The 57671-nt window shown below is 35.8% G+C and carries 37 protein-coding genes, 3 tRNA genes and 8 pseudogenes (2 of these 48 running past the window's edge); 26 read left to right on the plus strand and 22 right to left on the minus strand.

The genetic code is table 11. The features are described 5' to 3' along the window. Nucleotides 1-722 carry the 3' portion of a 30S ribosomal protein S12 methylthiotransferase RimO gene (gene rimO / locus RRF69_RS08875; RefSeq protein ID WP_316939447.1) on the plus strand. 601 nt of this gene lie to the left of the window's left edge, so 722 of the gene's 1323 nt are visible here — the last part of the coding sequence; the start codon falls outside the window, past its left edge; the stop codon is at nt 720-722. 94 nt (nt 723-816) lie between these two features. On the opposite strand, the gene RRF69_RS08880 is transcribed toward rimO, so the two are convergent. Both RRF69_RS08880 and RRF69_RS08885 read right to left on the minus strand, forming a co-directional pair. Then, on the minus strand, nt 817-2175 hold the full coding sequence (locus RRF69_RS08880) for a pyridoxal-phosphate dependent enzyme (RefSeq protein ID WP_316939448.1): 1359 nt from the start codon (nt 2173-2175) through the stop codon (nt 817-819). A gap of 96 nt (nt 2176-2271) precedes the next feature. Further along, nucleotides 2272-3507, minus strand: a complete 1236-nt coding sequence (locus RRF69_RS08885; RefSeq protein WP_316939449.1) for an ABC transporter permease — start codon at nt 3505-3507, stop codon at nt 2272-2274. Between the two features lie 4 nt (nt 3508-3511). On the opposite strand from RRF69_RS08885, the gene RRF69_RS08890 reads away from it, so the two are divergent. Further along, entirely contained in the window at nt 3512-4744 is a 1233-nt protein-coding gene (locus tag RRF69_RS08890) for a DUF1343 domain-containing protein (RefSeq protein WP_316939450.1), read from the plus strand. A 32-nt stretch (nt 4745-4776) separates the two neighbouring features. Here RRF69_RS08890 and RRF69_RS08895 read toward each other — a convergent pair. Then, nucleotides 4777-5614: pseudogene (locus RRF69_RS08895) on the minus strand (sterol desaturase family protein). A 93-nt stretch (nt 5615-5707) separates the two neighbouring features. After that, on the minus strand, nt 5708-6229 hold the full coding sequence (locus tag RRF69_RS08900; protein ID WP_316939451.1) for a YkgJ family cysteine cluster protein: 522 nt from the start codon (nt 6227-6229) through the stop codon (nt 5708-5710). A 155-nt stretch (nt 6230-6384) separates the two neighbouring features. On the opposite strand from RRF69_RS08900, the gene argS reads away from it, so the two are divergent. Together argS and lpdA are read left to right on the plus strand one after the other, a co-directional pair. Beyond that, entirely contained in the window at nt 6385-8160 is a 1776-nt protein-coding gene (argS, locus tag RRF69_RS08905) for an arginine--tRNA ligase (RefSeq protein ID WP_316939452.1), read from the plus strand. Nucleotides 8161-8316: 156 nt separating this feature from the next. Continuing rightward, a pseudogene (gene lpdA, locus RRF69_RS08910) lies at nt 8317-9704 on the plus strand (dihydrolipoyl dehydrogenase). Between the two features lie 159 nt (nt 9705-9863). On the opposite strand, the gene rlmF reads toward lpdA, so the two are convergent. After that, nucleotides 9864-10718 (minus strand): 23S rRNA (adenine(1618)-N(6))-methyltransferase RlmF, encoded by an 855-nt coding sequence (rlmF, locus tag RRF69_RS08915; RefSeq protein ID WP_316939453.1) that lies wholly within the window; start codon nt 10716-10718, stop codon nt 9864-9866. A 104-nt stretch (nt 10719-10822) separates the two neighbouring features. Further along, nucleotides 10823-12415, minus strand: a complete 1593-nt coding sequence (gene bshC, locus RRF69_RS08920; protein ID WP_316939454.1) for a bacillithiol biosynthesis cysteine-adding enzyme BshC — start codon at nt 12413-12415, stop codon at nt 10823-10825. Between the two features lie 205 nt (nt 12416-12620). On the opposite strand from bshC, the pseudogene RRF69_RS08925 reads away from it, so the two are divergent. Continuing rightward, a pseudogene (locus RRF69_RS08925) lies at nt 12621-15100 on the plus strand (M14 family metallopeptidase). 249 nt (nt 15101-15349) lie between these two features. Here the strand turns inward: RRF69_RS08925 and lipA are convergent. From lipA to RRF69_RS08955, 6 genes and pseudogenes are all read right to left on the minus strand, one after another. Beyond that, on the minus strand, nt 15350-16219 hold the full coding sequence (lipA, locus tag RRF69_RS08930; RefSeq protein ID WP_316939455.1) for a lipoyl synthase: 870 nt from the start codon (nt 16217-16219) through the stop codon (nt 15350-15352). 40 nt (nt 16220-16259) lie between these two features. After that, nucleotides 16260-17481 (minus strand): annotated as a pseudogene (locus tag RRF69_RS08935) (Nramp family divalent metal transporter). A gap of 1 nt (nt 17482) precedes the next feature. Continuing rightward, nucleotides 17483-18046, minus strand: coding sequence for a sigma-70 family RNA polymerase sigma factor (locus tag RRF69_RS08940; protein ID WP_316939456.1), 564 nt, complete (start codon nt 18044-18046; stop codon nt 17483-17485). A gap of 52 nt (nt 18047-18098) precedes the next feature. Beyond that, on the minus strand, nt 18099-18302 hold the full coding sequence (locus tag RRF69_RS08945) for a membrane or secreted protein (protein ID WP_316939457.1): 204 nt from the start codon (nt 18300-18302) through the stop codon (nt 18099-18101). Nucleotides 18303-18361: 59 nt separating this feature from the next. Then, complete coding sequence (gene murB, locus RRF69_RS08950; protein ID WP_316939458.1) at nt 18362-19372, minus strand: UDP-N-acetylmuramate dehydrogenase; 1011 nt, start codon at nt 19370-19372, stop codon at nt 18362-18364. Continuing rightward, nucleotides 19373-20562, minus strand: a pseudogene (locus RRF69_RS08955) (pyridoxal phosphate-dependent aminotransferase). A gap of 267 nt (nt 20563-20829) precedes the next feature. Between RRF69_RS08955 and RRF69_RS08960 the strand changes: the two are divergent. After that, the gene (locus RRF69_RS08960) at nt 20830-22011 is read left to right on the plus strand and encodes an aspartyl protease family protein (protein ID WP_316939460.1); all 1182 of its coding nucleotides are present in this window, start codon (nt 20830-20832) and stop codon (nt 22009-22011) included. On the opposite strand, the gene RRF69_RS08965 is transcribed toward RRF69_RS08960, so the two are convergent. Beyond that, nucleotides 22008-22412 carry a DUF1573 domain-containing protein gene (locus RRF69_RS08965; protein WP_316939461.1) on the minus strand — a complete coding sequence of 135 codons (405 nt, stop codon included), beginning with the start codon at nt 22410-22412 and terminating at the stop codon, nt 22008-22010. The genes RRF69_RS08960 and RRF69_RS08965 overlap by 4 nt on opposite strands. A 124-nt stretch (nt 22413-22536) precedes the next feature. On the opposite strand from RRF69_RS08965, the gene RRF69_RS08970 reads away from it, so the two are divergent. From RRF69_RS08970 to RRF69_RS08980, 3 genes are all read left to right on the plus strand, one after another. After that, nucleotides 22537-25170: a valine--tRNA ligase gene (locus RRF69_RS08970; RefSeq protein WP_316939462.1), complete on the plus strand. Its 2634-nt coding sequence runs from the start codon at nt 22537-22539 to the stop codon at nt 25168-25170. A 34-nt stretch (nt 25171-25204) separates the two neighbouring features. Continuing rightward, nucleotides 25205-26068 carry a flagellar motor protein MotB gene (locus tag RRF69_RS08975; RefSeq protein ID WP_316939463.1) on the plus strand — a complete coding sequence of 288 codons (864 nt, stop codon included), beginning with the start codon at nt 25205-25207 and terminating at the stop codon, nt 26066-26068. Nucleotides 26069-26309: 241 nt separating this feature from the next. Beyond that, nucleotides 26310-26383, plus strand: a tRNA-Ala gene (locus RRF69_RS08980). A 65-nt stretch (nt 26384-26448) separates the two neighbouring features. Here RRF69_RS08980 and RRF69_RS08985 read toward each other — a convergent pair. Continuing rightward, complete coding sequence (locus RRF69_RS08985) at nt 26449-29778, minus strand: Ig-like domain-containing protein (protein WP_316939464.1); 3330 nt, start codon at nt 29776-29778, stop codon at nt 26449-26451. Nucleotides 29779-29944: 166 nt separating this feature from the next. After that, nucleotides 29945-30514, minus strand: a complete 570-nt coding sequence (locus tag RRF69_RS08990) for an RCC1 domain-containing protein (RefSeq protein ID WP_316939465.1) — start codon at nt 30512-30514, stop codon at nt 29945-29947. Between the two features lie 408 nt (nt 30515-30922). Here RRF69_RS08990 and RRF69_RS08995 point away from each other — a divergent pair. Further along, nucleotides 30923-30997: transfer RNA gene (locus RRF69_RS08995), tRNA-Val, on the plus strand. A gap of 51 nt (nt 30998-31048) precedes the next feature. Here the strand turns inward: RRF69_RS08995 and RRF69_RS09000 are convergent. From RRF69_RS09000 to RRF69_RS09025, 6 genes and pseudogenes are all read right to left on the minus strand, one after another. Continuing rightward, entirely contained in the window at nt 31049-32509 is a 1461-nt protein-coding gene (locus tag RRF69_RS09000; protein ID WP_316939466.1) for a glutamate synthase subunit beta, read from the minus strand. 9 nt (nt 32510-32518) lie between these two features. After that, a pseudogene (gene gltB, locus RRF69_RS09005) lies at nt 32519-37030 on the minus strand (glutamate synthase large subunit). A gap of 213 nt (nt 37031-37243) precedes the next feature. Further along, complete coding sequence (locus RRF69_RS09010) at nt 37244-38482, minus strand: ammonium transporter (RefSeq protein ID WP_316939468.1); 1239 nt, start codon at nt 38480-38482, stop codon at nt 37244-37246. A 19-nt stretch (nt 38483-38501) separates the two neighbouring features. Then, complete coding sequence (locus RRF69_RS09015) at nt 38502-38840, minus strand: P-II family nitrogen regulator (RefSeq protein ID WP_316939469.1); 339 nt, start codon at nt 38838-38840, stop codon at nt 38502-38504. A 402-nt stretch (nt 38841-39242) separates the two neighbouring features. After that, on the minus strand, nt 39243-40508 hold the full coding sequence (locus tag RRF69_RS09020) for an ammonium transporter (protein ID WP_316939470.1): 1266 nt from the start codon (nt 40506-40508) through the stop codon (nt 39243-39245). A 33-nt stretch (nt 40509-40541) separates the two neighbouring features. Continuing rightward, nucleotides 40542-41522, minus strand: coding sequence for an outer membrane beta-barrel protein (locus RRF69_RS09025; RefSeq protein ID WP_316939471.1), 981 nt, complete (start codon nt 41520-41522; stop codon nt 40542-40544). Nucleotides 41523-41748: 226 nt separating this feature from the next. On the opposite strand from RRF69_RS09025, the gene RRF69_RS09030 reads away from it, so the two are divergent. Beyond that, on the plus strand, nt 41749-42567 hold the full coding sequence (locus tag RRF69_RS09030) for a tRNA pseudouridine(38-40) synthase TruA (RefSeq protein ID WP_316939472.1): 819 nt from the start codon (nt 41749-41751) through the stop codon (nt 42565-42567). 54 nt (nt 42568-42621) lie between these two features. Here RRF69_RS09030 and RRF69_RS09035 read toward each other — a convergent pair whose 3' ends face one another. After that, the gene (locus tag RRF69_RS09035; protein ID WP_316939473.1) at nt 42622-43764 is read right to left on the minus strand and encodes an acyl-CoA dehydrogenase family protein; all 1143 of its coding nucleotides are present in this window, start codon (nt 43762-43764) and stop codon (nt 42622-42624) included. Nucleotides 43765-43851: 87 nt separating this feature from the next. On the opposite strand from RRF69_RS09035, the gene RRF69_RS09040 reads away from it, so the two are divergent. From RRF69_RS09040 to gmd, 15 genes and pseudogenes are all read left to right on the plus strand, one after another. After that, nucleotides 43852-44910 (plus strand): anhydro-N-acetylmuramic acid kinase, encoded by a 1059-nt coding sequence (locus RRF69_RS09040; RefSeq protein ID WP_316939474.1) that lies wholly within the window; start codon nt 43852-43854, stop codon nt 44908-44910. 185 nt (nt 44911-45095) lie between these two features. Next, nucleotides 45096-46328, plus strand: a complete 1233-nt coding sequence (locus tag RRF69_RS09045; RefSeq protein ID WP_316939475.1) for a Glu/Leu/Phe/Val dehydrogenase dimerization domain-containing protein — start codon at nt 45096-45098, stop codon at nt 46326-46328. A gap of 109 nt (nt 46329-46437) precedes the next feature. Continuing rightward, nucleotides 46438-47732 (plus strand): annotated as a pseudogene (gene nhaD / locus RRF69_RS09050) (sodium:proton antiporter NhaD). Between the two features lie 113 nt (nt 47733-47845). Next, entirely contained in the window at nt 47846-48535 is a 690-nt protein-coding gene (locus tag RRF69_RS09055; protein WP_316939476.1) for a MotA/TolQ/ExbB proton channel family protein, read from the plus strand. Between the two features lie 66 nt (nt 48536-48601). Further along, nucleotides 48602-48994, plus strand: coding sequence for a biopolymer transporter ExbD (locus RRF69_RS09060; RefSeq protein WP_316939477.1), 393 nt, complete (start codon nt 48602-48604; stop codon nt 48992-48994). A gap of 1 nt (nt 48995) precedes the next feature. After that, nucleotides 48996-49793, plus strand: coding sequence for an energy transducer TonB (locus tag RRF69_RS09065; RefSeq protein WP_316939478.1), 798 nt, complete (start codon nt 48996-48998; stop codon nt 49791-49793). A gap of 59 nt (nt 49794-49852) precedes the next feature. Further along, nucleotides 49853-51061 (plus strand): folylpolyglutamate synthase/dihydrofolate synthase family protein, encoded by a 1209-nt coding sequence (locus tag RRF69_RS09070; RefSeq protein WP_316939479.1) that lies wholly within the window; start codon nt 49853-49855, stop codon nt 51059-51061. A 59-nt stretch (nt 51062-51120) separates the two neighbouring features. Continuing rightward, nucleotides 51121-51195 (plus strand) — tRNA-Val (locus RRF69_RS09075). Nucleotides 51196-51599: 404 nt separating this feature from the next. Next, on the plus strand, nt 51600-52883 hold the full coding sequence (locus RRF69_RS09080; protein WP_316939480.1) for a nucleotide sugar dehydrogenase: 1284 nt from the start codon (nt 51600-51602) through the stop codon (nt 52881-52883). A gap of 1 nt (nt 52884) precedes the next feature. Next, entirely contained in the window at nt 52885-53823 is a 939-nt protein-coding gene (locus tag RRF69_RS09085; RefSeq protein WP_316939481.1) for a Gfo/Idh/MocA family oxidoreductase, read from the plus strand. Nucleotides 53824-53899: 76 nt separating this feature from the next. Beyond that, nucleotides 53900-54322 (plus strand): adenylyltransferase/cytidyltransferase family protein, encoded by a 423-nt coding sequence (locus RRF69_RS09090; protein ID WP_316939482.1) that lies wholly within the window; start codon nt 53900-53902, stop codon nt 54320-54322. Between the two features lie 10 nt (nt 54323-54332). Continuing rightward, nucleotides 54333-55654 (plus strand): annotated as a pseudogene (locus RRF69_RS09095) (UDP-glucose dehydrogenase family protein). After that, a complete protein-coding gene (locus RRF69_RS09100) occupies nt 55654-56640 on the plus strand; it encodes a type I phosphomannose isomerase catalytic subunit (RefSeq protein WP_316939483.1) in 987 nt (328 codons plus the stop codon). Before RRF69_RS09095 ends, RRF69_RS09100 begins: the two are co-directional and overlap by 1 nt. Further along, nucleotides 56640-57593 carry a GDP-L-fucose synthase gene (locus tag RRF69_RS09105; RefSeq protein ID WP_316939484.1) on the plus strand — a complete coding sequence of 318 codons (954 nt, stop codon included), beginning with the start codon at nt 56640-56642 and terminating at the stop codon, nt 57591-57593. The genes RRF69_RS09100 and RRF69_RS09105 overlap by 1 nt, the downstream gene beginning before the upstream one ends. Before the next feature lie 75 nt (nt 57594-57668). After that, nucleotides 57669-57671, plus strand: the beginning of a protein-coding gene (gmd, locus tag RRF69_RS09110) for a GDP-mannose 4,6-dehydratase (protein WP_316939485.1). Its footprint extends 1125 nt past the window's final position; only the first 3 of its 1128 coding nucleotides appear in the window; the start codon lies at nt 57669-57671; the stop codon falls past the right edge of the window.

The raw sequence follows: 57671 nt of genomic DNA on the forward strand, positions 1-57671 counted from the left end.
GGTTGGATATTTATAAAAAAAGAGCCTTAGCAGAATTGTTAGAAGCCTTGGTAAAGGTTGATGGGATTGAATGGATCCGTATGCATTATGCATTTCCAACAGGTTTTCCGATGGATGTATTAGATGTCATGAAACGTGAACCGAAAGTGTGCAATTATTTAGATATACCGCTTCAACACATCAACACAGAGCTTTTAAAGTCAATGAAACGCGGGACGACACATGAAAAAACAACAGCTCTTATTCACAAGTTTAGAGAGACAGTTCCAAAAATGGCAATCAGAACCACACTTATTGTAGGGTATCCTGGTGAAACGGAAGAAATGTTTCAAGAGTTAAAAGATTGGGTCGAAGAAATGCGATTTGAACGTTTAGGAGCATTTGAATATTCTCATGAAGAAAATACAGGTGCTTACGTTTTGGAAGACGATGTTCCCTCAGAGATAAAATTTAAGCGGGTCAATGAAATCATGGAAGTTCAGTCTCAAATTTCTTGGGAATTGAATCAGGAAAAGGTTGGAAAAACTTTTCGATGTTTATTTGATCGAAAAGATGGAGAATATTTTTATGGAAGAACAGAATCGGACTCACCAGATGTTGACAACGATGTATTAGTTGATGCCAAAGAACACTATATAAAAATAGGAGAGTTTATTGATATAAAAATTCATGAAGCCGGTGATTATGATTTATATGGAACACCAGTAAAGACTGACTCATAACATCATTTCAATACAAGAATAAAAACTAAAAAGCAGGATACAATGTCTATAAACATTGCATCCTGCTTTTTTATATAAAGATTTCTCTTAAAAACTAAATGGCGCTAATTATGTCATATTTTGTGATAATATGGTGTGCTCCGTTTTCTAAGTCAACTAAAACAGCCTGATTGTCTTTATTGATTAGTTTAGAGACTTCTTCCAATTTGGTATTTAATTTTACAATTGGATACTTTTTCCCCATGACTTCTTTGATCGGTCGGTCGCTAATATTTTTATCGTTCATAAAATGATGTAAAAGCAAAGATTCATCAATGGAACCTACAAAACCATCCACATCTTTTACTGGAATTTGTGATATTTTAAAATCACGCATTCGTTCAATTGCATGGGAGACTAACTCTTCTGTTTGCACAACTACCATAGGTTTTTCTGTATGATTTTTAATCAAATCGGCAGCTGTCTTTACTTCTTCTTCCAAGAACCCCCTTTCACGCATCCAGCTATCATTATACATTTTACCAACATATCGACTTCCATGATCGTGAAATAAGACTACTACGACATCGTCTTTTGTAAAATGTTCTTTCAACTGTAAGACTCCTTTAATCGCTGCTCCAGCAGAGTTTCCTAAAAACATCCCTTCTTCTTTCGATAATTTCTGAGTGTAAATAGCTGCATCTTTATCGGTTACCTTTGTAAAACCATCAATGACACCAAAATTTACATTTTTAGGTAAAATATCTTCGCCAATTCCTTCGGTGATATATGGATAAATCTCATTCTCATCAAAAATACCAGTTTCATGATATTTTTTAAATACTGATCCATAGGTGTCGATTCCCCAAATTTTGATGTTAGGGTTTTTCATTTTTAAGTAACTTCCAACTCCAGATATAGTTCCTCCAGTACCAACTCCAACAACAAAATGAGTTATTTTTCCGTCAGTTTGTTCCCAAATTTCTGGTCCTGTACTTAAAAAATGGGCTTTACAATTACTAGGGTTATCGTACTGATTTACATACCAAGAATTCGGTATTTCCTCTCCCAATCGTTTCGAAACTGAATAATAAGATCTTGGATCTTTTGGGTCTACATTGGTAGGGCAGACAACTACTTCTGCACCAACAGCTCTTAAAATATCTATTTTCTCTTTAGATTGTTTATCAGCCATTACAAAAATACATTTGTATCCTTTTACAATTGCAGCCAATGCCAATCCCATTCCAGTATTCCCTGAAGTTCCTTCAATGATTGTTCCTCCGGGTTGTAAACGACCGTCTGCTTCTGCATCGTTTATCATCTGCAAAGCCATTCTGTCTTTTACAGAATTTCCGGGATTAAATGTTTCGTATTTTGAAAGAACCAAACAAGGCAATTCTTTGGTAAGTGTATTTAGTTTTACTAGTGGAGTATTTCCGATTGTTTCTAATATATTTTCAGCGTAGTTCATGTCGTAATTTTACAAGTACAAATGTAATTTCTTTTTGTGCGTTCCACAAGTGTCAGGCTTTTCATTCTAATCTTTTAAATGTATTCTGATTCAATTTTATGCAAACTTGATTGATTTTGCGGGATTGATTTTTGTAACAATAAACGAGGGGATGATCAACATCAAAAAACACATTACTAAAGTACCAATATTCAGGAGTACTATTGTTGAAATACTAATGTGTATTGGTACTTCACTTACATAGTAGGTTTCTGGATTTAAGCTGAGGATTCCAGTATATTTTTGAAATAGTAAAAGTGCCAACCCAATACTATTCCCCCAGAGTAATCCTTTTACAACCAAATAAGATGCGTTGTATAAAAATACTTTTCGAATTGCCCAATTATTACTTCCCAAGGCTTTTAAGATTCCGATCATTTGCACTCGTTCAAGAATCAAAACCAGTAAGGCGGTAATCATATTGATGCTAGCAACTAAAATCATAATAGCAATGATAAACCAAACATTATTGTCAAATAATTTGATCCATTCAAAGACAGTGGGATAACTCTCCACAATAGTTTTGCTGTTTAGCTTAGCTCCAATTAGGCGATAAATTTGATCTCCTTTTTGGTCGAGTTCTTCAAAGTTGTCAAGCAATACTTCAAATCCCCCTATCTGATTTGCAGTCCATTTATTCAATCGTTGCACTTCACGAATATCACCTATCATAATACTGTTGTCAAATTGAGCAAAACCTGTATTATAAATTCCTACAAGTGTATATTTTCTGTTGGTGGGTAATGTACTTGCTTCATTTTTGATATAGGTTGATAATAGGGTATCATTGAGTTTTAATTGCAAACGATCTACAACCGTTTTTGAGAGCAAAATCTCTTTGGTTCTTGGTAGCTCTAGATTTGGAACTCGACCGGCAACCAGATATTCATCAAAAAAAGACCAGTCGTAATCTGTTGAGACTCCTTTAAAAACAATCCCTTCAAAATCGTTTTTAGTTCTTAAAATCCCTGCTTTTGAAGCAAATATTTGTATGTTTTTAATCCCTGAAATCTCTTTGAAATTTGGATAGAAGTTCTGATTTTTATCAATAGGTACCACAGAAACCTCAGAATTATTGTTGTCGTAATTTACAATTTGAACATGTCCGTTAAACCCTGCAATTTTCTCTCTGATTTTTAGTTGCAAACCAGCACCTGTTGCGATCGCAATGAGCATAATAATAAGCCCCAATGCAATTGCAGTGATTGCAATTTTTATTATTGGAGATGATATACTATTTTTATACTCTTTGCCAGCAATGATGCGTTTGGCGATAAATAACTCGTAATTCAAATTAATGACCAATTTTAAACCTCTCAAAAGTACATATTTATTCTTGTTTTTAGTCTTCATTTTCCAGCTGATTTCTTGTGCTCAAGAACCAAAACCTAAGTTGGTATCAGAGACCAACAAGCAGTTAGTTGTAAAAACAGGAGCCGCACAAACTGATCGATACCTTTATTTCCTTCAAGGAAAGAAGGTCGCTATTGTTGGAAATCAAACCTCAGTGATTGCAAAGGGAAGAAGACAAGGCGAAGAGAAGTATTTTGAGCATCTAGTAGATAGCTTGTTGTCTTTAGGAATCCATATAAAAACAGTTTTTGCCCCTGAACATGGTTTTCGAGGAAAAGCCGACGCTGGAGAAATGATAAAAGATGGTGTAGATGGTAAAACAGGTTTGCCAATTGTTTCTTTGTATGGAAAACATAAAAAACCATCTGCCAAACAGTTGAAAGGGATTGATGTTGTTGTTTTTGATATTCAAGATGTAGGCGCACGTTTTTATACCTATATTTCTTCCTTGCATTATGTCATGGAAGCTTGTGCAGAGTTGGGAATCCCTCTTATTATTTTGGACAGACCCAATCCGAATGGGCATTATGTAGATGGTCCAGTATTAGAATTAGCACATACTAGTTTTGTTGGAATGCACAAAGTGCCAGTGGTGTATGGCATGACCATTGGAGAATATGGACAAATGATCAATGGAGAAAAATGGCTTGAAAATGGAATTCAATGTGATCTAAAAGTGATTCCTTTAAAAAATTACACTCACCAAACGATTTATCCCTTACCCATAAAACCGTCTCCAAATTTACCCAATGAGAAAAGTATCAATTTGTATCCAAGTTTGTGTTTTTTTGAAGGGACCAATGTATCTGTTGGTCGGGGAACAGATATGCAATTTCAAATATATGGGTCTCCATTTTTAACCCAAAAAACGTTTAGTTTCACACCTCAATCCAATGAAAGTGCTAAATCCCCCAAATTTAAAAATAAAACTTGTTATGGAGAAGATTTACGATCCACTGAGCGCTTTTCTCAATTAAATCTTTCTTATCTGATAAAGGCCTATCAGCAAAATGGATCTCAAGAATTTTTCAATCCTTTTTTTACTAAGTTAGCAGGAACAACCCATCTCCAACAGCAAATAGAGCAAGGATTGACTGAGAAAGAGATCAGAAAAACTTGGAAAAAGGAGTTGGCAATGTTTAAAGTGATTAGAAGTAAGTATTTGATTTACAAATAGTTTTTGAATATTTAGGTACAACGGTGAAAAGATTAAATCTGCTCGACACCCGTTGGTTTTTTATATCCTTGAAAAGGTTGCTTAAGTAATTCAACGAGAGATGAATTTTTAACCTCATCTGGAAAGGTATCGACACCATAGATGATTTTATTACGATCTAGTTCTAGGTAGGTACCGAAAATACGATCCCATATAGAAAAAATATTTCCATAGTTCGCATCGGTATAGGGAAGCATATGATGATGATGAACTTTGTGCATATCTGGAGAAACGATACAATAACTTAAGATTTTATTCACTCTAGGAGATAGTTTAATATTTGCATGCGTAAACTGTGTTGAAACTAAAGAGATGGATTGATATAACATTACAATTCCTATGGGAGTTCCTACGATAAATACTCCCAACAATGTAAAGGCAAAACGAATGATACTCTCTATCGGATGATGTCTGTTTGCGGTTGTGGTATCCACTTTGTGATCCGAATGATGAACCAAGTGTACCATCCATAGTGGTTTTACTTTGTGCTCAACGAAATGTGCTAAGGTAGGCACCAAAGAAGTCTAAAAAGACGACTCCTAAAACTCCATACAACCACAAAGGAATTTCTGGAAGCCAGTTGATAATGCCGAATTGATTTGTTTGCACCCAGTCTGCCGTTTGAAGTAATAAAAAAGCCAATGTAAAATTCACAAGAATCGTAGTGAAGGTAAAAAATAAATTAGGCAGGGCATGTTTCCACTTCTTATAATTAAATTTAAACAAAGGGATTCCGCTTTCTAAAAGCCAAAAAAAGGTAATTCCACCCACTAAAATAAGGCTTCTATGTGCAGAGGAGATAGTTTCGAAATATTGAAGTAGGGTTTCCAATTAGTTTTTATTTTCTACTAAAGTATAAAAAAAAGACCAAATAGGCATTGGTATACGACGAGAAGTCTCTGTCGTTCTGACTGTATCTGAGTTTTATCTTCGAACTTTTTTATTAGGTTCAAATGGATAATGCTTTTTCAAAGCTTCCACAATATTGAAGGTAGCTGGACAAATTGCAGTATTTGAAATGGTTAAATCAGTGATTTGAATAAATTTTCTCCTGTTGGTATGTGGGTATTCAGAACAGGCTTTTGGTCGAACCTCATAGATAGAACAGGTGTTGTCGTGATCATCCAAAAAGGAACAAGGAGCTGTTTTCAAAACCATAAAGTCATCAGCATCTCTTTCCAGGTATTTTGTTTGAAAATCGATAAGTTTCATTTTTAAATGCTTGGAAATACGTTTTGTATCGTTGTCAGAAAAAATTGGAGAAGTTGTTTTACAGCAATTCCCACACTCCAAACAGTCTGTTTTTGCAAATTCTTTGTCATGCAAATCTTGCATCACATAGTCTAAATCTTTGGGAGTCCTTTTTTTTAAATTAGCAAAATACTTCTTATTTTCTTTGTTCGCTTTTTCGGCTAATTCTGGGAGTTCTTCTAAGCGTTTTTGCATGTAAAATAAATTTTGATTTTTCTCAACACCATCAAAATATCGCTTAGAGCGGTCGAAGTGCTGTTATTCTGTAAAAATACAATTATTATCGGCCATAATTCATTCAAAAAAACAAATAAAAATGTTTAATTTCGCATTTCAATTTTCAGCATTTAATGAATATTCAAAACATCATAGAAGCCAAAGTTAAAGAAGGTTTTTTAGCACTGTATTCCACCGAAATTCCTACAGTAGAATTTCAAGCAACCCGAAAAGAATTTGAAGGTGACCTCACTGTCGTAGTTTTCCCGATGTTGCGCTACCAAAAAGGGAATCCGGCACAGATAGGTGAAGATTTAGGAAAATACATAGTGGAACATGTTTCACAAATCACCAATTATAATGTAGTAAAAGGGTTTTTGAATTTGGTGATTGAAGATGCCTTTTACAGCACTTTTTTCAATTCAATCTATACCGATTCTACTTTTGGAACCGTTGCAGTCAAAGATCAGGAAGACGCTGTGTTGGTTGAATACTCTTCACCCAATACCAACAAGCCTTTGCATCTGGGGCATGTTCGAAATAATTTATTAGGCTTTTCAGTTGCAGAGATCATTAAGGCTTCTGGAAAAAAAGTATACAAAACTCAAATTATCAATGATCGTGGAATTCATATCTGCAAATCGATGTTGGCATGGGAGAAATATGGAAATGGAGAAACTCCAGCTTCAACAGGCTTAAAAGGAGATAAGTTGGTTGGAAATTACTATGTAAAATTCGATCAAGAGTATAAAAAAGAAATTAGTGCTTTAGTTGCAGCAGGAAGTTCGGAAGAAGAAGCCAAAAAGCAAGCACCTTTAATTTTAGAAGCACAAGAAATGTTGCTAAAATGGGAGGCTGGTGATTCACAAGTAGTAGCTCTGTGGAAAGAGATGAATTCATGGGTATACAGTGGTTTTGATGTTACGTATAAAAACCTAGGAGTAGATTTCGACACTCTTTACTATGAAAGTAACACCTACTTATTGGGAAAAGACAGTATAGAAGACGGGTTGAAGTCTGGTGTTTTTTATCAAAAAGAAGATGGTTCTGTCTGGTGCGATTTGACTGCAGAAGGCTTGGACGAAAAATTGGTTTTGCGTTCAGACGGAACAGCCGTTTATATGACTCAAGATATTGGTACTGCTATACAACGATCAAAAGATTTGCCCGATGTTGGTGGAATGGTATATACAGTAGGAAATGAGCAAGATTACCACTTTAAAGTGTTGTTTTTGATTCTGAAAAAACTAGGCTATTCTTGGTCAAAAAACTTGTTTCATTTGAGTTATGGAATGGTCGATTTACCATCAGGAAAAATGAAGTCAAGAGAAGGGACAGTGGTAGATGCAGATGATTTAATGTCTGAAATGACCATGACCGCAAAAGAGATTTCTGAAGAATTGGGAAAATTGGAGGGGTATTCGGATCAAGATAAAAACGAATTGTACAAGATTATTGGTTTGGGAGCATTAAAATATTTCATTTTAAAAGTTGATCCTAAAAAGAGAATTTTGTTCGACCCAAAATCTTCTGTAGATTTTCAAGGAAATACAGGGCCGTTTATTCAGTATACTTATGCAAGAATACAGTCGATTATCCGAAAAGCGAATTTTGATTACTCGCTGCCGGTAGTTATCGAATTGCATGAAAAAGAAAAGGAACTGTTAAAGCAATTGGAGTTATTTCCTGAGACCATTCAGCAGGCAGCAGCCAATTATTCTCCAGCAATTATTGCAAATTACACTTATGATTTGGTAAAAGAGTTCAATTCATTTTATCAAAACGTATCAATTTTAGGAGAAGACAATCAAGAGAAAAAAATATTTAGAGTACAGCTCTCTGATAAAGTAGCAGACACTATCAAACGCGCATTTTTGTTGTTGGGAATTCAAGTTCCTGAAAGAATGTAGAAATAAGTGAACGGATATTGCAATCAGTTGGCAATAAATACAAAAGTTAGTAAATTAGCACGCGTTAGGGATTGAAGTGACATCCTTTTTTGAGGAACGAAAAAAAGATAGAACGGAAAGCCCGCTTGAACGCCCAAAAATAAAACAAACACAATTATGAAATACGACATCATTATTATTGGAAGTGGTCCTGGAGGATACGTAACTGGAATTAGAGCTTCGCAATTGGGCTTTAAAGTTGCCATTGTAGAAGTGGAATCTTTAGGTGGGATTTGCTTAAACTGGGGATGTATTCCTACCAAAGCCTTATTAAAATCTGCTCAGGTATATGATTATTTAAAACATGTTGATGATTACGGCTTAAAGGCTGAAGCAATTGATAAGGATTTTGATGCAGTCATTAAAAGAAGTCGTGGTGTTGCAGATGGAATGAGCAAAGGTGTTTCCTTTTTAATGAAGAAAAACAAAATTGATATTATTAACGGTTTTGGAAAAATTAAAACAGGAAAAAAAGTAGATGTAACTGCAGCTGATGGTACAGTAACAGAATACAGTGCCGATTCAATAATTATTGCAACGGGTGCTCGCTCTCGTGAGTTGCCAAATTTACCTCAAGATGGAGTTAAAGTAATTGGATACCGAAAAGCAATGACCTTACCAAGTCAGCCTAAATCGATGATTGTAGTAGGGTCTGGAGCAATTGGTGTAGAGTTTGCACATTTTTACAATGCAATGGGTACGGAGGTAACTATAGTTGAATTCATGCCGAATATTGTTCCTGTTGAAGACATCGATATCTCAAAACATTTTGAGCGTTCTATTAAAAAGGCGGGTATTAATGTAATGACAAATGCTTCGGTAGAATCGGTAGATACTTCTGGTGAAGGGGTTGTTGCAACGGTAAAAACAAAGAAAGGAGAAGTTACACTCTCTGCAGATATCGTATTATCTGCTGTTGGAATAAAATCGAACATTGAAAATATTGGATTGGAAGATGTAGGAATTATTGTTGATCGAGATAAAATCTTGGTAAACGATTTTTATCAAACCAATATTCCAGGGTATTATGCGATTGGAGATGTGGTTCAGGACAAGCTTTGGCACACGTTGCTTCTGCAGAAGGAATTACCTGTGTTGAAAAATTGGCAGGATTACATACCGAACCGATTGATTACGGAAACGTACCGGGTTGTACCTATGCAACTCCAGAAATTGCCTCAGTAGGAATGACGGAAGCAAAAGCAAAAGAAGCAGGGTATGAATTGAGAGTAGGGAAGTTTCCATTTTCTGCCTCTGGAAAAGCAACTGCTGCTGGAACTACAGACGGATTTGTAAAAGTAATTTTTGATGCAAAATATGGCGAATGGCTAGGCTGTCACATGATTGGTGCAGGAGTTACCGATATGATTGCTGAAGCAGTGTTGGGACGTAAACTAGAAACCACAGGACATGAAGTTTTAAAAACCATTCACCCACATCCTACTATGAGTGAGGCAGTTATGGAAGCTGTTGCAGATGCTTACGATGAAGTGATTCATTTGTAGCCTTGGAGCATTTTTTCTAAGTCAATCATTTTGTAAATAAAATCAAAAAACCGAAGCAATAAGCTTCGGTTTTTTTGGGTTTTGTTTTGATGAAAAATACTGTATTTTTAATTATTAAAATAAATGTTTTGATTGTGTTTTTTTTTGAAGTAGTAAGATTTAATATTTCCAACAAACAATTCGGGTTACTTTGTTCCCTTGGTGCATTGGAATCACTTTAAATTTTGTTGCTCCTAATTTTGTAGAAGATTTTTCCATGCTGTCTACATTTTCTTTTTTAGAAACTAAACTGGTAAACCAGATGCTCTTGTCTTTAAATAAAGAGCTTTCGTACAAATAGTTGTGTAAAAAAGCTTTTTCACCACCCACATACCACAGCTCATTGTTGTTTCCTGCAAAATTTCGCACGCCGCTATTTCCTAGATTTCTGTTTTTTCTTCTATTGGCACCTCTTGCTTCTTCTGCTGATTTGTAAAAAGGGGGATTGCACATCACCGCAGAAAAGGAATCACCTTCTTCTAAAACTCCTTTTAATATTTGATTTTCATCGAATTGCTGACGCAATTTAATATTCGCATCCAAATCATTATCATCAATAATATCTTGTGCACTATCTAAAGAGTCTAGATCGATATCTACCCCTACAAACTCCCAATTGTATTCAGCTACGCCTAATAAAGGGTAAATGCAAGTAGCACCTGTTCCAATATCTAATATTTTACAATTTTCTTCCGAAGCAAGTAAATCGGCCAAATGATGGATATAGTCCAAACGCCCTGGAATGGGAGGACATAAATTTTCATCTGGGAAATTCCAAAGCTTAATAGGTTCATAAGTATAAAGTAGGGCTTTGTTCAATTCTTTTACCGCGGTTGGGTTGGCAAAATCAATGCTAATACTTCCGAATTTATTTTCTAAGACAAACTCTTTTAAAGCAGGATTTCGAGCAATTAAATCCTCAAAATCATATGAAGTGTTGAATTTGTTTTTTGGGTGTAGTCCTTTGTCTTTCATAGTTGATTGTATCATTTCTAGGAAGGAGTAATTTTTTTTAAAAATTACGATGAATCGTATATTTGGGCGTCATTCTCCTAGTAAAGACGAACCATACGATAGGGTTATAACTCTATCAGTGTAAATCTTGAGTCTAATGGCTGTAAGGATGTTTTAAGTACCTTTAAAAACTCGGGGCCATAGGCCAAATAATATTCAGAAAAATTCCGCTGACGCTCTTCCAAACTTTGGTTGGGTAGCAATTGATTTTGTAATTCAACAATGCGATCTACCCAATCTTTTTGTCGTCTTTTTTCTGCTTTCAAAAATCTTTTTTGAAGATTTTTAAGCCCGTTTAGTTGTTTTTTTTCCTGAGCGCTTACCGCTCCTATAAATGAGCGATCTGTTTTCTCTGCGATCTGTTTTAACTCAGAAAATTGATTTTTCAAGAATTTCATCTTGGCTTCAAAATTCGCTTCAATTTCTGTATTTTCAATTACTTTTTTAGAAATTAATTCCTGTTGTTCTAGAAAGAGCTCTTCGTGAGTAACTTGTAAAGCATCTAATTTCTGCTGTTGCTTTGTTGAAACGATTTGTACTGAATTTCTTAATAAAAGAATCGGAAAAGGAACTCCAACATGTTCAAAATATGCTTTGAGCTCTAGCCAATAAGCAATTTCGCCTCCACCTCCAATATAACAGAGGTTCGGTAAAACAACTTCCTGATACAGAGGGCGCATGATTACATTTGGAGAAAATGCCAAAGGGTTTTGATCAACCTCATTAAGGATTTCTTCTTTGGTAAAACGAAGCTCTGTATGATTTATTTTGTAGCTTCCGTCTTTAAAAATGATACGCTCACGAGATCCTTTATTCAAATAAAATAAGTTGATTTCTCTCGGATTTACTTGAATTTTATAGGATTTCTCTAATTTTAGAATAGTCTCAGAAACTGCTTTGAACGAAGTTTGGTGTGTGAGTTCCTCTTTTACGATTGGAGCAAATAATTGTTTTAGTGATAGATCATCACCATCCAGAATTACCAGTCCATATTCCTTAAAAAGTTCATTTGCAACATATCGTGTAGCATCTGCCAAGTTTTGTTGCTGTAAGTATCCTTCTGAAAATAGATTTTTTAGTTTTAGCGCATTTTTTGAATTCCCTAAATGATTTGAAAATTCCTTAAAAACTTCCGATAAACCTGTTGTAGTGAATCGTCCAACTGCACCCCCTTCGTCACGGTGCCATTTTACTTTTTTACCTTGAAAATGAAAGTAGTTAATTTCTTCAAAATCGTGATCTTCAGTCGCCATCCAATAGACGGGAACAATGTTTTTATCGGGAAACTCTTGCGACAATTGCTCTGCCAAATTGATGGTAGAAAATATTTTATAGAGGAAATACAAAGGTCCTGTAAACAAGTTGAGTTGATGTCCTGTAGCAACCGTATAGGTATTGGGAAGTTTGAGGATCTCAATATGTTCTTGTGTTTTTTCTGAAATATCAAAGCCTTCGTATTGTTTTTGAAGGGATTCAGATAAAAGAGTTCTTGTGCTTTGGGCGAAAGAAGTTTCTTTTTCTTTCAATTGTTTTTGAAATCCTTCTATGTTAGGAAAATGATGATAAAAAGGCTGTATGCTTTCTTTCTGTGCGAGGTAATCGACCATGATTTTAGAGAAAAAACCTGTTTTCTCGAAAGGAAGCTGTGCTATTTTCATAGGGTAATTTTGAGAATACTTTTTGAACTCCTATGGCTTGCGATTAGACAATTCATACCGTCGTTTAATTTTTGTTAAAAATACAAATTTTTGATGGTTAGACGAACGAATTTTCGATCTAACCCATAAATAACTAGGAATTCCTTTTCCTGTTGAAATTTTAAAAAAATATATTCCTTATTTTTGAAAAATAAACACCTTTTACATGAAATTGAAATTAGTATTGCTCTACATGCTGCTCTCTTTTGGGACTGTTTTTTCCCAGAATATCCATACACCTGCTGATTTTTTAGGCTACGAACTGGGTTCTCGTTTTACTACAGGCATCATAAAGTTGTTGATTATTTTAAGTACGTTAGTGCGACACTTCCTAACGTACAGTTAGAGCAATATGGCGAGACCAACGAACACCGGCCATTGTATGTAAGTTATGTTTCTTCCATAGAAAATATAAAAAATTTAGAAAGGATTCGAAAGAACAACCTTTCTCAAACTGGAATTGTAGAAGGAACTGCTACATCTAAAATTGCTATAGTTTGGTTGAGTTATAATGTTCATGGTAATGAAGCCTCTAGTACTGAAGCTTCCATGCAAACCTTATATGAGTTAGTTGCCAATCAAAAAGAATTGTTGGATAACACGGTTGTTATTATCGATCCATGTATGAATCCCGATGGTCGAGATCGCTATGTTAATTGGTTTCAACAAGTAAAAAGTACCCCTCATTCGATAGATCAAAATGCCAAAGAGCACAAAGAACCTTGGCCTACTGGAAGACCCAATCACTATTTATTCGATTTGAATAGGGATTGGGCTTGGGCAACACAAGTAGAGTCTGTACAAAGAATTGCAATCTATAATCGTTGGATGCCACATATTCATGTCGATTTTCACGAACAAGGAATCAATAATCCCTATTACTTTGCTCCCGCAGCAGCTCCTTTTCACGAAGTGATTTCCGATTGGCAACGTAATTTTCAAACTCAAATTGGGAAAAACCATGCGACCTATTTTGACAAACAAGGCTGGTTGTATTTTACAAGAGAGAGTTTTGATTTGTTGTATCCAAGTTATGGAGATACCTATCCAACTTATATGGGAGCTATCGGAATGACCTATGAACAGGCAGGTCACGGACGTGCAGGATTAGGGATTCAGACTGATGAAGGAGAAGTATTAACCTTAAAGGACAGAATAGTACACCATACCACAACTGGTTTGTCTACAGTAGAAATTTCTTCCAAAAATGCAGAAAAGTTGAATACTGAATTTATAAAATTCTTTGACAATTCAGAGTTAAGCTACAAAAGTTATGTTTTGAAAAATGACAATAACGATAAGATGAATCGCTTAAAAAAATTGTTGGATTTGCATGAGATCCGCTACGAATCTACAAACCATTCTTGGGTGAACGGTTACCACTATTTCGATCAAAAAGAAAGGAAAATGAAGCTAGGTATTTCAGATCTAGTAGTTCATACCTCGCAGCCTAAAGGAAAAATGGTAAAGGTCTTGTTTGAGCCTAAAGCCAAATTATCCGATTCGTTGACTTATGATATTACTGCTTGGTCTTTGCCCTATGCTTATGGTTTTGAGACGATTGCTTCTCAGTCGAAAGTGAGGTCATCTCAAGGTGTTTCATCTGATGTCATTGTGAATTCTCCAAATCCCAAGGCCTATGCGTATCTCTCTAAATGGAACAGTATGGAGGATGCTACTTTCTTAAGTGGGCTGCTGGAAATTGGAATCGTACCTCGTTTTAGTGAAAAAGCATTTACCATTGATGGGAAATCTTTTGATAGAGGATCCCTAATCTTACTTAGAAATGACAACCGTAGTGACGATTTCGATCAAAAAGTGATCGCACTTGCAAACAAGAAGCAACGAAGTTTGACAACAGTTACTACTGGTTTTTCAGATTCAGGGACTGATTTTGGGTCTTATTCAGTAAAACCAATTCACAAACAAAAAATTGCGGTACTTTCTGGAAGTGCTACTTCGTCATTGAGTTTTGGAGAAGTCTGGCACTTTTTTGAAACACAGTTGCAGTATCCAATTACCAATATCAATTCAGCAGATATTAACGATGTCGATCTCAGTCGATACGATGTTATTGTATTGCCAAGCGGTTCCTATGAATCCGTTTTTAATACAACAACTCTTGACAAGGTAAAAAAATGGGTGCGTTCTGGAGGAACCCTAATCGCCATTGGAAATGCTCTAAAGACTTTTTCCGACCAAGAAGGTTTTTCCCTAAAAAAGAAGAAAGTAGCGGGTCAAGAAAATGAGGATAATTTGATTCCATATGCTGATAGAGAGCGTAAAAGTGTAGCGGATCTTATTACTGGAAGTATTTTTAAAGCAACCATAGACACTACCCATCCTTTAGGTTTTGGTTATAAGGATACATATTTTTCGTTAAAGCTAAGTGGAACCTCTTATCATTATTTAGAAGAAGGGTTAAATGTTGGATACTTTGATGAAACGGCTAAAAATATTTCTGGCTATGCTGGAAGTAAAGCGGTTCAAAATGTTCCAAAGTCTTTGTTTTTGGGTGAAGAATTAATTGGAGATGGGAGTATCGTATATGTAGTCGACAATCCGTTGTTTCGCTCTTTTTGGGAAAATGGAAAGTTGTTTATGGCAAATGCCGTATTCTTCTTGAATTCCGATATTTTAAAATAAAAAAATAAGGAGCATAAAAAAAGCCATCTCTATAGAAGGTGGCTTTTTTATTAACTAACTTAACTAATTCAAAATAATTTACGAACTCAAAACGTTTATTATTACTTTACAAATCACCAACTACAATGATCGTGCCAAAGTGTGTGTTTAAAAAAATATTTTTCATTTTTTAAGCAAAAAAAAACGATATTCAAATGAACATCGCTTTTAGAATTATCTTTTGTGTTAGGAAAGAGAAACTCAAATCGTTTATTTTGCGTGTTTGTGAGCTTTGTAAGAAGAGCGAACTAAAGGCCCACTTTCTACATACATAAAGCCCATCTCTAAGCCTAAAATCTCATATTTCTTAAACTGTTCTGGAGTCACAAATTCTTTTAAGGGTAAATGCTTTTTGGTAGGTTGTAAATATTGTCCAATAGTCAATACATCCAGTCCAACAGCTTGAAGGTCTTTCATGGTTTGAATCACTTCTTCCTCGGTTTCACCGAGACCTAGCATCAACCCTGTTTTGGTTCGCATTCCTTTTTCTTTTAAATATCTTAAGACTTCTAAACTTCTATCGTATTTTGCCTGGATTCGAACCTCACGTGTCAATCTTCGAACAGTTTCCATATTGTGAGAAACCACCTCAGGGTGAACGGCTATGATTCGATCAATTTGTTTTGTGTTTCCTTGAAAATCGGGTATGAGCGTTTCTAAGGTAGTTGTTGGGTTTGCTCTTCGAATGGCATTGACTGTTTCTGCCCAAATAATAGAACCTCCATCTTTCAGGTCATCTCTATCTACAGAAGTAATGACTGCGTGTTTGATATCCATTATTTTTATAGAACGAGCTACCTTTTCGGGTTCATCCCATTCTACAGTTTCTGGTCTTCCTGTCTTTACTCCACAAAAACCACAAGAACGGGTACAGATATTTCCAAGAATCATAAACGTTGCGGTTCCTTCGCCCCAACATTCTCCCATGTTTGGACAACTTCCACTGGTACAAATAGTATTCAATTTATACTTGTCAACCAAGCCTCTTAATTCCGTATATTTTTTACCTACTGGTAATTTTACACGCAACCATTTTGGTTTTTTAGGTCTTTCAGGAAGTGGTATAGATGCTGTCGCCATGTATTCTCAAATTTGAACTGCAAAGATACAAAGGAAAGTTTTAAATACTTGATAAAAACCAAATACTGAAGCCTACTAAAAAAAACATTCCGACAAGACTTAATATTTTCAAAGCAGTACCTTAGTTGATGCTCTTTTGGGGTGTGTTTTCCTGTAATTAAAATTAAGTTGCAAAGGGCATAGAACGGGGCTGTTAGAAAGGAAAGTATGGTTGCTATTTTGACTAAAATCCCCATATTTTCCATTGCAAATTGTAAGATGAGAAAGGTTCCGATACTCAGAAAGAGAATCCAGAACCAGTAATTTAGTTTTGCTTTTTTTCCAAACAACAAGCTAGTCGTTTTTGCCATAGCTCTTGGCGAGGCATCTAAGGTTGTAATTGTGGTACTAAACATGGTGGTAAATGCAGCAATTGCAATAAAAATAGCAAAAAAGTCTCCTAAATTCTTAGTGTATAAGTGGATCAATTGAGAGGCGAAAACACCGCCTTTGTCTGAAAAGGATTCTCCTGATTTGTACATGACTAATGCACCTAAGAGGACAAAACAAATACCTAAAAAGAGGGTGCCGATATATCCAATATTGAAATCAAATACAGCTTCTTTTGGGGTCGCTTTTTGAAAGTTTGTTTTGCTTTTTTCGATGGACCAAATTGAATGCCAAATTGAGATATCTAAGGGTGCAGGCATCCAGCCCAAAAAAGCAATTAGAAATGTAATTTCTACAGCTCCGGTGGGGAGTACTTGGGTAATGTCAAACGTATCTTTTGTACTGAATAAGGCAACGGATACTGCAACAATAGTACTGATGGTTAATATTACTATGATATATTTCATCAGATTGTCTAGTAATTTGTATCTACCGATTACTAAGATGCTTAAGCTGATGGTAAGGAGGATTGAAGACCAGATCACCAAGTCGTCTGTAAAGCCGAATAACTGAGAAGCTAAACCTGCGGTGACTATCGTTACTGCGGCTTGGATGGTAAACATGGTAGCAAAATTCAGGACATAATAGGCAACCAAAACACCTTTGCCTAATTTTCGATAACCTTCTAATAATGTTTCACCTGTAGCTGCTGCATATCTGGGACCAAATTGAAAAAAAGGATATTTAAACAAATGCACCAATAGGAGTGCCCACAACAAACCAAAACCAAATTCAGCGCCCGCCTTGGTCGATTGTACCAGATGTGAAACACCAATGGCAGCACCTGCAAACAATAATCCAGGGCCTAGGGTATGTAGGAATGATTTTTTCAACTTATGATTTTTTAATAATAGCGGCTAATAGTTTTTTCGCTCTCAAAAGTTTGACTTTTACATTGCTGATGGGTTCATTTATTTCGGAAGCAATTTCTTTATAACTCAGCTCTTGAAAGTAGCGAAGTTGAATAACTTCTTGATATTTTGGTTTTAAAAGCTTGATGTCTCTCAGTAGCTTTGCTAAATTTTGTTCTCGAATGATCGTATCTTCAGGAGTTGGGTTTTCATCGACAACCAAATAGATTTCTTCCCTTTGATTGTTAGAATTTTCAATTAGTATTGAAATATTCTTTTTTCGTAGAAGATCGATGTGAATGTTTTTTGAGATAGTGATAAGCCACGTCTTAAAAGTGTATTTCTCATCAAAGGTGTGTATTCTGTCAAAAGCTTTCGAAAAGGTTTGAATGGTAATATCTTCAGCGTCATTTTCACTGCTACTTCGCTTCAGTTGAAAATTATAAACATCCAACCAAAAAGTATCCAACAAATATTTAAAAGCATTCTGACTTCCTTTTTTTGCTTGTGAGATATTAACTTCTAATTTGGGATTTTCTATTTCCAAGGAAAGGGTTTTGAATTCTAATTGGAGTTAAAGATACTAAAATGAAAGAATACTAAGAATGTTGTGGTTCTGCACAATCTTCAAATTGATCTGCAGTTTTTCCACAAAATCCACAAGACTCACCTGTTGTATTGAGCATTGGATTCTGACTAGCACAAGTTCCAGCAAACTTTCCATCTTTTTTTGCCCAAATTTTAATTGCAATTCCACCGACAGCAAGTACTAGCAATCCTAAGGTAAGTAGTAGTAATTTCATAGTTTATAATTCTTTTACAAAGATACAAAAAATATGGTTTTTATAAAGAGTTCAATCTTTTATGAGATTACATTCACCTCAATCTCTAGTGAAATTCCGAATGTGCTAAAAACTGTTTTTTGAATTTTTTTAGCGAGTTGGTATATTTCAAGTCCTGTTGCATTACCATAATTGACTAATACTAGGGCTTGTTTTGTATGCACGCCAGCATCTCCAAAACGTTTGCCTTTAAAACCTATTTGTTCTACCAGCCAACCCGCGGGTACTTTTACCTGCGTATCTGAAACTGGGTAACTCGGTAAATTGGGATGTTCTTTTAGTAAAGCAGCAAAAAGAGCTTTGGAAATTACAGGGTTTTTAAAAAAACTACCACTATTTCCAATTTCTTTGGGATCGGGTAATTTTGATTTCCGTATGGCAATCACTGCATCAGAAATGTTTTTTAAGGTAGGCTTTGTAATATTTTGATCTGCCAATTCTTTTTCAATAGCCCCGTATGAGGTATTGAGTTGATGCTTATTTGTTGTTAGTTGAAATGAAACTGAAGTCAGTACAAACTTGCCTTTGGCTTCATTTTTAAAAATTGAATTTCGATATCCAAATTGACATTCTTGGTTGGAAAAGGAAACGAGTTTTCCTGTTTCAATTTCAAGAGCTTCAACTTTTGTAATACAATCTTTAACTTCTACACCATAAGCTCCAATATTCTGAATAGGGCAGGTACCCACATTTCCAGGGATTAGTGACAAATTTTCGAGTCCTCCATAATTTTCAGCAATACACCATCGTACAAATTCATGCCAGTCTTCTCCAGCATTTACTGTCAGAGATACCGAATGTTCTTCTATGCGATCAATAGAGGTTCCTTTAATATCAATATGAACAACAAGAGTATCTAGATCTTTTGTTAAAAGCATGTTCGACCCCCCAGAAATTAGGAAAAAATCTTTTTCAGTCTTTAGGAGTTGTTGCAGCTCATAAAATGAGCTAATCGAAATAAATCGCTTTGCTTTTACATCAATCCCGAAGGTATTGTATTTTTTTAATGATATGTTTTTTTGAATATTCAATTAATATGGATATTGGTCCAAAGCTATTGCTAAAATTTCAACCGAACGCTTCAAATCTTGTCGATTCAAAACATAGGCTATTCGCACCTGATTTTTTCCTTCTCCAGGTGTTGAGTAAAATCCGCTTGCGGGTGCAACCATGACTGTTTCATTGTTGTGGTGAAAAGATTCTAACAGCCATTGTGCAAAATGATCTGAATCTTTTACAGGTAATTCTGCTACACAGTAAAACGCTCCTTTAGGATTTGCGACTTTGACACCGTCAATTTTTTGTAACTCAGCAATCAGGGTATTTCTTCTCGCTACATATTCTTCGATTACTTCATTAAAATAGGACTGTGGAGTTTCTAATGCCGCTTCACTTGCAATTAATGCATAGGTAGGCGGACTTAGTCTTGCTTGTGCAAACTTAATTGCAGTAGCAATAAATTCAGGGTTTTTAGAAACTATACAACCAATTCGTGCCCCACACATGCTATAGCGTTTCGAAACAGAGTCGATTACAATGGCATGTGCATCCAAACCTTCCAAAGAAAGTACAGAAGTGTGTTGCATTCCATCATAAGTAAATTCTCGATAAACTTCGTCAGCAATTAAAAATAAATCGTGTTTTAAAACGATTTGCTTTAGTTTTTCAATCTCTTCTTCGGAATATAAATATCCAGTTGGATTTGCGGATTGCAAATTAAAATTGCTTTGGTTTTGTTCGTAATTAATTTTTCAAAATCTTCAATTTTTGGTAAAGAAAAATTATCATCAATTTTAGAAATTACGGGGACTACAGTAACGCCAGAAGCAGTTGAAAATCCGTTGTAATTTGCATAAAAAGGCTCAGGAATGATGATTTCATCACCTGGATCTGTAATGCTACCAATGGTAAATAGGAGGGCTTCTGAGCCTCCTGTAGTTACTACGATGTGTTCTGCAGTAACAGGGATTTTGTTGTTTACATAGTAGTTTGCCAATTTGGTTCTGTAGGTTTCAGAACCTTCTGAGCGAGCATATGCCAATGTTTCTAGAGTATTATTCTTTACAGCATCTAAAGCAACTTGGGGAGTCTTGATATCGGGTTGGCCAATATTTAAATGAAAAACATTGATCCCTCTTTTTTTTGCGTCTTCTGCATAAGGAACCAGTTTTCTAATTGGAGATTCGGGCATCTGAATTCCCTTTTTAGATATTGTAGGCATAATTATTGATAGATTATATATAAATACAAATTTGCGAAATATATTTTTATTAAAACTTATATTTCAATTTCTTTATTTTTAATCTTTTAAATACAATCATTGATTCAAAAGCGGATTCTTATTTTACTTTTGATGCTCAACAATCTCAGTATTGTTTTTGGGCAATCAGGTTTTCAGTTTTTAAATAAGACTGATCGTTCCTGTACAATCCGTTTTCAATTGATTAATAATTTAATCGTACTGCCCGTGGAGGTAAACAAGACGAAATTGTCTTTTATCTTAGATACCGGAGTTCAAAAGAATATTTTATTTAGTCTTTCGAAAAAGGATAGTCTAGGCTTGAATAATGTAGAGAAAGTTACTTTGCAGGGATTGGGGAGAGGAAAAGAAATTAATGCACTGCTCTCGCATTTTAATGAAATTAAAGTAGGTGATGTAAGAAGCAGGAACGAATCGGTCTATGTTATTTTAAATGAACAGTTTCAGTTTTCTGGTAAAATGGGAATTACCATTCATGGAATTATTGGCTATCAATTGTTGAAAGATCTAATTGTACGAATCAATTATAAATCCAAAAAAATCACCTTTTACAACCCTAAAAATTATCGATCTAAAATATGTCGAAAGTGTGAGGTATTCCCCTTAGAATTTTACAGAAACAAACCCTATATTGATATTGGTATTCAGTTAGATACCGTCGGAAATGAGATAATTCCTGTAAAAATGTTAATCGATTCTGGTGGGAGTGATGCACTTTGGATTTTTGAAAATTCAAAAGAAAAAATTCAAACACCGCTGCGGTATTTCAGTGCAATTTTAGGAGAGGGATTGAGCGGTACTATCTATGGAAACAAGAGTCGAATTCCGAAAGTGAAATTAGGGAAATTTGAAATTGTACAACCCACTGCTTCTTTTTTAGATACTTTGACAACCTATAATGCTCGGAAATTTGAAGAACGAAATGGAAGTATTGGAGGGAATCTTTTAAAAAGGTTTAAAGTTTGGATCGATTATCCAAACAAAAAACTAATTTTAAAGAAAAATGCTTCTTTTTCAGGAGGTTTTGAATACAATATGAGTGGGATTGATATTCTCTATAATGGAGAGGAACTAGTAATGGAGCTCAACGAAAAAAAAGTTGTTGACTTTGGCTCTAGAGATATTAGTAATAATAGTACAGTCTTTTTTTCTAAAAACTACCACTTTAAATTTATCCCTTCCTATCGTGTATCCAATGTATTAAAGGATTCTCCAGCCGAAATGGCGGGAGTTCTTCAGGGAGATGTTTTATTAAAAATCAATGAGATCGCTGTGCATAGATACAGCATTGGTGAAATAATTGCGAAGTTTCAGCGAAAAGAAGGCAAACAAATTCGTTTGACGATTCGTCGAGGAGGAATAGAAGGGCGAATTCTTACATTTAAATTTCGACTAAAAAAAAGGATTTAATGTTCGGAGAGCATGCTTTTTTCTGTTTCTAAAGAAATTTCTGTAGTTACAGTTCCTTTAATTTTAATCACTTTTCTAGGTTGTTTTGCATTCGAAAAAATAGTGATTTGTTTGTTGAATTGCCTCAGGCGTTTGGTATCATAAGAAACTTTAATTTCTCCTTTTTCACCGGGCATGATAGGTGCTTCTGGCTTTTCAGGAATGGTGCAGCCACAAGAAGACTGTACTCGGCTGATAATTAAAGGAGCCAAGCCAATATTGGTAAAGTGGAAAGTGCGTTCTCCATTGGATGCTTTTACGACTTTTCCGTAATCTATTGTTTCGTTTTCGAACTTAAATTCTTGTGCATTGATTGACAATGAGAGAAAAAGGAGGGTAATTAGGATCGGAAAGCTTTTCATACTATAGGTTTAAGAAGTAAAATTAGTATAAAAATTTTGTTTTAAAAAATCATTGGCTAATTTTCTCCTGAAAATAGTTAATTGTATTTTTGCGGGCTAATGATCTAAAAAATTAGCCCATAGTATGACAATTCCATCTAAATATGATGCAAGCCAAGTAGAAGATAAATGGTATGCATACTGGATGAAGAATGATTATTTTCATTCCACACCCGATGAAAGAGAACCCTATACCATTGTAATTCCACCACCAAATGTAACGGGGGTTTTACACATGGGGCATATGTTGAATAATACCATTCAAGATGTATTGATCAGACGTGCTCGTTTATTGGGTAAAAATGCTTGTTGGGTTCCAGGAACAGATCATGCTTCAATTGCGACTGAGGCTAAAGTGGTTGCGAAATTAAAAGAGCTAGGAATTCAAAAAAGTGACTTAACTCGTGAGGAGTTTTTACAGCACGCTTTTGATTGGAAAGACCAGTATGGAGGGATTATTTTAGAACAATTAAAAAAACTTGGGGCTTCTTGTGATTGGGAAAGAACGGCTTTTACCATGGATCCTGAAATGTCTGAATCCGTGATTAAAGTTTTTGTTGACCTCTACAATAAAGGATTGATTTATCGGGGTTATCGAATGGTTAATTGGGATCCAGAAGCACAAACGACCCTTTCTGATGAAGAAGTGATCCATGAAGAAAGACAAGGGAACTTATATTATTTAAGCTATCGAATAGAAGGGGCTGAAGATACCCTAACCATTGCAACTACCAGACCTGAAACTATTTTTGGAGACACTGCAATTTGTATCAATCCGAATGATGTGCGTTTTACACATCTCAAAGGGAAAAAGGCAATAGTTCCGCTTTGTGGAAGAGTGATTCCCATTATAGAAGATGAATATGTAGATATTGAATTTGGAACAGGGTGTCTAAAAGTAACGCCTGCTCATGATGAAAATGACAAAGCTTTAGGTGAAAAGCATCAGTTAGAAGTGATCGATATTTTCAATGCGGATGCCTCTTTAAATTCTTTCGGATTGCACTATCAAGGAAAAGATCGTTTTGTGGTTCGTGATGAGGTTGCAAAAGAATTGGCAGCAAAAGGAATTTTGATTAAAACAGAAGTCCATACACACAAAGTTGGAACTTCTGAAAGAACCAAGGCAGTGATTGAACCAAGATTGTCTGATCAATGGTTTTTGAAAATGGAAGATTTGGTGCAACCCGCAATCAAAGCCGTTTTGGGAGAGGATACCGACATCAATTTGTATCCAAAGAAATTTGAAAATACCTATCGCCATTGGATGGAGAATATCCGCGATTGGAATATTTCTCGTCAATTGTGGTGGGGACAGCAAATTCCTGCATTTTTTTATGGCGATGGAAAAGAAGATTTTGTCGTTGCAGAAAATATTGAAGAGGCATTGGTATTGGCAAAAGAAAAGACACAGAATGCCAAACTTAGAGTAGAAGATTTAACTCAAGATGAAGATGCACTCGATACTTGGTTTTCTTCGTGGTTGTGGCCAATGTCTGTGTTTGATGGAATTCGAAATCCAGAAAATGAAGAAATTAAATACTACTATCCTACCAACGACTTAGTTACTGGTCCTGATATTTTGTTTTTCTGGGTAGCGAGAATGATTATTGCGGGATACGAATACAAAGATGAAAAACCCTTCCAAAATGTCTATTTAACAGGATTGGTAAGAGACAAGCAACGACGTAAAATGTCCAAGTCTTTGGGAAATTCTCCTGATGCCTTAGGACTGATTGAACAATATGGTGCAGACGGCGTTCGTGTAGGCTTGCTCTTGAGTGCTGCTGCTGGAAACGACTTAATGTTTGATGAAGATTTATGCCAGCAAGGAAAACAGTTTGCCAATAAAATTTGGAACGCCTTTCGATTGATCAAAGGGTGGGAAGTAGATCCAACCATTCCACAGCCTCAAACATCCATTACTGGATTGGCTTGGTATGAGGCAAAGTTTCAAAAAGCCATTGCAGAAATAGAAGATCATTTTTCTAAATATCGTTTGTCAGATGCTATTATGGCCATCTATAAATTAATTACCGACGATTTTTCTTCGTGGTTGTTAGAGATTGTTAAACCCGCATATCAACAACCGATGGATGCAAAAACATATGCATCAGTTATCGGAATTTTAGAAGATAACCTGAAAATATTGCATCCGTTTATGCCGTTTTTAACGGAAGAAATTTGGCAATATATTGCTAAAAGAACCAAAGAGGAGGCCTTGATTATTGCAAAATATCCTGTACTTAAGGATTTTGATTCAAAAATTATTGCTGATTTTGATTTTGCAACTCAAGTGGTTTCAGGGATAAGAACTATTCGAAAAGATAAAAATATTCCGTTTAGAGATCCAATAGAAATGTTTGTTGTTGAAAACGAATCCTATGCAAAAGAATTTGATGCAGTCATTCAGAAGTTGACCAATACATCGAGCATTTCTGCAGTTTCAGAAAAAGTAGAGGGCGCTTCATTTAGAGTGAAATCGAACGAGTATTTTGTTCCCGTTTTGATGGAAAACATCAACGTAGAAGAAGAGCAAATTAAGTTGCAAAAGGAATTACAACGTGCAGAAGGATTCTTATTTGGAATTCAGAAAAAGCTTTCCAATGAGCGCTTTGTTAGCAATGCGCCCGAAGCTGTTTTGGAAATTGAGCGCAAAAAAGAAGCAGATACCTTAGCGAAAATTGAAACCATTCAAAAAAGTTTAGACTCTTTATAATACAGAGCTAATTAAATATTTTAAAAACCCCAATATGAATAAATTAGTAGTACCCGTTGTCCTTGTTTTGTTAACACTTACTTCCTGTGTTTCAAAGAAAAACTATGTAGCTTTAGAGCAAAAATTTAATGATACCCGAGGTACGCTTCAAAAAACGACCGTTGAAAAAGAAAGTTTAGAAGCAAAATTCGCAAAGATTGAAGAGCGTGTTGCAAACTATTACGACAAAATCAATTCCCTGAAAAGTGACAATGTTACGTTGCAAAATGCCAACCATATTAAATATAATCTCATCGGAAATACAGCAGTCCTATCGACCAAAACAAGAGCGCAATTGAAGGCAACTTTGACAAAGGTAGATCCGTCGCTCGTGCTGGGTGCAAAAACATTAAAAGATTCTCTCAATATAGCCATGTCTTATAATTTGAAAAAATCATTTGACAATTCTGATATCAATGCCACAGATGATATTGATATCAACATCAATCAGACTGTAGTGATGATTTCGATTTCAGATAAATTATTGTTCAATACAGCTAGTTATCAAGTAAAGAAAGGGGCCTATGCATTGCTCAAGAATATAGCAAATGTAATCCAGTCAGAACCGAGTATGGAGGTAATGATAGAAGGACATACTGACTCTAGAACGATCCGAAATACTGTTGTGCAAGATAACTGGGATTTAAGTGTAAAGAGAGCTACGTCTATTGTGCGTTTGTTGGAAGGGAAGTATGGAGTAGACGGAAGTAGATTGATCGCCTCTGGAAGAGGAGCCACGGTTCCTCTAGTTCCCAACACTTCTGCAAAAAATAGAGCGAGAAACAGAAGAACAAGAATTGTTATTTTACCCAATCTAGATAAGTTTTTTGCCTTATTAGCAGACAATAACGCTAAGTAAAAAATTGAGTACGGACATTTCAATCTTTTCGTAATCTCTAAATCCGAGCCTTGGCTCGGATTTTTTTTGAATGATAACAGCTCTTATTCATCCTAAAGAATTGATATTTCAATTTTTTCAAGAGTTAAAAATCATATGCAATGAAGTATTTCATCGCGTTCAAAAGAATCAATCGGTTGTAACTTTTAAAGAATATAACTTCACCTATCCATTTATTTAGTATTTTTGCTTTGCTACAAAAGGGGATGTAGCTCAGTTGGCTAGAGCGCTTGACTGGCAGTCAAGAGGTCGTGGGTTCGAATCCCATCTTCTCCACATAATCATAAACCCACACTTGTTAAGGTGTGGGTTTTGTTTGAAATCTTAAAACTACGAAAGCATTAATTTTTAATCATAATTTTTTGCATTGTTCTATTATTCTCATAATATTTGAAGAGATATACTCCTCTAGAGAGTTTAGAAAGATCCATTTTGTTTTTTCCTACTTCCACGTTTTGTTTCAATAGTATTCTTCCATTAATATCATAGATTTCTAACTTTAATTCGACAGGACTGTCGATAAAGTAAAATTGCTCAAAAGGGTTTGGATACCCTTTAATATTCTGCAGTTGGGAATTCAAAACATCAAGAGTTACTGCAATAGACATCGTTCCTTCATTACTATTTAAAAAGCCATCAGAGGCTGTAAATGTGAAACTATCTACTCCAACATAGGTAGCATCTGCAATATAGGTAGCAAGATTCCCCTCTAAAGTCACAGAACCGTGATCTGGTTGTGATACAATTGAGTAAGTTAAATCGGCATCATCATTATCAACATCAGTAGCGATAAGGGGTACAGTTTCAGTAATCCCTTGTTGCAGTGTAAATGTATTGTCAACAGCAACTGGTGCATCATTTTCAGGAGTTACAACAATGGTTAAAGTTCCTGTTGAAGTTAATTCCCCATCGGACAAAGTGTAGGTAATTACTTCTGTTCCATTAAAGTTTAGAGATGGTGTGTAATCAATAGATTGATTATCTGTATGGATTGTTATTGTCGATTCGCTATCGTAACTAAGATTGGTAATCGTTAAAACGGTATTTGTATCTTCATCAATATCATTGGCTACAACATCAATGGTTGTTAAATTATTGTCCTCTACTACTGTGATCTCGTCATTGACTGCTTCGGGAGCGTCATTTAAATTGTTAACAGTTATCGAGAATATTTTCGAAAAAGTTAAGCCAGCAGCATCTGTAGCTAGAATTTTGATTTGTAGCGTTTGAAACTCGTCAAAAGATATACTCTCCGTTAATTTTAAAATTCCATTTTGAATTTCAAATTTACTTGAATCTCCAAATTCAGAATCAATTTCTAAAGTATGAGTGTCATTTAGATCTGGGTCAACCACATTTATAGTTGAAATTTCTGAGCCAATACGAATATCTTCATCAAAATTGATGTTTGAAAGCTCAATATCTGTAGGGTTTTCATTTACATTAATTATTTTAAAAATCACATTTTCTGGTTCTGAAGTATTTATACCATCGCTCATAGTCATAGGAATCGTAATTTCGATAGGTGAATTAGTGATTTGATTTGTATTTCTTCCTTGAGTATTGCTTAGGTTTTCATAATTTATGAGCGTAGTATCTTGAATTACGACATAGCCTAAATCGCTAAAAGTAAAAGCACCATCTATGATGGATAGGTCTGTGATCCAATCTAAATATTCTGAAGACACTTCTCCAAGTCCCCCCAGACCTCCGAGTCTGTTATAACCCCAGCCGTAAATAGTTTGATCTTTCGCCAATCCTGTTTGAAAGAGCCATCCTCCCCCTGTAGTTTCCCAAAGGATATCGCCAGCAACACGAACGGGTTCCTTAGAAATTCCAAAAGTTCCATTTCCTAATTGACCTGTCCATCCATCACCCCATGACCACAGAGAATTATCTGTTTTGATAGCAAGAGCTGTTGGACCATTTATATTTATATGGCTCCAATCTGAATCTGAGCCTATTTGGGTTATCTCATTAATCCATTCATCATCAAGATTTAATCCTGCTAAACCACGTATATTAGAACCAAAGCTCCACATGGTTCCATCATCTTTAATCCCTATAACTGTTCCATTGCCAGTTGATGTGTTCGTAGTACTCGAAAAAGTATTCCAATCGTTTCCTGCAGGAAATATTTCAACAAAACCATTATTGTTATATCCAGTAACTCCAAGGATTTCATATAGCTCTGTACTTGCTCCAATATTGTTACCTCCTGCAAACCAAATACTTCCATCGGTTTTTTCAACAATTAAGATGTCTGTTTCTTTGGTGTCAAAAATTTGAAGCCAATCGGTATCATTACTCAATCGTTGATAACTAGGGATATTTGATGTTCCATCGTTATCTCCAAAAATTTCAACTTGAAAGGTTAAATCAAGCGCCCCGTTATTTCCAAATTCTGAGCCCGCTATTGTAATAATTTCATCTGCGGCATAGGAGCTTCCTCCGTAATCTACAACTATTGAAGCCGCTCCATTATTGTCTATAGTTATTTGAAATTGAGCACCATTTCCTATCAGATTCGTTGTGCATTGACTGCCAAAGGTATAATCGCCTGAAACTTTTAAAGGATCAGCTGGACTAATGTTATAAACTTGATTAATTCCTCCTAAATTATCCCCATCAACGTCAATAGTATTTCTTGTGTTTCGATTTTGTTCATCTGGACCAATAGCTAGTTGACCTTTCCAATTCCCTCCAAAACCCCATAATTCACCATTATTTTTAATTGATATAAACCCAGCCCATGAACTTTGCCAAGTCTTAATTTCAGACATGTCTACTCCAGGAATCTCAGTCATACTTAGTTGGGTTTGACTATTTGTAATCCCTAATCCCATGTTGAAATTGTTATTTTGACCTGCACCATATAACTTATTGTTTTTTACTGCATATAAATTTGATCCAGAATGGGCAAAGTCTGTCCATACATCGTTTATTTCTCCGACTCTATTTGGATAATAGTTTTCCTTTTCTCTTTTTGCATGACCTAAACCAAGCCGACCAAATTCATTGTCACCCCATACCCATAATTGACCATCGTCAGTTAAAACTCCTTGGGCAATTGCAGAAGAATTGTATTTTGTAATTGTAGCATTTTCAAGTTCTTCCCCCAAATTTACGACAACGGGTGAGTTAGGATTTGTTACTGCATCTTCACCATATCCTAGTTGTCCACCATCATTAGATCCAAACATTCGCATAGAGCCATCAGTTGTAATAAAACCAGAAGTTCTTCCGGCTGCACTAACATAACTTGTTGTAATTCCTCCAGTATCTATTAATTGAAATTCTTCATAACTATTTATTTCTCCGTTCCCTAGTTGTCCACTTAGATTTTGTCCCCAAGCATAAAAATTTCCATTGGTATCTGTTGCCAATCCGTGAAACCCACCTAAATCAGCATGAAGAAAATTAATAGTTTCAGTTCCAGTAATTTGAGTAGGGGTTGAGATACTTGAAATTGTATTTGGATCAAAACCTATTCTACCACCACGGTTAGATCCCCAAACATACATTGCACCATCATTTTTAATTGCAACAGCACTTTCACCGTAAGCGTTTACAAAGTTCCAATCTGATTCTGTGCCAATTTGAACGATTCCTTCTTCAGTAGGATTGTCACCAGGCCTGAGGAACCTCTTAAATTGCGGCCCATCACCCAAAGTGTTCCATCGTCTTTAATAAGATAAGTAGTGACTAATCCACAAGAGACCATTTTCCAATCTGAGTCTGTGCCTACCTGTGTTGGTGTATAAATTTCAGAAGTAAATCCACTTGCATCATTGCTTGCATCTGCATAACCCCAGCCCCAAAGTTTACCTTCTGTGTCTATTGCATTTCCATGGTATCCTCCTGAGGAAACAGTTTTCCAGTATTTGAATTGTTTAAAAGTTGAGGGATTCTATAGTTTACGTAATTGGGATACACGGCATTAGGGTTTTCGCCAATTCCTAAACTACCGTCTTGATCTTGTCCCCATCCCCACAAAGACTTATCACTTGATTTGATACCAAAAGCGTAAAATAATGAAGACGAAACATCATCCAACAAGAAATCTAGACTATTATCTAAAGGGTCTTTTACCAAGTAGGGGTCAAAAATGACGACTTGAGTAGAATCTGTTCCTGCTGTTATGGGTGGCCATTTGACACCATCATTTAACCCCCAAGTATAGAGTTGTCCATTTTTTTTGAGGGCAAGTGTATTAAAATATTCTGCTTCAATTTTTTTCCATTCTCCTGAAGAACAATATTGAATGGTTGCAATGGTATCTCCAACTTGAGCATTTTCATAGACCTCTATAACTTGGCCTGGATCTATACTAAAACATTCAGTATTGTTTTGAGCACTAATTATATTGACGAGTAGCATGGATAAGGTTAGTAGTAATTTTTTCATTTGTTAATTGTTAGGGGGTTCGCAAATTGATTGAGATGATTTTCTATTTAAATTTAAGAAGTATAAAAATTAAATAATTAAAAAAAAAAGAGAAATTAGGGCTTCTCTTTCCTGTAAATGATAAAAAACAGCATAGAAATGTCTTCAATTTAAAAGAGTTGAATAGGCGAAAATAGGGTTTCGTGTATTTTTTATGACCTAAAATTTTTTCAGAGATTAGAACTATTGAATTGTGAAAAATGTTTTTTTAGTCAAGTGGATTTTCAGGTTCAATAAAAAGTACTAGTATTAGGGGAAATTAAACACATATTCTTTCTTCTTAAAGATCTCATTATGTCGAAAATTTTAGTGCAAAAAAAATGCTTGTAGTATGAGGAGATATTTGTATTTTTATATTTCAAAAGATACGGGTCATTAACTCAGTTGGTTTAGAGTGTTACCTTGACAGGGTAGAAGTCACTGGTTCGAATCCAGTATGACCCACAAAAAAAACCACTCAATTTGAGTGGCTTTTTTTTTTGACTGACTGTATTGTTAATTTGCAGAAAGTAGATCTCCTTTCCCTTTAGAGCTCAAGAAAGACTCAGAAGTTAAATAGGTATCAATTTCCTTAGCTGCTTCTCTTCCTTCTGAAATTGCCCAAACGATCAAAGACTGTCCTCTTCTCATGTCTCCAGCAGTAAATATATGGGGTACATTTGTTTGGTATTTTGTCGCTTTGTAATTATTTCTTGCATCGAGTTCCAATCCTAATTGCTCGCTCAACGAAGTTTCTGGTCCTGTAAAACCAAGAGCTAGTAGGACTAAATCACAAGGCCATATTTTTTCAGAATCGGGTTTTTCATTTAAAATTGGTCGCTCACCTGGTTTAAAGGTCCAAGAAACCTCAACGGTTTTAATTGCGATCAATTCATTTTCAGCGTTTTTGATAAACTCTTTGGTGTTGATGAGCCAATTACGATCACAACCTTCTTCATGCGAAGAGCTTGTTTTCATTTGCAACGGCCAAAAAGGCCAAGGGGTTTTCTCACTTCTCAATTCTGGTGGTTTTTCCATAATTTCAAAGTTCGTAACGGATTTTGCTCCTTGTCTATTGGAAGTACCAACACAGTCAGAACCTGTATCTCCACCACCAATGACAATAACATTTTTACCTTTCGCAGAGAAAATTTCTCCACTTACTTCTTTGTCAAATAGTTGTTTTGTTTGTTGGGTCAAGAAATCCATAGCTTGAACGACACCCTTTGCATCAGCGCCATTAATCGGTAACCCTCTTTTTTTAGTAGCACCTCCACATAGCATGATGGCATCAAAATAATCAAGATTTTTCAAGTCATAATTTTCACCAACATTGACATTGGTTTTAAAGATAATGCCTTCTTTTTCTAGAATTTTGATTCTTCGATCAATAATTTCTTTTTCCAATTTAAAATTAGGAATACCGTAACGTAATAATCCTCCTAATTCATCATCTCTTTCAAAAACAGTTACAATGTGTCCAGCTTTGTTTAATTGTTGTGCGGCAGCCAATCCAGCGGGTCCAGAACCAATCACAGCAACTGTCTTTCCAGTTCTGTGTTTTGGGAGTATAGGTTGTATCCAACCGTTTGAAAAAGCTTTTTCTACAATACTTTTTTCAATATCTTCAATTGCTACTGGACTGTCGATAATTCCTAATACACAGGCTTGTTCGCAGGGAGCAGGGCAGAGTCTACCTGTAAACTCTGGGAAGTTATTGGTAGCATGCAAGATTTCGGATGCTTTTTGCCATTCGCCTCTGTGGACCATGTCGTTAAAGTCGGGAATAAGATTTCCTAACGGACATCCACTATGGCAAAACGGGATTCCACAATCCATACAACGAGAGCCTTGCTTTTTTAGGTCTTCCTCAGGCAGTGGTTTCGTAAACTCTTTATAGTTTTGAACTCTTAATTTCGCAGGTATATTGGTCTCATTCTGTCTTTTGAATTCTTTAAATCCTCCTATTTTTCCCATATCTACTTTTTAAGCGGTTAATTTTTCAGTTCTTGATTCTAAAGCTATTCTCTCGAGTGCTTTCTTATAGTCCTTCGGGAATACTTTGATGAAATTGAATTTCTCAGTTTCCCAGTTTTGAAGAAGTTTCTCTGCTAAAGTACTTTTGGTGTATTCAAAATGTTTGCTGATGTCATTTTTTAATTCATCAAAATCTTCAGCTACCAATTTGTCTAAATCTATCATTTCTAGGTTACACAAGTAGTTAGAAAATTCTTCGTTTTTATTGTATACATAGGCGATTCCACCACTCATTCCAGCAGCAAAATTTCGGCCTGTTTTCCCTAAAACTACCACTTTTCCACCAGTCATGTATTCACAGCCATGATCTCCTACACCTTCCACTACTGCTGAAATTCCAGAATTTCTTACAGCAAAACGTTCTCCTGCAATTCCGTTGATATAGGCTTCTCCTTTAATGGCTCCATAAAAACATACATTTCCAACAATGACATTGTCTTCTGCAATAAAGGTTGCTTCTTCAGGTTTCTTTACAATGATTCTTGCTCCAGATAACCCTTTTCCTAGATAATCATTCGCTTCTCCGTTGAGTTTTAAGGTAATTCCTTTTGTTGAAAAGGCTCCAAAACTTTGTCCTGCAGAACCTTTAAAGTTTAGGGTTAATGTGTCTTCTGGTAAACCGTCCTCACCATACAATTTAGAAATCTCGTTGCTGATAATCGCACCTAATGTTCTATCTGTATTTTGGATTGGATAAGATAAATTAATGACTTTTTTATTGACGATAGCAGATTTTGCATCGTTTAGAATTTGCATGTCTAATACATTTTCTAAATTGTGATTTTGCTTTTCTTTATTTGAAAGGATAGTACTTCCTTCTCCTTTTGGTTGATGTAAAATAGGCCCAATTTCAATTCCTTTCGCCTTGTAGTGCTCTACAGCGTTGGTAGCATTTATCTTATTGGTTTGTCCAACCATTTCTTTGATGGTTCTAAACCCTAAGTTAGCCATGATCTGACGCAACTCTTCTGCAACAAAATACATGAAGTTAATTACGTGTTCTGGTGTTCCTTTGAAATTTTTTCTCAACTCAGGATCCTGGGTAGCAATTCCTACTGGACATGTGTTTAAGTGACATGCTCTCATCATGATGCAACCCGATGCAACTAAAGGAGCTGTGGCGAAACCAAATTCCTCGGCTCCTAATAGGGCTGCGATTGCAACATCTCTCCCCGTTTTTAATTGACCATCACACTCTAAAGTTACTCTTCCTCTTAGGTTGTTCATTACAAGCGTTTGTTGTGCTTCCGCCAAGCCAAGTTCCCAAGGTAATCCGGCATGTTTTAGTGAAGTCAGTGGTGATGCACCTGTTCCTCCATCAAAACCAGAAATCAAAATAACATCTGCTTTTGCTTTTGCAACTCCTGCAGCAATGGTTCCAACCCCTACTTTAGAAACTAATTTTACATTAATTCTAGCTTCTCTGTTTGCATTCTTTAAATCAAATATTAGCTGTGCTAAATCTTCAATCGAATAAATATCGTGATGAGGTGGAGGTGAAATCAGTCCTACATAAGGAGTAGAATTTCTTACTTCCGCGATCCATGGCAATACTTTTTCTCCAAGGCAATTGTCCTCCTTCTCCAGGTTTAGCTCCTTGTGCCATTTTGATCTGAATCTCTTTGGCATTGGTAAGGTAGTTACTGGTAACTCCAAATCTTCCTGAAGCTACTTGTTTGATAGCACTGTTTTTCCAGTCTCCATTTTTTTCTTTCGAAAAACGATTTTTGTCTTCACCACCTTCACCAGAATTGCTTTTTCCACCTATTCGGTTCATTGCAATTGCTAGGTTTTCATGTGCTTCTTGACTGATAGATCCGTAAGACATGGCGCCTGTTTTGAATCTTTTTACAATTTCTGTCCAAGGCTCTACCTCTTCTATAGATATTGGATCGAGGTTGTTGAATTCAAACAATCCTCGTAAGGTCATTAAGTTTTTATTCTGATTGTTGATTTCATCAGCATATATCTGATAACTATCTACATTTTTTTGACGTACAGCTTCTTGAAGTTTTGAAACCGTTGTTGGATTGAACATGTGCTTTTCGCCATTTCTTCTCCAGCGGTATTCTCCACCAATCTCTAAAGGAAGCGCATCTTTAAATTCTTCTAATTTGAATGCAATTTTGAATCGTTTTTGAATGTCCTTGTCTAAAACAACCAACCCAATTCCTCCAATCCGAGTAGGGGTATATGGAAAGTATTTGTCCACAAAGGCTTTTTTCAATCCAAGTGCTTCAAAAATTTGTGAAGCTCGGTAAGAATGCAAGGTAGAGATTCCAATCTTATTCATAATTTTCAGAATTCCTTTCCCAATGGCTTTATTGTAGTTTTTCACGGCTACTTCAGCATCAATACCCTTGATTACATTCGTATTTACTTGATCACGAATAATTTCGTTTACTAAGTAAGGATTAATTGCACTGGCACCATATCCAAATAAGGCAGCAAAATGGTGAGGTTCTCTAGGTTCTGCTGATTCGATGACGATTCCAAATTTCGATCTTTTTTGTTTAATATTTAAAGAATGATTTACATATGAACATGCCATTAAAGCCGGAATTGGGGCATTGTTTTCATCAACTCCTCTATCAGAAAGAATGATGATATTCGCACCCTCAAAAATCGCCATTTCGCAGGCTACAAGAATGTCATCTAGCGCTTTTTCCAATCCGTTGACTCCCTTAGAAATAGGGTACAACATTGGAATGACTGCTGATTTAAAATCAGGATGGTCTAAGTTTTTTATTTTATCTAAATCATCGTTTGAAATTACGGGGTTTTGAATGCGTAATTTTTTTGCTTGTTCCGGAATCACATCAAAAATATTTCGATCTCCTCCAATTGCCAAACTAATGTCAGTAATAATTTCTTCACGAATCCCGTCCAATGGTGGGTTGGTTACTTGTGCAAAAAGTTGTTTGAAATAGTTGTACAAGAGTTGTGGTTTGTCTGAAAGAACCGCTAAGGGAGTATCTATTCCCATAGAACCCAATGCCTCTTTGGACTGGGTTGCCATTGGTGTTATTACTGTAGAAATATCTTCTAAGGTATAACCAAAAACACGTAGTCTTGTATTGTATTTAGTGGCTTCTATAGGGCATGAGTTGTTTGTGTACGGTACTTCTGACAGAGGAAGGGTATGCTCTTTTACCCATTTTTGATAAGGTTTTTGAGAAGCAATTTCGTTTTTAATTTCTTCATCCTCAATAATTCGTCCAGCATTCATGTCTACCAAAAACATTTTTCCTAGCTTCTAATCGTCCGTGGCTTTTAACATTTTCAGGTTTCACCTCTACTACGCCAATTTCTGATGACATAATTACAAAACCATCTTTGGTTACCGTATATCTAGAAGGTCTTAAGCCGTTTCTATCCAACAAGGCTCCAATGTAGTTTCCGTCTGTAAAAGGAACAGATGCGGGACCATCCCAAGGCTCCATGATACAAGAATTGTACTCATAGAACGCTTTTTTTCTCCTGAGACATGGTTTGGTGTTTTTCCCACGCTTCGGGTACCAACATCATCATTACTTCGGGTAAGGATCTTCCTGTCATCAATAATAGTTCTACCACCAAATCCATCGATGCAGAATCTGATTTCCCATCGCTCACAATTGGGAATAATTTTTTGATGTCATCGCCAAACAAATCACTTTTCATGATTTCTTCTCTAGCACGCATTCTGTTTACATTTCCACGCAGGGTATTAATTTCTCCGTTGTGACACATGTATCGAAATGGCTGAGCCAAACTCCATGCAGGAAAGGTATTCGTTGAAAAACGTTGGTGAACCAAGGCCAATCGGGTAACCACATCTTCTTCTTTTAAATCTTTGTAATATCTTCCAATATCTTCTGGAATTAAGAGACCTTTATAGATAAGTGTTGTTGTTGATAAACTTGGTAAATAAAAATAATCACTTTGTGATAACTTTGATTTTGATATAATATGTTCTGCAATCTTTCTTGCAGCAAATAATTTTGCATTGAATTGTAGATCTGATAATTCTTGATCGTTTTTATCGATAAAGATTTGTTTAATTTTTGGTTCAGATTTCGCTGCGATTTTTCCAATACTAGAGGTGTCTACAGGTACATCTCTCCAACCAATGATTCGCAATCCTTGTTTTTTGATTTCGTCTTCAAATGCTGCAATACAGAAACTACTTTGATTGGTGCTTCGTGGTAAAAAGACCATTCCAACAGCATATTCTTTTGTTTCTGGAATTTCAAAATCACAAACACGTTTGAAGAAATCGTGAGGTATGTCAATTAAGATTCCTGCTCCATCTCCTGTTCTTCCGTCAGAGCTTACTGCTCCTCTGTGTTCTAGTTTTACAAGAATTTCTAGTGCATTATGAATGATGGTATTCGATTTTTTTCCTTGTAGATTACAGATAAAACCTGCACCACAATTAGCGGTTTCGAATTCGGGTAAGTAGAGGCCTTGTTGTTCCATTGTTGTTCAATTATTTTTGTAAAAATATTGATTTTATTAAATATAATTCAATGAAATTGAGTTTTTGATTTAATTTTTATCATGAAAGTAAAATTGTGATGCTAAAAACCTAATAATCTTAAATAATGCTTTTAAAATTATCATATTCATAAAATGCATAAAAAAACCTGTAGAAATAAATTCTACAGGTTCAAATCTAATTTTTTAGTTGTTTTAGTGCTCGTTCATTCTAAAATCTGGGTATGCATCCATTCCATGCTCATGAACGTCAAGGCCTTCTACTTCTTCTCTTTCACTTACTCGAATTCCTATTGTTTTCTTGAGAGTGAAAATGATGAGGAAAGAGGTCGCAAGACAGAATACGGCGTAGGAAATAATTCCTACTAATTGACTTAAAAACTGAGCGCCACCTGCAAGGTTTCCGAAAATTCCGACGGCTAAGGTTCCCCAAACCCCACAAATCAAGTGTACTGCAATTGCTCCAACGGGATCGTCTAATTTTAATTTGTCAATAAAGCTTACGGCAAATACAATCAATGATCCTGCAATGGCTCCAATAATGATGGCGTCACTAGGAGACATTTGGTCTGCACCAGCTGTAATAGCAACTAGCCCTCCTAGAATTCCGTTCAAGAACATCGTTAGGTCTAAGTTTTTGAACATGATTGTCGAGGTAATAGAGGCAATGACTCCTCCTGCAGCTGCAGCCAAACAAGTAGTTACTAAGGTTAGTGAGGTCAATCCTGGATCTGCAGATAAAACAGAGCCTCCATTAAAACCAAACCATCCTAACCAGAGAATTAAAACTCCTGCAGTTGCCAGTGGAATATTGTGTCCAGGAATAGCTTGAATTTGTCCATTTTTAAATTTTCCAATTCTAGACCCTAATAAGCAAACTGCGACTAGCGCAGCCCATCCACCTACAGAGTGTACCAATGTAGAGCCAGCGAAATCATAAAAAGGAGTTTCTAGTTGGTCTAAAAAACCACCTCCCCATTTCCAAGAACCTGCTATGGGATATACAAATCCTACATAAAGAATGGTAAAAATCATAAAAGGTAATATTTTCATTCTTTCTGCGACTGCTCCAGAAACAATAGTTGCTGCTGTTGCTGCAAACATTCCTTGAAATAAGAAGTCTGTCCAGAATGTATATCCTTCATTATATGCCAAATCTAAAGTTCCGTCTTTCAAAGGTGCAGAAATTCCAAAAATGAAATCTCCTAAATATCCTGAAGCATTTGCTCCCCATGTTGGGTACATCAAATTAAAACCAACTAAAGCGTATAATAGCAGTCCAACAGTGATGATAAAGATATTTTTGAATAAAATATTAATTGTGTTTTTTTGTCTGGTCAAACCGATTTCTAAAAATGCAAATCCTAAATGCATGAAGAAAACGAGTGCTGTACAGATCATCATCCATACATTGTTTATTGTAAGTAATTCCATAAGTAAGTTTTGTAATCGTTTAGTTTAATGTTGCTCCTCCTTTTTCGCCAGTTCGAATTCTGTATGCTTCGTTAATATCACTTACAAAAATTTTACCGTCACCAACTTCGCCAGTTCCAGCAGCTTCAATAATGGTTTTTATTGTAATTTGTTCATAATCATCATTTACCACAATCGATACATGTCTTCTTTGGATATCGCTAGTGCTATAGCTTACTCCTCGGTATACATGTCCTTCTTTTTCGTTACCGATTCCTGTAACATCCCAGTAAGAGAAGAAATTGACACCTACATCATGTAGTGCGTCTTTGACCGCTCGAAATTTTGATTTACGAATAATTGCTTCGATTTTTTTCATGATATTCTTAAATTAAATTGGTTTAAAATGTGAAAGCTGTAGCCTGTTAGTAGGGGGTTTACTTTTTTGATAAATATTTTTTTCTAATAAAATATTTGCTTTTTTTTACGATATGGTTTTGCCTTTCAGGCTATTAATAATTCAGTAAAAATAGTTATTATGTTAAAATAATTTAGTAAAATCTAGTTTTTGGTTAAATTTTTATGATTAAAATAATTTCATCCTATAAAAAATAATAAAATAATAATCTATCTACTGTATATTGTCAGATTAATAAAAACGCTTGAAAAACCTGTAAAAATTAAATTTTACAGGTTTGTTTTTTTTAAAAGTTGTGTGATATGAATGCTTAGGTAAAGCAATCATACGAACTATTTATCTTCATCTAGCTCTCTAATTCTTTTACCTGTAGTAGGCAATTGAACCGTGCTCTGAAATATCCAATCCTTCAATTTCAACTTCTTTGCTTACACGCAATCCAATAGTAGCTTTTAAAACTCCTAAGACAATGAATGACAACACAACTGCCCAAGCAGCATATGCTAATACTCCGATAGCTTGAACTCCTAATTGTGAAGCACCACCGCCATTGAATAATCCAATTCCAGTATCACCATCAATACCCCAAAGTCCTATAACTAAAGTACCCCAGGCTCCTGCAACACCGTGCACCGATGCGGCACCAATTGCGTCATCAATTTTTAATTTTTTCTCAATAAATTCAATCGAGAAAACAACAATGATACCTCCAATCAAACCTGCTAATACAGCACCTCCGGCAGACATATTTCCACAACCTGCGGTAATGCTTACCAATCCAGCTAACGCACCGTTTAAGGTTTGAGCTAAATTTGGTTTTCCATACCAAAGCCATGTCGTTATCAGGGCTCCAAGTCCTCCGGCTGCTGCTGCTAAATTTGTGATTAAAACAACATTTGAAGCTGCAACTGCATCTGCACCACCCCAAGCTAATTGAGATCCTCCATTAAAACCAAACCAGCCAAACCAAAGAATGAAAACTCCTAAAGTTGCTAAGACTTGATTGTGACCTGGAATTGGCATTACCTTTCCATTCACGTACTTTCCAATTCTTGGACCTACTAAGAAAGCTGCAACTAATGCTGCCCATCCACCAACAGAGTGTACAATAGAAGAACCTGCAAAGTCAATAAACCCTAAGTTTGTTAACCAACCACTTCCTTGCCATTGCCAACCTCCTGAGATTGGGTAGATAATTGCTGTCATGATAATTGAAAAGATAATGTAGGTCGAATATTTTGTTCTTCCTGCAATAGCTCCCGAAACAATGGTTGCTGCTGTTGCGGCAAACATGGTTTGGAAAAATAAATCAGCTCCTTCACCTTGCATTAATCCGCTCCAGAAGAACCATCCATTCGATGTGTCTCCGTACATTAACGAATACCCAACTAACCAATAGGTGAGTGATCCGACACAGATATCTAAAATGTTTTTCATTGCGATATTTACCGCGTTTTTAGATCTTGTCATTCCTGATTCTACTAAGGTGAAACCAGCTTGCATCATAAAGACTAAAATTCCTGCGATAAGCATCCATAGCATTCCCATGTCACCGTTGATTTGAGCAATTTCTTTTGCCAAGTCTGATGTGGTAACTGCGTCTTGCATTGTTGTTAAAAATAAACTCATAATAGTATGTTTTTAAAGTTAATATTTCTTCTTTTAGAAAGAGTAAACGGCTGCCAATGTAACTCCTGTTACATTTTTTTCTCCGAAAAATGTTACGTCGTCAGAGGTGTCATAGCGTACTTCAGTAACTAATTTTAAGCTTTCTGATAAGTTGGTATTCCCTGTTAAGGTGAAAGCAGACTGGCTTGCGTCTCCTGCTCCGGTAGTAGTCGTGTAAAATTCTGGTCTCAATCCTAGTGAAAAAGTATCAGAGAGTGTTTGTTGTAAGTAAAGTGCAAATCCTTGGTATCCTGCATCTGCATCACTTGAGTCTGAATAGGCGGCATTGATTCCTAGGTAAAAAGATTCAGTCAAATCAAATCCTCCTGTATAGTCTAAATACAATACGTCTGTAGCTCCAAAGCCATCAGCTCCGTAGGCAAGGTTGAAAAATTGACCTTTGTACCCTGTTTGGAATCCTAATTGATAGTCATTGGTGTCATTTGCTCCGGCAACAACTCCATGAGGGTTTGTTACAGCCAACATGAATGAAAGATCTTCAGAGGCAGTGTAGTCTAGTTTGAACCCTGTATGTGAAAATGGTCCTGCGTTGAATAAGTAAGAGACAGAGTAGTTGAAGTTTCCTGAAGGTGAAATAACTTCATATCCAAAAAACGTATTGAATTGGCCTAATGTAAACTTTAGTTTTTCGGTTGCTTGGTAATAAGCATATAATTGATTGATTGCTCCAGTGTAGGCATTAGCTGCATTTGCTCTTGGTCCAAAAGCCAAATCAGCAACAACTCCTGCTTTTCCTTTTTCATAGGAAAAAACGGTATTTGCCATCCCTAATCCAAAACCGTTTGCAGCTACATCAGAAAGAACACCAACAGTTCCTATTGAATTTTTTGATAAATTACTTGAGAAATAGGTATCGACACTTCCACTAAGTGTGAATGTTCCAGTTTCTTCTTTTTCTTGTGCTTGTGTTATTAAGCTTAAACTGAATAATGCGGTAAAAATAATTTTTTTCATAATTTGTTAGTTAGTTGTTAATATTCATTGAACTGGGTCAAAAGTAAAACATAAATATTAAAAAAAGGGGGTATGTTTTTTAAAAAGCGTAATTTAATGATGCATACCCTTAAAAAAATAGGGGTTAAAATAATATTTACATAATTATGAATATTTAGGGGTTTTGTAAAATAGGGTATAAGTAAAATAATCACATTTTATTGCGAAACTGATAAAAATGCATTTTTTGAAAAAAAAATGGTTTTTGTTGTATTTTTGGAATATGAAATATCCTTTTTCTTATTTGGTTAAACTTCAATTTTTAGGTTTTCGCTTTCACGGTTGGCAGAAGCAGGTAGAAGTCAAAACAATTCATGATATTGTAGATAAGACCCTACACTTTGTCTTTCAAAAGGAAGAATATAAAACAATAGGGGTAGGGCGAACGGATGCAAAAGTATCTTCGAACACCTATTATATCAACTTATTAACTCGATTTGAGTTTCAAAAAGAAACCTTTTTGAAAGATTTTAATTCTAATGCTCCTGCTGATTTAAAAGCGATTTCTTTCAGGGAGTTGCCAGAAGATTTTAACCTAATCAGTGCGGAGAAGGTAAAAGAATACCATTATTATTTTTCTTTTGGGGAGAAAAATCACCCTTTTGCTGCACCATTCATGTCAGGTTTGCAAGAAGACTTGAACATCGATTTGATGAAATTAGGGGCAAAATTGTTTGAAGGAGAGCATTATTTTCATAAATATTGCACAAAACCATCGGCACAAACTATTTTTAAAAGGCGTATTGATTCCTGTGAAATTGTTGAAAATGATTTGATGACAGCGAGTTTCTTCCCAGAAACGAGTTATGTGCTCAAGGTAAAAGGAAAAGGATTTTTACGCTATCAAATCCGATTGATGATGGCGGCTCTATTCGAAGTAGGAAAAGAGCAGCTTCCATTACAATATATTGAGGCCTCTTTAAAAGAAGACAATGATCGGCAATCACTACGAAATGTAGCACCCGGGTCGGGCTTACAATTGTTTGATGTAGATCTTAAAATATAAAATCCACCTTAAAGAAAAAGTGGATTTTAGAGACTTTATATATTGGAAGTAAAATTATCCTTTGAGGACTCCTCTGGAAATAACAATTTTCTGAATTTCTGAAGTACCTTCATATATTTGCGTAATTTTTGCATCACGCATCAAGCGCTCTACATGATAGTCTTTAACAAATCCATTTCCACCATGTATTTGAACCGCTTCAACGGTATGTTCCATCGCAACTTTTGAGGCATAGAGTTTTGCCATTGCTGAAGACATATCATAATTATTCCCAAGGTCCTTGTCCCAAGCAGCTTTCATTACCATCATTCGTGCCGCAGAAATATCGGTGAACATGTCTGCCAATTTAAAAGCAATTGCTTGATGATTGCAAATTTCTGTTCCAAAAGCTTTTCGTTCTTTTGAATATTTTAAAGATAGTTCGTAGGCTCCAGCTGCAATGCCTAGGGCTTGAGCTGCTATCCCAATTCTTCCACCAGAAAGTGTTTTCATTGCAAACTTGAACCCAAAACCATCTTCACCAATTCTATTTTCTTTGGGGACTTTTACATCATTAAACTGTAAGGTATGTGTATCGCTTCCTCGAATTCCTAATTTATCTTCTTTAGGGCCAATGTGAAATCCAGGGGCTCCTTTTTCAAGAATAAATGCATTGATTCCTTTGTGACCTTTAGTACTGTCAGTTTGAGCAATGACCAAATAGACATCGGCGCGTCCACCACTGGTGATCCAGTTTTTGGTTCCATTGATCAAATAATGATCTCCTTTGTCCTCTGCGGTAGTTGCTTGTGAAGTCGCGTCGGAACCTGCTTCAGGCTCGCTTAAGCAAAATGCACCTACAAATTCTCCCGTTGCTAACTTGGTTAAGTATTTTTGTTTTTGAGCCTCATTTCCATAGGTTTCCAATCCATAACAAACTAATGAATTGTTAACTGAGACAATTACTGATGCAGAAGCATCAATTTTTGAAAGTTCTTCCATGATGATTACATACGAAATTGTATCCATTCCGCTTCCACCGTATTTTGGATCGACCATAATTCCCATAAAACCGAGAGCTCCCATTTTCTTGATAAGTTCGTCAGGGAATTCTTGTTGGTTATCTCTTTCAATAACACCTGGTAATAATTCAGTCTGTGCAAAATTTCTTGCAGCTTCTTGAACCATGATTTGTTCTTCGGTTAAGCTAAAATCCATATTTTATATTTTGGTACAACCCTTATTTTTTTCAAAGATATCGATTTCGTAATACAATATCGACACGCTTTTGTTAATTTTACGCTCATGGATACAGTTTATAGTTATAGCATCGGATTGATGTCTGGTACCTCTTTGGATGGACTTGATTTGGTTTATGTGAAATTCAATAACCAAATGTATTTAGATTTTCAAATTTTAAATGCGACAACCATTCCCTATTCTGAAAAATGGAAAGCTATTTTGCAAAATGCCATACAGTATTCTGTAGAGGATTTGGTTGATCTAGATATTCGCTACGGCCGTTTTTTGGCAGATAGTATTCTTGATTTCATCAAAACCAATTCCATTTCAAGGGTTGATTTTATTGCATCTCACGGACACACGGTTTTGCATCAGCCAGAAAAAGGAATTACTCTTCAAGTAGGAAGCGGACAAGTAATTGCTACTCGAACACAACAAAAAGTGGTGTGTGATTTTAGAACTCAAGATGTGAAACTGGGAGGGCAGGGAGCTCCATTGGTTCCCATTGGAGATGAACTGCTTTTTTCAAACTACACATATTGTATCAATCTCGGTGGTTTTTCCAATGTTTCATTTCGTCAAAACGGAACTCGAATCGCATTTGATATTTGCCCCGTCAATATTGTGTTGAATTTCTATGTGTCAAAATTAGGGATGGATTTTGATGATAAAGGAGAAATGTCGTCACAAGGATCTGTAAATGAAGAACTCTTACAGAAGTTAAATGAATTGGACTTTTATGAGAAAGCCTACCCTAAATCATTAGGATTGGAATGGGTCCAACAAATCGTTTTTCCATTGATCGATAAAATGGAAGTTGAGGTACCAATTATTTTAAGGACTTTTGTAGAGCATATTGCTATTCAGATTTCAAAAGTTGTTCAAAAAAATAGCCGAGTTTTGTTTACTGGAGGCGGAGTGTATAATTCTTTTTTAATGCACAGAATAGAGGTGCTGTCGTCAAATTCTGTTCTACAAGTCTCCGATGAAATGATCAATTACAAAGAAGCACTTATCTTTTCTTTTTTAGGTTTGTTACGAATTAAGAATGAAATTAATTGTTTGAAAAGTGTAACAGGAGCTAGTCATGACCACTCATCAGGAGTCATTTTTGAAGTGTAGTTTTTTCAAAGAAAAAACGTGCACAATCATAATTTTACTGTAAGTTTGTGAATCATAATTTTTAATATTCAAAAATCTTTAAATTTTTAAGCAATGAATCAACTTTAACTTCGCCTATATCCGTTTTCGAAAGAAAAAAATATACTCAAAGAAAAATAAAGTTGACAATCATAAAAAAAATATTGATGAAAGAATTATTGAAACTATACGAAAATAAACAACCCGAAATTGTTTTTCATTGGAAAGACCCTGAAACAGAAGCTGAAGGTTGGGCAGTAATCAATTCATTGCGAGGCGGTGCTGCTGGAGGAGGAACAAGAATGAGAAAAGGATTGGATCAAAACGAAGTCATGTCTTTAGCAAAAACTATGGAAGTGAAGTTTACCGTTTCAGGACCTCCTATAGGAGGAGCCAAATCTGGAATCAATTTCGATCCCAATGATTCAAGAAAAAGAGGAGTATTGGAGCGCTGGTACAAAGCGGTTACCCCATTGTTGAAACATTACTATGGTACTGGAGGCGATTTGAATGTAGATGCGGATAAAGATGTGATTCCGATCATCGAAAATTGCGGTGTTTGGCATCCCCAAGAAGGAATTTTTAATGGCCATTTTAAACCCACTGTAGCAGAGAAGATCAACCGAATTGGTCAACTGCGTTTGGGGGTAATTAAAGTATTAGAAGATGTTGAATTTTCTCCCGATTTAACTAAAAAATATACAGTAGCAGATATGTTAACAGGCTACGGAGTTGCCGAGGCTGTAAAACATTATTATGAAATATATGGCGGTGTTCTTGAAGGAAAAAGAGCCATTGTTCAGGGTTTTGGAAATGTAGGTTCTGCTGCGGCCTATTATTTGACAAAGTTAGGAGCCAAAGTAGTTGGGATTATTGACAGAAATGGCGGAGTTATATGTGAAGAGGGATTTTCTCTAGAGGAAATGACTGAATTGTTTTTGTCAAAAGATGGAAATCAACTAGTTTCACAAAATATGATTTCCTTTGAGGAGATCAATGAAAAAATTTGGAGTTTGCCTGCGGAAATTTTCATTCCTGCTGCGGCATCAAGATTGGTTTCGAAAGACCAAGTAACAAAGATGATTGCTGCTGGTTTGGAGGTTATTTCACATGGAGCGAATGTTCCATTTGCGGATACAGAAATTTTCTTTGGTCCGATAATGGAATTTACAGACAAACATGTAAGTTTGCTGCCAGATTTTATTTCAAATTGTGGTATTGCAAGAGTCTTTGCATACTTAATGGAAGCAAGAGTAACATTGCCTATGAGAGACAAGGCTATTTTTGATGATACATCAAAAACAATTAAAAATGCCTTGCAAAAAACGTTTAATAAAAGTGCATCAAAAACCAAAATATGCTCAACAGCATTTGAAATTGCACTAAAAGAATTAATTTAAAATTATTTTTATGGAGTCGATTATTATCATTGTATTTATTGTAGGTTATTTAGCAATCACCTTAGAACACAATTTAAAATTGGATAAGCTAATCCCTGCCCTAATAATGATGGCCTTTTGTTGGGCTATTGTTGCTTTAGGAATTGATAGTTTTTCCAATTGGTTTGATTCTAGTAAGCATGGTTTAGTTGAGGGTTTTGCCTCTATGTTGCATGAAGATAAGTTACACCTAGTTGAAGAAACCTTACTACATCATTTAGGAAAAACTGCCGAAATCTTGGTTTTTCTTTTAGGAGCTATGACTATTGTTGAGGTTATCGATTATTTTGATGGGTTTTCTACCATTAAAGGATATGTTGGTTTCAAAGGAAAAAAGAAACTTTTATGGATGTTCTCCATATTGGCCTTTATTTTATCTGCAATTATTGATAATTTGACAGCGACCATCGTTCTAATTTCTATTTTACAGAAAATTGTCAAAGCAAGAGAAGATCGAATTTGGTTTGCAGGGATGATTATTATTGCAGCAAATGCAGGGGGGCTTTTTCACCAATCGGAGATGTTACGACTACAATGTTGTGGATTGGAGATAAAGTAAGTACAGGTATGTTGTTTACCTATTTATTTATCCCTTCGCTTTTATGTATGGTAGTTCCCACTTTTATTGCTACTTTTTTACCAGCCTTCAAAGGAGATATTGAATTTGATCCCAATGAAGTTGAAAAACCAAAAAGTCCGCACAGTGGTAGAATGTTGTATTTAGGACTGGGATCAATCTTATTTGTTCCTGTTTTTAAAACAGTAACCCACTTGCCTCCGTATGTTGGAATGATGTTGTCGTTAGGGGTTGTGGCTACTTTTGCAGAAATTTATAGTAGAGCCAAATTTTCTTTAAGCGATTATAATTCTGAAGAGTCAGATGCACATGCGCATCACAGTCCAGTGCACGCATCACTCTCAAAAATTGAAATGCCAAGTATTTTATTTTTTTTAGGAATTTTAATGGCTGTTGCAGCGCTTGAGTCATTGGGTATTCTATTTAATTTCGCGGAAAGTTTAAAGCAAGGAATTCCTTTAGTGGGGACTGAAATTGATGGAACTAACGTTTCTGATCTTGTTGTGATTTTACTCGGTATAGGATCTGCTGTAATTGACAATGTGCCTCTAGTAGCTGCAAGTTTAGGGATGTTTTCAGAATCATTAGACAATCCGCTATGGCACTTTATCGCATTTTCTGCGGGTACTGGAGGAAGTATGTTGATCATAGGTTCCGCTGCAGGTGTTGTGGCCATGGGAATGGAAAAAATCGATTTCTTCTGGTATATCAAGAAAATTTCTTGGTTGGCTTTGATCGGATTTTTGGTCGGTTCTGCAGCTTTTGTAGTAATTAGAATGTTTATTTAAAAAACGCCTTATCCATATAGAATGTCATTTTGCATATTTGTAAGATGGCATTTTTTAGTAGACAATTTTAAAGGAGAACGCTCGTTAAGAGTATAGTGTATAAAAACAGTTATATGATATTATTTTTTCAAGAAAATACCCAAGTATTAGAAGAGCTTGTGCCCAAAGAAAAAACACTTTCAATCTATAGTTTAATTATGGATGGAGGCCTGGGCGGTCAAATCATTATTGCCATCCTATTTGTATTGTTGGCAGTTGCACTCTATATTTACTTTGAACGTTTTTTTGCCATCAAATCGGCATCTAAGATTGATGAAAATTTCATGAATCAAATTAGAGAATCTATTTCTGAAGGGAAATTGGCTGCTGCGGATGCGCTTTGCAAAAGTAAAAACACCCCTACTGCACGTTTGATCGGAAAAGGAATTTCACGAATTGGAAAACCATTGGAAGACATCAATACCGCTATCGAAACTGCAGGGAAATTAGAGGTCTATCAATTAGAGAAAAATGTAAGTGTATTGGCGACTATCTCTGGTGTTGCCCCCATGATTGGTTTTTTAGGAACTGTAATTGGAATGATTGTTGCGATTCACGAAATAGCAAATGCGGGAGGGCAAATTGATATTAAAATGCTTTCGGACGGTTTGTATACAGCGATGACGACCACCGTCGGGGGACTTATTGTTGGAATCATTGCCTATATTACCTACAATCATTTGGTAGTGAAGACCGATAAGGTTGTCTATCAAATGGAAGCAAAGTCTGTAGAGTTTTTAGATTTGTTAAACGAGCCTGTATAAAAAAAACAAGTTTCAAGTTCAGCCCTGTAAACTTCTGATGAGCACCTAAAACCTTTCACATCGAATATGAATTTAAGAGGAAGAAATAAAGTAGATCCGACCTTCAATATGTCATCAATGACAGACATTGTCTTTCTTTTGTTGATCTTTTTTATGCTTACGTCAACATTAGTGACCGTAAGTGCCATAGATGTTTTGTTGCCTAAAGCAGGAGGGAAGACAGAAAACAGTACCTCTGTAGCGGTAACCATTACTAGTAAATCTATATTTTACATTGATAAAGCAAAAGTGAGTTTTTCTGAATTGGAGGCCGAAATTTTAAGAAAGGCAGGGCCCAATCAGCAAAAAACCATCATCATTCGGGGAGACAAAGATGTACCATATAAAAATGTAATGCGAGTAATAGATATTGCTAATAGGAATAAATTAAAAATGATTTTAGCAGTAAAAGGAAAATAAAATGTCAGTTTTAGATAGTCCACATAAACGAAAATCGGCCGCAATTACGGCTGTCATTCTGATGATTTTTCTCTTGGGGATTTTCAATTATGGGATGCAATATCTTGATCCTCCAGAAGAATATGGATTGGCAATCAATTTTGGAAATTCAGAGGCTGGAAGTGGAGTTCCTGTTTTGGAATCGCCTAAAGAAGCGCCTCTAAAATCGAATGAAGTATCTGAGAATACGGAAACCGATACTGAAGCTCTAAAGAATGAGTCCGTTGAGGAGATTATCACAAATGATTCGTCCAAAGAAGTGGTAAAACCTATCAAAGAAGTTGCTGAAACACCAAAACCCGTTGAAGCATTGAAACCAAAACCTTCTCAAGAAGCACTTGATGCCTTGGCAAATTTATTGAATGGAAATTCGTCTGATGGAAAGCCTAAAGGAGAAGGGGATGATTCTATTGAAGGGCTCAAAGGAAAAGAAAATGGGGACCCTGATTCGAATTCCTATTATGGGAATATCGAGAGTGGATCTGGAGAAAACTATAATTTGGCAGGAAGAAAAGCAGTCTCTAAACCCAAAGAACAACCCGATTGTGAAGAAGAGGGAATTGTTGTTGTGAAAATTACTGTTAATAATAGCGGACGAGTACTAAGTGCCATTCCAGGAGTTAAAGGTTCTACCAATACGGCGCCTTGTTTGTTGAAACCTGCTAAAGAAGCAGCATTAAAAACAACATGGAATTCAGATGCTAAAGCTCCACCTCTTCAAACAGGAACCATCATTTATAAGTTTTCATTGACTAAATAAACACTTACATTTGCACTTCAAAATCAGCACTTTTACATAATAGGTGTAGTCAACTACTTATGAATTATCAAGAAACCTTAGATTGGATGTTTGCTCAATTGCCTATGTATCAGAGGGAGGGCACAAGTGCATTTAAAAAAGATTTAACCAACATTATTGCATTTTCTAAAGAGTTGAATGCACCAGAAACAAAGTTTCGGTCCATTCATGTAGGAGGAACCAACGGGAAAGGGTCTACGAGTCATATGTTGGCATCTATTTTGCAAGAAGCGGGCTATCGAGTAGGTCTGTATACCTCTCCTCATCTGAAAAATTTTACAGAACGAATTCGAATCAATGGAGAGGAAATTCCCTCAGAAAAAGTAGTCACTTTCATTGAAAAAAATAAAACTTTTTTAGAGCAACAACAACTGTCTTTTTTCGAAATGACAGTGGGAATGGCATTCGATTACTTTGCAAATGAACAGGTAGATATTGCAATTATTGAGGTTGGCTTGGGAGGAAGACTGGATTCAACAAATATCATCATTCCCGAAGTTGCAGTAATCACAAATATTGGTTTTGACCACACCCAGTTTCTTGGAGAAACCTTACCCGAAATTGCCTTTGAAAAAGCAGGGATCATTAAGGAAAACGTTCCTGTGGTTATTGGAGAAAGGCAGGAAGAAGTCGTAGCTGTTTTTTTGAATAAAGCAATAGAAACAACTTCGAACATTGTGTTCGCTTCAGAAAATACAACTCATTACAAAACAGATTTATTGGGCAATTATCAGAAAAAAAATGTGCTGACCGCCCTAGCTGCCATTGAGCAGTTAAAAGGGTTTGATGTTTCCCGCGAACAGCTTCAAAATGGACTCTTACGAGTAGCGCAGAACACCAATTTAAAAGGTCGCTGGCAAATTCTCAAAGAACAGCCTATGGTAATTTGTGATACAGCTCATAATAAAGAAGGTTTAGAAATTGTATTGAATCAGCTACGGAACCTATCTTATAGCCGCCTACATTTTGTGTTGGGAGTAGTTTCTGACAAAGATTTAGAGCGTATTTTACCGATGTTTCCAACAAAGGCTACCTATTATTTTTGTAAACCCAACATTCCGAGAGGGCTTTCAGAAGTTATTTTACAGGAAAAAGCAAGTGAATTTAATCTTAAAGGAAAAAAATATGAATCGGTAGAAAAAGCCTATTCAGAGGCCTTACTAAATGCAAATCAGAATGATATGATTTATATTGGAGGGAGTACGTTTGTCGTTGCAGAAATAATTTAAATAAAAGTTCTTTTTTTGTTTGGTAGAATGAAAATCAGTACTATATTTGCAACCGCTTAGGGCAATTAGCTCAGTTGGTTCAGAGCATCTCGTTTACACCGAGAGGGTCGGGGGTTCGAATCCCTCATTGCCCACAGATGATAGCAAAAGTCTTACAGAAATGTAAGACTTTTTTTTATTCAAAACTGTCGTAAATTTATTTGTGAAAAGTATTGAATAATAAATGGAACTAGCGAAGCTAGTTGGCTTTTGCTATTTTAAAATGGGGTACACTAGGGATCTACAATCCCTCATTGCCCACTTAAGTATAATCCTTCACATTTTGTGAAGGATTTTTTTGTTTTCAGAATTTTTTGGTCATTTCAAATAGTGTATATTTACACAGCTAAATTTTTATTCACAATAATGAAAACTGTAGTCTTCATAACGTATTCAGAAACATTAATTGAAAATAAAAAGAGTTCTTAAATTTTGCCCTCGGTTTTCTTTCTGAAAAAGGGAAAAGAGTCTGTAGGTTGGTGTAGAAAAAATGGATTACATGAAAAAAAAGAGAATCGCTGTTATTGGGTTAGGGTATGTAGGTTTACCATTGGCAAGACTTTTTGCTACCAAATATTCAGTTGTAGGATTCGATATTGATAGCGAAAGAGTCTCTAAACTCATGAAGGGGCTAGATACGACCAACGAGGTTTCCAAGGAATCTTTAAGCAATGTACTTGTAGAGCACATTTCGGAAGCAACGGGTCTTTTTTGCACTACTGACATTGCACACCTGAAAGGGTGTAGTTATTATATTGTAACGGTACCAACACCGGTAGACGAAAACTTTAAGCCCGTATTAGCGCCTTTGGTAAAGGCAAGCGAACTGGTGGGCTCTGTGCTAAAAAAAGATGATATCGTTATCTATGAATCTACCGTGTACCCGGGAGCTACCGAGGAAGAATGTATTCCAGTTTTAGAAAAAATATCTGGATTAGAATTCAATAAAGATTTTTATGCAGGCTATTCGCCTGAAAGAATTAATCCAGGAGACAAAGAGCATACCGTAGAGAATATATTGAAAGTGACTTCGGGGTCTACACCAGAAATTGGTAAAGTTGTAGATGCTCTCTATCGATCTATAATTACTGCAGGAACCCATTTAGCACCCACAATCAAAGTTGCCGAAGCAGCAAAAGTAATCGAAAATACACAGCGGGACATCAATATTGCTTTTGTAAATGAAATTGCAAAAATTTTCAATCTCATGGATATCAATACTCACGATGTTTTGAAAGCTGCTGGAACTAAGTGGAATTTTTTACCCTTCACGCCAGGCTTGGTTGGAGGACATTGTATTGGGGTTGATCCCTATTATTTGGCAGAAAAAGCACAGCTATTGGGCTACAATCCAGAAATCATCCTTGCTGCAAGAAGATTGAATGAGAGTATGGGGACCTATGTTGCCTCGGAGCTTGTCAAATTGATGATTCAAAAGAACATCCATATTGCCAAATCAAGTATTTTGATTTTAGGAATTACTTTTAAGGAAAATTGTCCTGATTTGCGAAACACGAGAGTTGTAGATGTAGTCAATTCCTTGCAAGAATATGGGGTTGAGACTACAATATATGACCCTTGGGCAAAGGTTGAGGAAGTGAAAAAAGAATATGGGTTGATTTCAACAAAACAAGTTCCCTCTGAAAAGTTTGATGCGATAATCTTAACCGTATCCCATGATGTATTCAGAGAGTTGGATATTGCACTTCTAAAAAAAGAAACCTCAGTGGTTTATGATGTAAAGAATTTTCTTCCCAAAGAAATAAAAGATAAAGGACTATAAGATGAAGAATTTTGCACTACTAGGGGCCGCGGGCTATATCGCACCAAGACATTTGAAAGCGATACAAGACACCAATAATAATTTAATAGCTGCTTTGGACAAGTTTGACAGTGTTGGTATGATGGATTCCTATTTTCCAAAAGCAGACTTTTTTACGGAGTTTGAGCGTTTTGATCGCCATCTAGAAAAATTAAAAAGGAACGAGCATATTAAGGTTGATTATGTAAGTATTTGCACCCCCAATTATTTGCACGATTCTCATATCCGAATGGCTTTGCGCAGTGGAGCGCATGCAATTTGTGAGAAACCAATCGTTCTAAATCCATGGAATATTGATGCTTTAGAGGCCATCGAAAGAGAATCTATTGGAAATATCTATACCATTTTACAATTGAGATTGCATTCAGCTATTAGTGCTTTAAAAGCCAAAGTAGATTCAAAGATTCAGAATGAGAAATACGATATAGATTTAACCTATATCACTTCGAGAGGGAAGTGGTATGACATTTCATGGAAAGGAGATGAAAGTAAATCAGGAGGGATTGCTACGAATATTGGAGTTCATTTTTATGACATGCTTTCATGGGTTTTTGGAAAAGTTCAAGAGAATACGGTACACCTTAGGGAGAATCATAAAGCAGCAGGATATTTGGAATTTGAAAATGCAAGAGTTCGTTGGTTTTTATCTATTGATGAAACGGATTTGCCCGATACAGTGAAACAAAAAGGGCAAAGAACCTTTCGGTCAATTTCTATTGACAACCAAGAGCTTGAGTTTAGTGAGGGGTTTACCGAATTGCATACCAAAAGCTATCAGCACATTTTGAATGGGAACGGTTTTGGCTTGTCTGATGTTCGAGAATCTATAGAAATTGTTCATGATATTCGCAACGCTGTTATCAGTAGCAAGGGAGAAAAGCACCCTTTTATTTGTGATTAAAACCGTTATATTTGTAGTGTAAAAGCTATGCTAGCTTCTTACATTTTACACCTTATTTATCTTTAAATAAAAAAAAATGAAAATTGGAATCACTTTCAGTGCCTTTGATTTATTTCATGCAGGGCATGTAAAAATGTTGGAAGAAGCCAAGCGTCAATGTGATTATTTGATTTGCGCGCTTCAAACAGATCCTTCAGTAGATCGTCCAGAAAAAAACAAACCAGTACAGTCGGTAGTAGAACGCTATATTCAGTTAAAAGCCTGTATCTATGTCGATGAAATTATTCCTTATACCACTGAACAGGATTTAGAAGATGTGTTAAGGGCTTTTAAAATTGACGTTCGAATTATTGGAGATGAATATAAAGATATATCTTTTACAGGAAGAAGTTATTGTGAAGAAAAGGGAATAGAGCTCTACTTTAACAAAAGAGAGCATCGTTTTTCAAGCAGTGGATTAAGAAAAGAGGTCCAGGAAAAAGAAAATTTAAAAAAATAATTCACTTAAAATGAATATCACAATTGTTGGTTCTGGATATGTCGGATTGGTTTCAGGGGCTTGTTTTTCAGAAATGGGAAATAATGTGATCTGTGTTGATGACAATGCTGAAAAAATAAACAAATTGAACTAGGAGTACTTCCCATTTTTGAACCTGGTCTTGAGCAAATGGTTCTGAAAAATGCACAAAACAAAACCTTATTTTTTACTACAGAAATTGCAGAAGCAGTTATGGAGTCTGAAATTGTTTTTATTGCTGTTGGAACTCCAATGGGTGCTGATGGTGCTGCAGATTTACAGTATGTTTTGAAGGTTGCGAAATCGATCGGGCAAACCATGCAAAAATCAATAGTTGTGGTTGACAAGTCAACTGTTCCTGTTGGGACGGCAGATAAGGTTAGAGCGGTTATCCAAAAGGAATTAACGTTAAGAGGTGTAGATATTCATTTTGATGTAGTTTCCAATCCAGAGTTTTTAAAAGAAGGAGTTGCTATTGATGATTTTATGAAGCCAGACAGAGTTGTGATAGGTGCTGATAATGCGAGCGCTTTTGAGGTCATGAAAGAACTCTACAGTCCTTTTTTTAGGTCTCATGATCGTTTTATTACTATGGACATACGTTCTGCGGAAATGACCAAATATGCTGCAAATGCAATGTTGGCAACCAAAATTTCATTTATGAATGAGATTGCAAATATTTGTGAAAGAGTAGGAGCAGATGTGAATCAGGTAAGAATAGGAATTGGTTCAGATAAGAGAATTGGGTATAGTTTTATTTATCCAGGTGTTGGTTATGGAGGAGCTTGTTTTCCAAAAGATGTCAAAGCACTTTCAACCATTGCTAAAGAAAAGGGGTATGACGCAAAATTGATCACTGCGGTAGAGGAGGTGAACAATGCACAAAAATTCGTGATATCAGACAAAGTAGTACACCGTTTTGGCGAAGATTTGTCTGGGTTAACTTTTGGTTTGTGGGGCTTGGCATTCAAGTCAGGTACAGATGATATGCGAGAGGCACCCGCCATTTATGTGGTCAAAGAATTGGTTAAAAGAGGTGCTGCTATCCAGGCCTATGATCCCAAAGCGATGGAAGAGTCCCAACATTTTTATTTGAAAGATATTAAAAATGTAAGCTACGTTCAATCAAAATATGAAGTATTACAAAATGCAGATGCACTCATCTTATTAACTGAATGGAAAGAATTTCGTTCTCCAGATTTTGAGGAAATCAAGGAGCAATTAAAGAATCCAATTATTTTTGATGGAAGGAATCAATATATTGCCTACGATTTAGAGGCTAAAGGATTTGAATATCTTAGAATTGGTAAATAATGATGCGAGTAGAAAACCTTTATCCAATTAAGTTTGTCCCTATTTTGCAAGAAAAAATTTGGGGAGGAGAAAAGCTGACTTCGCAATTCAATAAAAAATCAAGTGCTCAGAAAATTGGTGAAAGTTGGGAACTCTCTGGCGTAGAAAACTGTATTTCAGTGGTGGCAAATGGGGAATTCAAAGGTTTAACATTAGTAGATTTAATTCAACAATTTACATCATCTTTTGTTGGGAGAAAAATATACAAACAGTTTGGAACTGAATTTCCTTTATTGTTTAAGTTTATTGATGCTAAGGAAGATTTATCAATCCAATTGCACCCAAACGATGCATTGGCTAAAAAGCGACACAATTCATTTGGAAAAACAGAAATGTGGTATGTCATGGAAGCAGATCCAGATTCTAAACTATACGCAGGTTTTGTCTGTAAGTTAAACAAAGACTTGTATATCAAGGCACTTGACAACGGAGAACTAGTTGAGTTGATTCATGAAGACCATGCGACCAAGGGGGACGCTTTTTTTATTGAAGTAGGAACCATTCATGCCATAGGAAAAGGAATTTTAATTGCAGAGATTCAACAAACCTCCGACATTACCTATCGAGTTTTTGATTGGAACAGAACTGATCGTGAAGGTGTTGCAAGAGAATTGCATACAGAATTGGCTCTAGATGCACTTGATTTTTCTAAAATAGGTTCATGTAAATTAGCGTATGAAAACAATCTTCATACCCCTAATCAGATTTATAGCGGAACTTATTTTACCACAAATAAAATCAATCTAGACACTTCACATTGGGTTCGAGATGTTTCAGAGATTGACTCATTTGTTGTGTATATGTGCGTAAATGGGGAAGGAGTGATTTCAATAAATGGAAATAAAGAAATGGTGCAAAAAGGAGAGACTGTTTTAGTGCCTGCAATGTGTAAGAAAATTGAAATTAGCACACTAGGGACTTTCGAAGCATTAGAAGTTTATATATAATGAATAAGAACACAAAAATATACATTGCGGGACATCGAGGAATGGTAGGTGCTGCTGTCTGGAGAGCATTAGAATCTAAAGGGTACAAAAATCTTATTGGAAAAACTAGTGCAGAATTAGATTTACGAAACCAACAGGCAGTTTCAGATTTTTATCAAGAAGAGCAACCTGAAGTTGTGATTGATGCTGCTGCAAAAGTTGGAGGAATTCTTGCCAATAATGATTTTCCATATCAATTTTTAATGGAGAATATGCTCATTCAAAATAATTTGATTGACGGTGCTTTTAAAGTTGGAATAGAAAAATTTATTTTTTTAGGGAGTTCTTGCATCTACCCGAAGTTTGCTCCACAACCGTTAAAAGAAGAATACCTACTAACAGATTCTTTAGAACCTACCAATGAGTGGTATGCATTAGCAAAAATTACGGGAGTAAAAGCATGCCAAGCGATACGCAAACAATACAACAAAGAGTATGTGAGTTTAATGCCTACCAACCTGTACGGTTCATTTGATAATTTTGACTTGCAATCCTCGCATGTATTGCCAGCAATGTTGCGGAAATTTCATGAGGCTAAAATAAATAATCATTCAGAGGTAACGCTCTGGGGAAGCGGAACTCCAATGCGAGAGTTTTTGTTTGTAGATGACATGGCAGCGGCGGTGATCTATGCCTTAGAAAATAATTTACCAGAATATCTATACAATATAGGGACTGGAAAAGACATTAAAATAAAAGAATTGGCTGAAACGATCCAAAAGGTTACAGGGCATCAAGGAAAGATTCTTTGGGATGCCAGTAAGCCAGATGGTACTCCAAGGAAATTGATGGATGTTTCCAAAATGAAAGAAATTGGATGGCGCTATTCAACAGAATTAGAAGACGGCATACAAAAAACCTATCAATGGTTTTTAGAGAATATTGACAACATAAAGGAAGTGAGGTTAACGTAAGGGGTAAGGACGAAGGCTAAGACGAAGACTAAGACTGGTCAAGTCAAAGTTTGAATATTTAGAAATAAATAAAATATG

Source organism: Polaribacter sp. HL-MS24, assembly GCF_032758595.1.
GTDB lineage: Bacteria > Bacteroidota > Bacteroidia > Flavobacteriales > Flavobacteriaceae > Polaribacter.

What these genes read in the sequence shown, in the direction of transcription:
- RRF69_RS08965 (WP_316939461.1), bottom strand. Translation starts at nt 22,412, where the DNA reads ATGAAAAGCTTTCCGATCCTAATTACCCTCCTTTTTCTCTCATTGTCA.
- RRF69_RS09070 (WP_316939479.1), top strand. Translation starts at nt 49,853, where the DNA reads ATGAATTATCAAGAAACCTTAGATTGGATGTTTGCTCAATTGCCTATG.
- RRF69_RS08990 (WP_316939465.1), bottom strand. Translation starts at nt 30,514, where the DNA reads ATGAAAAAATTACTACTAACCTTATCCATGCTACTCGTCAATATAATT.
- RRF69_RS08900 (WP_316939451.1), bottom strand. Translation starts at nt 6,229, where the DNA reads ATGCAAAAACGCTTAGAAGAACTCCCAGAATTAGCCGAAAAAGCGAAC.
- argS (WP_316939452.1), top strand. Translation starts at nt 6,385, where the DNA reads ATGAATATTCAAAACATCATAGAAGCCAAAGTTAAAGAAGGTTTTTTA.
- RRF69_RS08880 (WP_316939448.1), bottom strand. Translation starts at nt 2,175, where the DNA reads ATGAACTACGCTGAAAATATATTAGAAACAATCGGAAATACTCCACTA.
- RRF69_RS09020 (WP_316939470.1), bottom strand. Translation starts at nt 40,508, where the DNA reads ATGAGTTTATTTTTAACAACAATGCAAGACGCAGTTACCACATCAGAC.
- RRF69_RS09035 (WP_316939473.1), bottom strand. Translation starts at nt 43,764, where the DNA reads ATGGATTTTAGCTTAACCGAAGAACAAATCATGGTTCAAGAAGCTGCA.
- RRF69_RS09105 (WP_316939484.1), top strand. Translation starts at nt 56,640, where the DNA reads ATGAATAAGAACACAAAAATATACATTGCGGGACATCGAGGAATGGTA.
- RRF69_RS08970 (WP_316939462.1), top strand. Translation starts at nt 22,537, where the DNA reads ATGACAATTCCATCTAAATATGATGCAAGCCAAGTAGAAGATAAATGG.
- RRF69_RS09090 (WP_316939482.1), top strand. Translation starts at nt 53,900, where the DNA reads ATGAAAATTGGAATCACTTTCAGTGCCTTTGATTTATTTCATGCAGGG.
- RRF69_RS09045 (WP_316939475.1), top strand. Translation starts at nt 45,096, where the DNA reads ATGAAAGAATTATTGAAACTATACGAAAATAAACAACCCGAAATTGTT.
- RRF69_RS09015 (WP_316939469.1), bottom strand. Translation starts at nt 38,840, where the DNA reads ATGAAAAAAATCGAAGCAATTATTCGTAAATCAAAATTTCGAGCGGTC.
- RRF69_RS09010 (WP_316939468.1), bottom strand. Translation starts at nt 38,482, where the DNA reads ATGGAATTACTTACAATAAACAATGTATGGATGATGATCTGTACAGCA.
- bshC (WP_316939454.1), bottom strand. Translation starts at nt 12,415, where the DNA reads ATGAAAATAGCACAGCTTCCTTTCGAGAAAACAGGTTTTTTCTCTAAA.
- RRF69_RS09065 (WP_316939478.1), top strand. Translation starts at nt 48,996, where the DNA reads ATGTCAGTTTTAGATAGTCCACATAAACGAAAATCGGCCGCAATTACG.
- RRF69_RS09000 (WP_316939466.1), bottom strand. Translation starts at nt 32,509, where the DNA reads ATGGGAAAAATAGGAGGATTTAAAGAATTCAAAAGACAGAATGAGACC.
- RRF69_RS09055 (WP_316939476.1), top strand. Translation starts at nt 47,846, where the DNA reads ATGATATTATTTTTTCAAGAAAATACCCAAGTATTAGAAGAGCTTGTG.
- RRF69_RS09040 (WP_316939474.1), top strand. Translation starts at nt 43,852, where the DNA reads ATGGATACAGTTTATAGTTATAGCATCGGATTGATGTCTGGTACCTCT.
- RRF69_RS09025 (WP_316939471.1), bottom strand. Translation starts at nt 41,522, where the DNA reads ATGAAAAAAATTATTTTTACCGCATTATTCAGTTTAAGCTTAATAACA.
- RRF69_RS09060 (WP_316939477.1), top strand. Translation starts at nt 48,602, where the DNA reads ATGAATTTAAGAGGAAGAAATAAAGTAGATCCGACCTTCAATATGTCA.
- RRF69_RS09080 (WP_316939480.1), top strand. Translation starts at nt 51,600, where the DNA reads ATGAAAAAAAAGAGAATCGCTGTTATTGGGTTAGGGTATGTAGGTTTA.
- RRF69_RS08975 (WP_316939463.1), top strand. Translation starts at nt 25,205, where the DNA reads ATGAATAAATTAGTAGTACCCGTTGTCCTTGTTTTGTTAACACTTACT.
- RRF69_RS08890 (WP_316939450.1), top strand. Translation starts at nt 3,512, where the DNA reads ATGACCAATTTTAAACCTCTCAAAAGTACATATTTATTCTTGTTTTTA.
- rlmF (WP_316939453.1), bottom strand. Translation starts at nt 10,718, where the DNA reads ATGAAAGACAAAGGACTACACCCAAAAAACAAATTCAACACTTCATAT.
- lipA (WP_316939455.1), bottom strand. Translation starts at nt 16,219, where the DNA reads ATGGCGACAGCATCTATACCACTTCCTGAAAGACCTAAAAAACCAAAA.
- RRF69_RS08945 (WP_316939457.1), bottom strand. Translation starts at nt 18,302, where the DNA reads ATGAAATTACTACTACTTACCTTAGGATTGCTAGTACTTGCTGTCGGT.
- RRF69_RS09100 (WP_316939483.1), top strand. Translation starts at nt 55,654, where the DNA reads ATGATGCGAGTAGAAAACCTTTATCCAATTAAGTTTGTCCCTATTTTG.
- RRF69_RS09085 (WP_316939481.1), top strand. Translation starts at nt 52,885, where the DNA reads ATGAAGAATTTTGCACTACTAGGGGCCGCGGGCTATATCGCACCAAGA.